Source organism: Acidovorax sp. Root219, assembly GCF_001428665.1.
Classification (GTDB): domain Bacteria; phylum Pseudomonadota; class Gammaproteobacteria; order Burkholderiales; family Burkholderiaceae_C; genus Acidovorax.
In genome coordinates this window covers 112,243-162,620 of sequence record NZ_LMIJ01000030.1, presented here as the reverse complement: position 1 = coordinate 162,620, position 50,378 = coordinate 112,243, and the positions used below count along the sequence as shown (strand labels likewise).

The 50,378-nt window shown below is 68.2% G+C and carries 44 protein-coding genes and 1 pseudogene; 24 read left to right on the top strand and 21 right to left on the bottom strand.

What is annotated here, in order from left to right; all coding sequences use genetic code 11:
• Positions 1 to 62 precede the first annotated feature (62 nt).
• Together ASE28_RS25990 and ASE28_RS25985 are read right to left on the bottom strand one after the other, a co-directional pair.
• Positions 63 to 1,502, bottom strand: a complete 1,440-nt coding sequence (locus ASE28_RS25990; RefSeq protein WP_057269193.1) for an SPOR domain-containing protein — start codon at positions 1,500 to 1,502, stop codon at positions 63 to 65.
• A 73-nt stretch (positions 1,503 to 1,575) separates the two neighbouring features.
• Positions 1,576 to 2,574 (bottom strand): YcjF family protein, encoded by a 999-nt coding sequence (locus ASE28_RS25985; RefSeq protein WP_057269192.1) that lies wholly within the window; start codon positions 2,572 to 2,574, stop codon positions 1,576 to 1,578.
• Between the two features lie 175 nt (positions 2,575 to 2,749).
• Here ASE28_RS25985 and ASE28_RS25980 point away from each other — a divergent pair, with 175 nt between their 5' ends.
• The gene (locus ASE28_RS25980; RefSeq protein WP_057269056.1) at positions 2,750 to 3,403 is read left to right on the top strand and encodes a DsbA family oxidoreductase; all 654 of its coding nucleotides are present in this window, start codon (positions 2,750 to 2,752) and stop codon (positions 3,401 to 3,403) included.
• Positions 3,404 to 3,432: 29 nt separating this feature from the next.
• Here the strand turns inward: ASE28_RS25980 and ASE28_RS25975 are convergent, their stop codons facing one another.
• The 3 genes from ASE28_RS25975 to cphA (ASE28_RS25965) all read right to left on the bottom strand — a co-directional run bounded on the left by ASE28_RS25975 (position 3,433) and on the right by cphA (ASE28_RS25965) (position 8,772).
• Positions 3,433 to 3,915, bottom strand: a complete 483-nt coding sequence (locus ASE28_RS25975) for a CreA family protein (RefSeq protein ID WP_057269191.1) — start codon at positions 3,913 to 3,915, stop codon at positions 3,433 to 3,435.
• Positions 3,915 to 6,494, bottom strand: a complete 2,580-nt coding sequence (cphA, locus tag ASE28_RS25970) for a cyanophycin synthetase (RefSeq protein WP_057269055.1) — start codon at positions 6,492 to 6,494, stop codon at positions 3,915 to 3,917. The genes ASE28_RS25975 and cphA (ASE28_RS25970) overlap by 1 nt, the downstream gene beginning before the upstream one ends.
• 70 nt (positions 6,495 to 6,564) lie before the next feature.
• Complete coding sequence (cphA, locus tag ASE28_RS25965) at positions 6,565 to 8,772, bottom strand: cyanophycin synthetase (protein ID WP_057269054.1); 2,208 nt, start codon at positions 8,770 to 8,772, stop codon at positions 6,565 to 6,567.
• A 232-nt stretch (positions 8,773 to 9,004) separates the two neighbouring features.
• Between cphA (ASE28_RS25965) and ASE28_RS25960 the strand changes: the two genes are divergently transcribed.
• The 3 genes from ASE28_RS25960 (at position 9,005) to ASE28_RS25950 (ending at position 12,461) form a co-directional block, all read left to right on the top strand.
• Entirely contained in the window at positions 9,005 to 11,293 is a 2,289-nt protein-coding gene (locus tag ASE28_RS25960) for an ABC transporter ATP-binding protein (RefSeq protein ID WP_057269190.1), read from the top strand.
• A 36-nt stretch (positions 11,294 to 11,329) separates the two neighbouring features.
• The gene (locus ASE28_RS25955) at positions 11,330 to 11,824 is read left to right on the top strand and encodes a DUF1854 domain-containing protein (protein ID WP_057202464.1); all 495 of its coding nucleotides are present in this window, start codon (positions 11,330 to 11,332) and stop codon (positions 11,822 to 11,824) included.
• A 205-nt stretch (positions 11,825 to 12,029) separates the two neighbouring features.
• Entirely contained in the window at positions 12,030 to 12,461 is a 432-nt protein-coding gene (locus tag ASE28_RS25950) for a hypothetical protein (RefSeq protein ID WP_057269053.1), read from the top strand.
• Between the two features lie 78 nt (positions 12,462 to 12,539).
• Here the strand turns inward: ASE28_RS25950 and ASE28_RS25945 are convergent, their stop codons facing one another.
• The 4 genes from ASE28_RS25945 to ASE28_RS25930 form a co-directional block, all read right to left on the bottom strand.
• Positions 12,540 to 12,893, bottom strand: a complete 354-nt coding sequence (locus tag ASE28_RS25945) for an EF-hand domain-containing protein (protein ID WP_057269052.1) — start codon at positions 12,891 to 12,893, stop codon at positions 12,540 to 12,542.
• A 142-nt stretch (positions 12,894 to 13,035) separates the two neighbouring features.
• Positions 13,036 to 13,953 (bottom strand): 5'-nucleotidase, encoded by a 918-nt coding sequence (locus tag ASE28_RS25940; RefSeq protein WP_057201685.1) that lies wholly within the window; start codon positions 13,951 to 13,953, stop codon positions 13,036 to 13,038.
• A 106-nt stretch (positions 13,954 to 14,059) separates the two neighbouring features.
• On the bottom strand, positions 14,060 to 15,292 hold the full coding sequence (gene gspF, locus ASE28_RS25935) for a type II secretion system inner membrane protein GspF (RefSeq protein WP_057269189.1): 1,233 nt from the start codon (positions 15,290 to 15,292) through the stop codon (positions 14,060 to 14,062).
• A 117-nt stretch (positions 15,293 to 15,409) separates the two neighbouring features.
• Positions 15,410 to 16,438, bottom strand: a complete 1,029-nt coding sequence (locus ASE28_RS25930; protein WP_057269051.1) for an LLM class flavin-dependent oxidoreductase — start codon at positions 16,436 to 16,438, stop codon at positions 15,410 to 15,412.
• 202 nt (positions 16,439 to 16,640) lie between these two features.
• On the opposite strand from ASE28_RS25930, the gene ASE28_RS25925 reads away from it, so the two are divergent.
• Complete coding sequence (locus tag ASE28_RS25925) at positions 16,641 to 17,126, top strand: CZB domain-containing protein (protein WP_057201687.1); 486 nt, start codon at positions 16,641 to 16,643, stop codon at positions 17,124 to 17,126.
• A gap of 164 nt (positions 17,127 to 17,290) precedes the next feature.
• On the opposite strand, the gene ruvC is transcribed toward ASE28_RS25925, so the two are convergent.
• The 3 genes from ruvC to ASE28_RS25910 are packed head-to-tail and all read right to left on the bottom strand — an operon-like array spanning position 17,291 to position 19,582.
• Positions 17,291 to 17,839: a crossover junction endodeoxyribonuclease RuvC gene (ruvC, locus tag ASE28_RS25920; RefSeq protein ID WP_057201688.1), complete on the bottom strand. Its 549-nt coding sequence runs from the start codon at positions 17,837 to 17,839 to the stop codon at positions 17,291 to 17,293.
• Complete coding sequence (locus ASE28_RS25915) at positions 17,836 to 18,828, bottom strand: phosphatidate cytidylyltransferase (protein WP_057269050.1); 993 nt, start codon at positions 18,826 to 18,828, stop codon at positions 17,836 to 17,838. Before ASE28_RS25915 ends, ruvC begins: the two co-directional genes overlap by 4 nt.
• Position 18,829: 1 nt before the next feature.
• Positions 18,830 to 19,582 carry a 1-acyl-sn-glycerol-3-phosphate acyltransferase gene (locus ASE28_RS25910; RefSeq protein WP_057269049.1) on the bottom strand — a complete coding sequence of 251 codons (753 nt, stop codon included), beginning with the start codon at positions 19,580 to 19,582 and terminating at the stop codon, positions 18,830 to 18,832.
• A gap of 137 nt (positions 19,583 to 19,719) precedes the next feature.
• On the opposite strand from ASE28_RS25910, the gene ASE28_RS25905 reads away from it, so the two are divergent.
• The 3 genes from ASE28_RS25905 (at position 19,720) to ASE28_RS25895 (ending at position 23,205) form a co-directional block, all read left to right on the top strand.
• The gene (locus ASE28_RS25905; RefSeq protein WP_057201691.1) at positions 19,720 to 20,721 is read left to right on the top strand and encodes a LacI family DNA-binding transcriptional regulator; all 1,002 of its coding nucleotides are present in this window, start codon (positions 19,720 to 19,722) and stop codon (positions 20,719 to 20,721) included.
• 427 nt (positions 20,722 to 21,148) lie between these two features.
• On the top strand, positions 21,149 to 22,009 hold the full coding sequence (locus tag ASE28_RS25900; protein WP_057269048.1) for an RNA ligase family protein: 861 nt from the start codon (positions 21,149 to 21,151) through the stop codon (positions 22,007 to 22,009).
• Positions 22,010 to 22,053: 44 nt separating this feature from the next.
• Positions 22,054 to 23,205 carry an AAA family ATPase gene (locus ASE28_RS25895; protein WP_057269047.1) on the top strand — a complete coding sequence of 384 codons (1,152 nt, stop codon included), beginning with the start codon at positions 22,054 to 22,056 and terminating at the stop codon, positions 23,203 to 23,205.
• On the opposite strand, the gene ASE28_RS25890 is transcribed toward ASE28_RS25895, so the two are convergent.
• A complete protein-coding gene (locus tag ASE28_RS25890) occupies positions 23,187 to 24,098 on the bottom strand; it encodes a helix-turn-helix domain-containing protein (RefSeq protein WP_235516219.1) in 912 nt (303 codons plus the stop codon). The two genes, ASE28_RS25895 and ASE28_RS25890, sit on opposite strands and share 19 nt — an antisense overlap.
• A gap of 75 nt (positions 24,099 to 24,173) precedes the next feature.
• Here ASE28_RS25890 and ASE28_RS25885 point away from each other — a divergent pair, with 75 nt between their 5' ends.
• A complete protein-coding gene (locus tag ASE28_RS25885) occupies positions 24,174 to 25,589 on the top strand; it encodes a cytochrome P450 (protein ID WP_082608261.1) in 1,416 nt (471 codons plus the stop codon).
• Positions 25,590 to 25,604: 15 nt separating this feature from the next.
• Here the strand turns inward: ASE28_RS25885 and mtgA are convergent, their stop codons facing one another.
• From mtgA to ASE28_RS25860, 5 genes are read right to left on the bottom strand one after another with little or no spacing between them, the layout of a single operon-like run.
• Positions 25,605 to 26,339, bottom strand: coding sequence for a monofunctional biosynthetic peptidoglycan transglycosylase (mtgA, locus tag ASE28_RS25880; protein ID WP_057269045.1), 735 nt, complete (start codon positions 26,337 to 26,339; stop codon positions 25,605 to 25,607).
• Between the two features lie 25 nt (positions 26,340 to 26,364).
• Positions 26,365 to 27,225 (bottom strand): shikimate dehydrogenase, encoded by an 861-nt coding sequence (gene aroE / locus ASE28_RS25875; protein ID WP_057269044.1) that lies wholly within the window; start codon positions 27,223 to 27,225, stop codon positions 26,365 to 26,367.
• A 13-nt stretch (positions 27,226 to 27,238) separates the two neighbouring features.
• A complete protein-coding gene (locus ASE28_RS25870; protein WP_057269043.1) occupies positions 27,239 to 28,099 on the bottom strand; it encodes a TonB family protein in 861 nt (286 codons plus the stop codon).
• On the bottom strand, positions 28,096 to 30,168 hold the full coding sequence (locus tag ASE28_RS25865; protein ID WP_057269187.1) for a ribonuclease catalytic domain-containing protein: 2,073 nt from the start codon (positions 30,166 to 30,168) through the stop codon (positions 28,096 to 28,098). Before ASE28_RS25865 ends, ASE28_RS25870 begins: the two co-directional genes overlap by 4 nt.
• A 46-nt stretch (positions 30,169 to 30,214) precedes the next feature.
• The gene (locus ASE28_RS25860; protein ID WP_304439368.1) at positions 30,215 to 30,733 is read right to left on the bottom strand and encodes a pilin; all 519 of its coding nucleotides are present in this window, start codon (positions 30,731 to 30,733) and stop codon (positions 30,215 to 30,217) included.
• Positions 30,734 to 30,929: 196 nt separating this feature from the next.
• Here ASE28_RS25860 and ASE28_RS25855 point away from each other — a divergent pair, with 196 nt between their 5' ends.
• Entirely contained in the window at positions 30,930 to 32,507 is a 1,578-nt protein-coding gene (locus ASE28_RS25855; RefSeq protein WP_057269185.1) for a Wzy polymerase domain-containing protein, read from the top strand.
• Here the strand turns inward: ASE28_RS25855 and ASE28_RS25850 are convergent.
• Positions 32,490 to 33,074: a YqiA/YcfP family alpha/beta fold hydrolase gene (locus ASE28_RS25850; RefSeq protein ID WP_057269042.1), complete on the bottom strand. Its 585-nt coding sequence runs from the start codon at positions 33,072 to 33,074 to the stop codon at positions 32,490 to 32,492. The genes ASE28_RS25855 and ASE28_RS25850 overlap by 18 nt on opposite strands.
• A 140-nt stretch (positions 33,075 to 33,214) precedes the next feature.
• Here ASE28_RS25850 and ASE28_RS25845 point away from each other — a divergent pair, with 140 nt between their 5' ends.
• The 7 genes from ASE28_RS25845 (at position 33,215) to ASE28_RS25815 (ending at position 41,307) form a co-directional block, all read left to right on the top strand.
• The gene (locus ASE28_RS25845) at positions 33,215 to 35,572 is read left to right on the top strand and encodes an HDOD domain-containing protein (protein ID WP_057269184.1); all 2,358 of its coding nucleotides are present in this window, start codon (positions 33,215 to 33,217) and stop codon (positions 35,570 to 35,572) included.
• Positions 35,573 to 35,619: 47 nt separating this feature from the next.
• Positions 35,620 to 36,798 (top strand): rod shape-determining protein RodA, encoded by a 1,179-nt coding sequence (gene rodA, locus ASE28_RS25840; RefSeq protein WP_057201701.1) that lies wholly within the window; start codon positions 35,620 to 35,622, stop codon positions 36,796 to 36,798.
• Positions 36,799 to 36,894: 96 nt separating this feature from the next.
• On the top strand, positions 36,895 to 37,230 hold the full coding sequence (locus ASE28_RS25835) for a YegP family protein (RefSeq protein ID WP_007854175.1): 336 nt from the start codon (positions 36,895 to 36,897) through the stop codon (positions 37,228 to 37,230).
• Positions 37,231 to 37,306: 76 nt separating this feature from the next.
• Positions 37,307 to 38,791, top strand: coding sequence for a metalloprotease TldD (gene tldD / locus ASE28_RS25830; protein WP_057201702.1), 1,485 nt, complete (start codon positions 37,307 to 37,309; stop codon positions 38,789 to 38,791).
• Positions 38,792 to 38,937: 146 nt separating this feature from the next.
• Entirely contained in the window at positions 38,938 to 39,474 is a 537-nt protein-coding gene (locus tag ASE28_RS25825) for a hypothetical protein (RefSeq protein WP_057201703.1), read from the top strand.
• A gap of 300 nt (positions 39,475 to 39,774) precedes the next feature.
• Positions 39,775 to 40,896 (top strand): 3-deoxy-7-phosphoheptulonate synthase, encoded by a 1,122-nt coding sequence (locus tag ASE28_RS25820; protein ID WP_057201704.1) that lies wholly within the window; start codon positions 39,775 to 39,777, stop codon positions 40,894 to 40,896.
• 99 nt (positions 40,897 to 40,995) lie between these two features.
• On the top strand, positions 40,996 to 41,307 hold the full coding sequence (locus tag ASE28_RS25815; RefSeq protein ID WP_057201705.1) for a hypothetical protein: 312 nt from the start codon (positions 40,996 to 40,998) through the stop codon (positions 41,305 to 41,307).
• 170 nt (positions 41,308 to 41,477) lie between these two features.
• On the opposite strand, the gene mpl is transcribed toward ASE28_RS25815, so the two are convergent.
• A complete protein-coding gene (mpl, locus tag ASE28_RS25810) occupies positions 41,478 to 42,899 on the bottom strand; it encodes a UDP-N-acetylmuramate:L-alanyl-gamma-D-glutamyl-meso-diaminopimelate ligase (RefSeq protein WP_057269041.1) in 1,422 nt (473 codons plus the stop codon).
• A 183-nt stretch (positions 42,900 to 43,082) separates the two neighbouring features.
• On the opposite strand from mpl, the gene ASE28_RS25805 reads away from it, so the two are divergent.
• The 7 genes from ASE28_RS25805 to ASE28_RS25775 all read left to right on the top strand — a co-directional run bounded on the left by ASE28_RS25805 (position 43,083) and on the right by ASE28_RS25775 (position 49,981).
• Entirely contained in the window at positions 43,083 to 43,688 is a 606-nt protein-coding gene (locus ASE28_RS25805) for a hypothetical protein (protein ID WP_057269040.1), read from the top strand.
• Complete coding sequence (locus ASE28_RS25800) at positions 43,685 to 44,263, top strand: TlpA disulfide reductase family protein (RefSeq protein ID WP_057201708.1); 579 nt, start codon at positions 43,685 to 43,687, stop codon at positions 44,261 to 44,263. Before ASE28_RS25805 ends, ASE28_RS25800 begins: the two co-directional genes overlap by 4 nt.
• 147 nt (positions 44,264 to 44,410) lie before the next feature.
• On the top strand, positions 44,411 to 44,863 hold the full coding sequence (gene accB / locus ASE28_RS25795; protein WP_057201709.1) for an acetyl-CoA carboxylase biotin carboxyl carrier protein: 453 nt from the start codon (positions 44,411 to 44,413) through the stop codon (positions 44,861 to 44,863).
• 116 nt (positions 44,864 to 44,979) lie between these two features.
• The gene (accC, locus tag ASE28_RS25790) at positions 44,980 to 46,329 is read left to right on the top strand and encodes an acetyl-CoA carboxylase biotin carboxylase subunit (protein ID WP_057201710.1); all 1,350 of its coding nucleotides are present in this window, start codon (positions 44,980 to 44,982) and stop codon (positions 46,327 to 46,329) included.
• An 80-nt stretch (positions 46,330 to 46,409) separates the two neighbouring features.
• Positions 46,410 to 47,309: a 50S ribosomal protein L11 methyltransferase gene (gene prmA / locus ASE28_RS25785; RefSeq protein ID WP_057202474.1), complete on the top strand. Its 900-nt coding sequence runs from the start codon at positions 46,410 to 46,412 to the stop codon at positions 47,307 to 47,309.
• A 46-nt stretch (positions 47,310 to 47,355) separates the two neighbouring features.
• Positions 47,356 to 49,032, top strand: coding sequence for a zinc-ribbon and DUF3426 domain-containing protein (locus ASE28_RS31645; RefSeq protein ID WP_082608260.1), 1,677 nt, complete (start codon positions 47,356 to 47,358; stop codon positions 49,030 to 49,032).
• Between the two features lie 52 nt (positions 49,033 to 49,084).
• Positions 49,085 to 49,981: a carbohydrate kinase family protein gene (locus ASE28_RS25775; RefSeq protein WP_057201711.1), complete on the top strand. Its 897-nt coding sequence runs from the start codon at positions 49,085 to 49,087 to the stop codon at positions 49,979 to 49,981.
• A 135-nt stretch (positions 49,982 to 50,116) separates the two neighbouring features.
• Here ASE28_RS25775 and ASE28_RS33250 read toward each other — a convergent pair.
• Positions 50,117 to 50,378, bottom strand: a pseudogene (locus ASE28_RS33250) (histone); the annotation flags it as partial.

Below are 50,378 nucleotides of genomic sequence, written 5' to 3'. Positions count from 1 at the left end.
AGACAGTGCTGTAGCACGGCAAGGCGAACCAACGACGTTATACGGTTGAAGGCAAATCCGTATTACTTCTTGAACACCACGGCGTCCAGGCCCATGCCCCGGATGTTCTGCGCCGCTGCGTCGGCCTCGGCCTTGGTGTCGAAGGGGCCCACGCGCACGCGGATGCGAGAGCCTTTGGCGCTTTCCAGCGGCTGGCGAAAGGCCGGCAGGCCTTCGTTGAGCAGGCGGGACTGCGTCTTGCGCGCATTGGCCTCTTCGGCGAACAGGCCCACGTTGATGTAAAAGCCCGGCGCACTGCCCACCAGGGGCGGCTCTGCGCCACTGGCGGCCGAGGCTGGCTCCGATGCTGCTGCTGCTGCCGGCCTGGCCTTCGCTGCCGGTACCGGTCTGGAGGCCTTGCTGGCAGCCGTTGCTGCCACGGGAGCAGCCTGCGGAGCGGGTGCCACCGGGGCACTGGCGCGGGCCTTGGCGGCCGAAGCGGCCACTGCCGGCGCGGGCTTGCTGGCCGTGGCCGCAGGGGCTATGGCCTTGGGGGGCAAAGGCGCCGCAGCAGGTGTGGCCGCCTTCGAAGCCGCCGGTGCTGGCGCTGCGGACGCCGTCGGAGCCTTGGCAGTGCTGCTGGCCGGGCTGGCTGCCGACACCGGTGCCGGTGTCTTCGTCGGGGCCGGCGTGGGAGGGGCAGCCGCAACGCGCGGGGCGGAAGGGGGCGTTGCTGCGGCGGGGGCCGTCACCACGGCCACTGGGGCGGTGGCTTCTTCTGCCGGGGTGGGCGCTGCAGCGCGGGGGGGCGATACCGTATCCGATGCCACCGCCGAGGCTGGGGTGGATGCCGCACGCGCTACCGAAACGGCTGCCAGCCCGGACGTTGGGTTGGATGCCGGGGCTGCAGGGGGCGAGGTATTCGCGGCCGCGGTGCTGCCCTGTTCCGGCGCTGTACCGGGAGGGAAAAGCATGTAGGCCAGCACGGCCGTGGCCACCAGGACCACGTGCGCAATGATCACCCCGCTCAGCCGCTGGCGCGAGCTGGCCTGCCGCTCCAGCAAGGCGGCGGCCTCCGGCACCGTGCGCGAGACCGAAAGGGCACGGGCGATGCGCTTGCGGATCTCGGTGTGCAGCACGGCGTTGGCGAACAGGCCTGGCAGCGCGCAGCTGAACAGCGCGATGGCGGCCAGGATGCCCCACTCGACCGGCTGGGGCCAGTTGAGGAACTGCCGGCCCAGTCCGAACACCAGCAGCGCCAGGCCCTCGGCCGCGGCCACGTAAACCAGGGCCGCGCCCCAGAGCTGGCGAAACACCAGCCAGCTCAGCGTGAACAGCGCCGCTGGCCAGTTCCAGGTGGTGGTGGTGCGCCCCGCGTCGTCGAAGCGCGCAAAGACCGGCAGGTAGTGCTCGGCATTCACCGGGCCCAGGGCCACCCGGTACAGCGCGGTCATGGCGTTGTCCGAAGGGGAGTCCAGCGACATGGGTGCGATGGCGTTGGCAGGGTCCAGTGTCAGGGGCATGCCCGATTCTGGCACGGGCTGCAGGCTGCGCAAAAGGGGGAAGTGGCTACCGGAATCACCTCACGGGTGCCGATCAGGCGCCTCCGCGCACCATGGACATGACCTTGGCGGCGTCCAGGGTCGCTGCCTTTTCGCGGATCTGCGGCAGGTACTGGGTCTGCAGGTCCTTGGCCGGGCCCAGCATGCTCTGGAAGCTCTCGCGCAGCACGGCCGTGCTCATCACCCGGCCGCCCGCATAGTAGCGTTTGGCCACCTGGCCCAGGGCGTAGGTGGTGGCGAACGAAAAGGCCATGCCCGTGGCCGCTTGGCCGATGCCGCCAATGGTGCGGCCCGCCACCTTGCCCAGCAGGCCGCCGAGCAGCTTGCGGCCGAACTGCTCGATGTATTGCGAGGCCATGCCCACGCCGGCCGCGGCGATGAAGTCCTTGATGTGGCCTTGGTCCAGCTCCACGCCATGGGCCTTGCCGACGGCGTAGACCATCTTCACCTGCATGGGGATGATGGCCATCGACGCCCAGGACTGCGGCAGCAGCTCCAGCGCGCCGCACACCAACGCGTAGTTCAGGATGCTCTTGTCCAGTTCGGCGCCAGAGACTTCCGCCACGTTGCGCACCGGCAGGGCCGCAGCCGCTGCGGCCGCCGCGCCTGCAGCCATCGGTGCCATGCCGCGCGCGATGGGTGCTGCGCGCTCGGCCACTTCCACCAGGGCATCGGCCTGCTGCTCGAAGGCGGCGGTGTCGCCCTCGCCCAGCTGCAACCAGCCCTTGAGCTGCGCCAGGAAGGCGCGCTCGGTCTCGGTCTGGCGCCCGTCCACGTCGCAGACGCAGACCGCCATCTCGTAGGCCAGCTGGCGCAGGCCCGGCTCGGTCAGCGCAGTGGCGGCAACCTCGGCGCTGGTGCGCTGCAGCAGCACGTCCTGGTAGAGGCGCGGCAGGTCGATGGCCGGTGCGTCCTGCGCCAGCGATTGGGCGATGCGCCGGATCTCCTCGCGCTCGCTGTCGCCCTTGTGGCCATCGGCGAAGGCGGCGAACAGGGCGATGGTGAGAATGGCTTGTTGCTGGTCGAGTTGCATGGTGGCGTGGCGCCCGAGGGCGCCATAGGTGGCGGGACAGGTGTGCAGTGTGGCAAACAAGGGCTTTTCCATCGCGCCGGTGGGGGCTTGCGGGGTGGCCAATGGCCGTACCGCTGCAAGGGCGCGCCAATCGTCCTAGGATGTCGGCCATCCCATTTGACGTTCCGGTGACCGCATGACCACAGCCCTCAAGATCGATTTCGTCTCCGACGTTTCCTGCCCCTGGTGCATCATCGGCCTCAAGTCGCTGGAGCAGGCGGCCGAGCGCCTGAAAGGCGAAGTCGCGCTCGACCTGCACTTTCAGCCCTTCGAGCTCAACCCCCAGATGGCGCCCGAGGGCCAGGATATCGCCGAGCACCTGCACGAGAAGTACGGCGCCACGCCCGAACAGAGCCAGAAGAACCGCGACGCCATCGCCGCGCGCGGTGCAGCGCTGGGCTTCACCTTCAACATGGCGCAGCGCAGCCGCATCTACAACACCTTCGACGCCCACCGCCTGCTGCACTGGGCCGAGGAAGAGGGCGACAAGCAGCCCGCCCTGAAAAAGGCTTTGTTCAAGGCCTACTTCACCGATGGCCAGAGCCCGGGCGACCATGAAGTGCTGGCCCGCGTGGCCGCCGGGGTGGGCCTGGACGAAGCCGAGGCCCGTGCCATCCTGGCGTCGGACCGGTTTGCCGACGAGGTGCGCGAGCGCGAGCAGTTCTACCTGCAGCAGGGCATCCACTCGGTGCCGGCCATCATCATCAACGACCGCCACCTGATCTCGGGCGGCCAGCCGCCCGAGGTGTTCGAGCAGGCCCTGCGGCAAATAGCTTCTGGCAAGGCATAACAAAGGGCGCCGCGGCGCCCTTTGTTTATTTACTTCAATGGAATGGGCGTCGCCCGGTCCACCGGCACGGCCGTCACGCTGTTCTGCGGCGAGCCGTCGACCAGCTTTTCTGAGTAGGTCAGGTAGACCAGCGTGTTGCGCGCCGGGTCCACCATGCGCACCACGCGCAGGCGCTTGAACAGGATGGACAGGCGCTCGCTGAACACCTCTTCCTGCTTGCGCAACGGCGCGGGGAAGCTCACCGGCCCTGTCTGGCGGCAGGCGATCGAGGCTTCCGAGCGGTCCTCGGCCAGGCCCAGCGATCCCTTGATGCCGCCCGTGCGGGCGCGCGAAACGTAGCAGGTCACGCCCGCCACGGCCGGGTCGTCGTAGGCCTCGACGATGATGTCGTGGTCGCGGCCCAGCAGCTTGAAGGCCGTGTCCACTGTGCCGATCTTGTCGGGCGCCGCCATGGCGGCGCCTGCCAGCAGCGTGAGGGTGGCCAGGGCCGCCATGCGCAGGGTCGCGCGCATCATGCCGCGGCCCCTGCGTCGGCGCAGCGCTTGGCCAGGTGGGCCAGGGCTTCTTCGACCTGGTCGACCAGCACCAGGCACAGATCGCCGGGCTGCAGGCGCGAAAGGGCCGTGTCGATGGCGATGAACTCGCCGCGGATCTCTTCCACATGCGTGGTGCGTGCCGCGCCGGCCAGGCCCTCGCGCAGCAGGGCCATCACTTCGCCATCGCCCCGGCCGCGCTGGGCCGCGTCCTGGTACAGGATCACGTCATCGAAGGCGGCGCCGAGGATCACGGTCTGCTCGCGGATGTCCTCGTCGCGCCGGTCGCCGGCACCGCTGATGACCACGCTGCGGCGCTTGCCGGGCAGGGCGTCCACGGCGGCCACCAGGGCGCGCATGGCGTCGGGGTTGTGGCCGTAGTCGGCGATCACCGTGGCGCCGTTGTGGTCCATGATGTTGAAGCGGCCGGGCGCGTTGTCGCTGTCGTTCACGAAGCCCGACAGGCCTCGGCGGATGGTCTGCCACGGCAGGCCCGCGCCCCAGGCGGCGGCCACCGAAGCCATGACGTTCTCCACCTGGAAGCCGATGCGGCCGTTGCGCGTGATGGGCACGTCGCGCAGGTGGATGGTCTCGCGCCACGAGCCTTCGGAGGCGACGATGGAGTCGCCGTCCACGTACACGGTGCGGTTGCCCTGGGCGCGGTGCGTGGCCATCACGGGGTGGTGGCGGTCGGCCGCGAAGAAGATGATCTTGCCCGGGCAGGCCGGTGCCATGGCCGCCACGATGGGGTCGGCGGCGTTGAGCACGCCATAGCCGTCGGTGGCCACGTTCTGCACGATCACGCGCTTGAGCACGGCCAGGTCTTCCACCGTGGTGATGTAGTTCAGCCCCAGGTGGTCGCCCGCGCCGATGTTGGTAACCACGGCCACCTGGCAGCGGTCGAAGCCCAGGCCCTCGCGCAGGATGCCGCCGCGCGCGGTCTCGAACACCGCCGCATCCACCTCGGGGTGCAGCAGCACATTGCGCGCGCTTTTGGGGCCGCTGCAGTCGCCGCTGTCGATCTGGCGGCCGTTGACGTACACGCCATCGGTGTTGGTCATGCCCACGCGCAGGCCCTGGGCCGTGAACAGGTGGGAGATCAGGCGCGCCGTGGTGGTCTTGCCGTTGGTGCCCGTGACGGCCACTGTCGGGATGCGGCCATCGTCGCCATGGGCGTACAGGCGGTCCACCATGGCCTGGCCGACGTTGCGCGGTTTGCCGTACGAGGGCGCCAGGTGCATGCGCAGGCCGGGCGCGGCGTTCACCTCCACGAAGCCGCCGCCTTGCTCTTCCAGCGGGCGCAGCACGGTCTCGGCGACCATGTCCACGCCGCAGATGTGCAGGCCGACCATCTGGGCGGCGGCAATCGCGCGCGCCGCCACCTCGGGGTGCACGTCGTCTGTCACGTCGGTGGCGGTGCCGCCGGTGGACAGGTTGGCGTTGTTGCGCAGGATCACGCGCTGGCCCTTGGGCGGCACGGAATCGGGCGTCAGGTCCTGGGCCGCCAGGCGCGCCACGGCGATCTCGTCCAGGCGGATCTTGGTCAGCGAGGTGGCATGGCCTTCGCCGCGGCGCGGGTCGAGGTTGACCTGCTCGACCAGCTCACGCACGGTGTGCTGGCCATCGCCCAGTACCTGGGGCGGCTCGCGGCGCGCGGCAGCGACGAGCTGGTCGCCCACCACCAGCAGGCGAAAGTCGTGGCCCGGCAGAAAGCGCTCAACCATCACCGTGCCGTACTCGGCCGCGTTGCGGTAGGCCGCATCGAGCTGGGCACGGTCGGTGATGTTCACCGTCACACCCTTGCCCTGGTTGCCGTCCTGCGGCTTGACCACCACGGGCAGGCCCACCTTCTGGGCCACTTCCCAGGCCTCGTCCAGGCTTTCGACGGGCTTGCCCAGGGGCACGGGCACGCCGGCAGCATGCAGCAGGCGCTTGGTCAGGTCCTTGTCCTGGCCGATGGATTCGGCCACGGCGCTGGTGGAGTCGATCTCGGCGGCCTGGATGCGGCGCTGCTTGGAACCCCAGCCGAATTGCACCAGGCTGCCGCGTGTGAGGCGCCGGTAGGGAATGCCGCGTGCGACGGCTGCGTCCACGATGGATCCCGTGCTCGGGCCCAGGCGCTCGTCCTCGTCGAGCTCGCGCAGGGCGGCCACGGTCTTGTCGGCATCGAACGTGCCCTGGCCCAGCGCGGCCTGGATCAGTTGCTGCGCGTCCTCGAAGGCCTGGCGGCCCACGGCCTCCTCGCTGTACTCCACCACTACCTGGTAGACACCGGCATCGGTGGTGGCCGTGGTGCGCGCAAAGGTCACGGGGCAGCCAGCCTGGGCCTGCAGGGCCAGCGCCGCGATCTGCAGCACGTGGGCCAACGAGATGTCGCCATCGCCGCCCTCGGGGTGCAATGCACCGATGGCGGGGAAGAGGGCGCGCAGTCGCGCTTCGAACCCGTCCATCCGGCGGATGGCGCGCTCGCTCTCGTCGCAGGCCACCACGGCCTCGATGGCCATATGGCGGCTCCAGAGGTTGGGGCCACGCAGGGCCCGGGTGCGGGATACATCCATGGAAATTCTCTTTCTCAGTGTCCGTCGGGGCGGGCGGGCCCCGGTGTCATCGCGGTGTTCGGTGGTGAAGTCAGCTGCGCAGACCGGGTGGCGGCGGCAGGTCTGGCTCGAAGGTCTTGATGCCGGCGCCGATCAGGTCGGGGGCGATGTCCAGGGCCCAGGCGGCGCCCACGGCAGCCAGCAGGGCTTCGGTATCGGGCACTACGCCGTTGCGGCCGAAGGTCAGCTCGGCCAGGGTGCCCAGCACATGCTCGGCGCTGCCGGTGGCCAGCACCACGCGGCCGTTCTTCACCACTACGGCGCGGCCGTTGTCCTTGGCGCGGTGCTCGGTGATCGCGGGCAGCGCGTGGTCCTGCGCATACAGCACTACGTCGCCGTCGCACAGACGGGCCATGTCCACCACCTGGGCCTCGGCGGCGTTGAGCACGGCGGCACCGTCGGCGAGCACCACGTCCACCTGGGTGCGCAGCACCTTGGTCATCTGGTCCTGCTCGTGCACGTCGAACTCGGCCAGGGTGGCCACGCCGTCCATGTCGGTGACCACGCCCACCTTGCAGCGGTCGTAGGCCAGGCCGTCGCGCAGGATGGTGCGCGCGTCGTTCTCGATCACGGCAGCCTGCACCATCTGGTTCATCAGCAGGCGGTGGGCGGCCTCCCAGTGGGCGCTGTCGGTGGTGTCCACGTGGCGGCGGTCCAGGAACAGGCCGTCGCGGCAGGCCACGCCGGTGTGGCGGCCGCCCAGGTGCAGCAGCCAGGCCACGAGGCGGGCGATGGTGGCGGTGTTGCGCGTACCGGCCACGCCCACCACGGGGATGCGGCCGGCCGTTCCTTCGGCATGGTCCTCGGCCGGGAACAGGTGCTCCACGATGGCCTGGCCCACGGGGCGGGGGGCGCCCACGGCGGGTTTGAGGTGCATCAGCAGGCCGGGGCCGGCGTTCACTTCGACGATGGCGCCACCCTGCGCGTGCAGCGGCTTGGAGATGTCGAGCGCCACCATGTCGATGCCCGCGATATCCAGGCCCACCACCTTGGCGGCGAGCTGGGCGATGTAGGCGACCTCGGGGTGTACGTCGTCGGTGCAGTCCACGGCCACGTTGCCATTGCGTTGCACCACGATGGTCCGGCCCGCAGCAGGCACGGAGCCCGCGTCCAGGTCCTGGCGCTTGAGTTCCAGCTGCACCTTGGTGTCGGTGGCCAGGTCGATGATCTCGAGCGGGTACTCCTCCTCGTAGCCGCGGCGCGGGTCGGAGTTGAGCTGGGTGTCGATCAGCTCCTTGACCGTGGAGCGGCCGTTGCCGGTGATGCTGACCACCTCGCCGCGCGCGGCGGCCACCACCTTGCCACCCACCACCAGCAGGCGGTGCTCGTCGCCGGGGATGAAGCTTTCGACCATCACGTCGCTGCCCTCGGGGTAGGCCACGTGGTAGGCCGCCTCGATGTCTGCCTGCTTGCTCAGGTCCAGCGTCACGCCGCGGCCATGGTTGCCGTCCGAGGGCTTGACCACGACGGGCAGGCCGATGTCCTGCGCCGCTTCCCAGGCTTCTGCGGGGCTGTTGACCACCTGGCCATCGGGGATGGGCACGCCGCAGGCCTTGAGCAGGCCCTTGGTCAGGTCCTTGTCGCTGGCGATGCCTTCGGCGATGGCGCTGGTGAATTCGGTCTCCGCCGTCCAGATGCGGCGCTGGCTGGCGCCGTAGCCCAGCTGCACCAGGTTGCCGTCGTTCAGGCGGATGTGAGGGATGCTGCGGTCGGTGGCGGCCGTGACGATGCAGGCCGTGCTGGGGCCCAGGTACTGGTCGTCCACCTCGGTGCGCACGCGCGCCACGGCGGCAGCCACGTCGAAGGGCTCGTCGTTGATGGCCGACATCAGCAGCCGGTGGCCCTGGGCCAGTGCGATGCGCGCCACCTGCTCGTCACGCGCCCGGAACACCATGCGGTACACGCCGCGCTGCGAGGTGCTGCGCGTCTGGCCAAAGCCCGTGGGCATGCCGGCCAGGTTGAGCAGCTCGATCACGATGTGTTCCAGCACGTGGCCGCACCAGGTGCCTTCCTGCAGGCGCTGCAGGAAGCCGCCGCGCTCGCCCACGCCGCAGTGGTGCTCGATGAGGGCCGGCAGCCAGGCCGTCAGGCGGTCGTTCAGGCCGGGCAGGGTGTGGGAGGGGTGGTCTTCCAGCACGTCCAGGTCCAGCCAGACCTCCAGCACGGGCCGGTAGGTCCAGATATTGGGTCCACGCAGGTAGTTGATGCGAAGCAGTTGGATGTCGTTGAATTTCGCCATGGATTGCAGCGGGTAGGGGGTTCCGGCCTTTCGGGGCTGTGCGGGGGAGGACAACGAGAATATGGGGGAACATTGTGCTCCACTCGGATGGCAGCAGCGGCTGTCAGCCAAGGGGCAGTCGCAGACGTTACAGGTGGATGCCTTGGCGTCCTTGCGTGCAGTATCGGGGAGAATTCGCGCTGTGGCGCAATCGGTGACCGCTGGCTGCCAGGGGCGCAAATACCAATCCAACATGCAACATCAACATTCTGTGGACGCCTCCGGTGTCTTTTCCGGCCCCCAGGGGGCCGATCTGCGGGCCATGCTCGCTTCCCAAGAGAACGTGCTGGCCACGTTACAGGTTGACCTGAGTGCCGAATTGCGCTTCGCCACGGGCTGGGTGGTGGTGACTTCCGAGCGCCTGCTGGCCTGCGATCCCGGGACCAGCGCCTGGCGGGCCTGGACGCGCGCCCCGGGCCTGGCGCTGCGCATGCACGACCACGGGGGCATCGGCGCCCTGGAATTGCACGATGCCGATGCGCGCCTGGCGCTGTGGCGCTTCACGCTGGGCCAGCATGCCCAGGCGCTGCGCCTGGTGCAGCGCTTCGAGCAGGCCGCAGGCTCCGGCGAAGCGGACGAGGCCAGTTGTCCCCAGTGCCACGCGCCACTGCCCCCGGATACCGAAGAGTGCCCCGCCTGCGCACGCGCCCAGCCGCCGCAGACCTCCACCTGGGTGCTGCTGCGCCTGTGGCGTTTTGCCCGGCCCTACCGCAAGCAACTGGCAGCGGGCTTTTGCCTGACACTGGCCTCCACGGCGGCCACACTGGTGCCGCCCTACCTCACCATTCCGCTGATGGACGACATCCTGATCCCGTTCCAGAACGGGCAGAAGATCGAGCCCAGCCTGGTGCTGCTGTACCTGAGCGGGCTTCTGGCGTCGGCCCTGGCCGCCTGGGGCCTCTCTTGGGCGCGCACCTACATCCTGGCGCTGGTGTCCGAGCGCATCGGCGCCGACTTGCGCACCACCACCTATGAGCACCTGCTGCGCCTGTCGCTCGACTATTTCGGCGGCAAGCGCACCGGCGACCTGATGGCGCGCATCGGCTCGGAGACGGACCGCATCAACGTGTTCCTTTCGTTGCACGCCCTGGATTTCGTGACCGACGTGCTCATGATCATGATGACGGCGGCCATCCTGTTCTCCATCAACCCCTGGCTGGCGCTGGTCACCCTGGTGCCGCTGCCCTTCATCGCCTGGATGATCCACACCGTGCGCGACCGCCTGCGCACCGGTTTCGAGAAGATCGACCGCGTCTGGTCCGAGGTGACCAACGTGCTGGCCGACACCATCCCCGGCATCCGCGTGGTCAAGGCCTTCGCCCAGGAAAAGCGCGAGGCCCAGCGCTTTCGCGATGCCAACCAGCACAACCTGGAGGTCAACGACAAGCTCAACAAGACCTGGTCGCTGTTCACTCCCACGGTGTCGCTGCTCACCGAGATCGGCCTGCTTGTGGTCTGGGGCTTCGGCATCTGGCTGGTCTCGCGCAACCAGATCACGGTGGGGGTGCTCACCGCCTTCATCGCCTACATCGGGCGCTTCTACAGCCGGCTCGACTCCATGAGTCGCATCGTCTCGGTCACGCAGAAGGCGGCAGCCGGTGCCAAGCGCATTTTCGACATCCTGGACCACGTGAGCAACGTGCCCGACCCGGCCCAGCCGGTCAAGGTGGACAAGGTGCAGGGCGCCATCGCCATGCGCAACGTGGGTTTCCGCTACGGCAGCCGCTCGGTCATCAAGGGGTTGGAGTTGGACATCCGCCCCGGCGAGATGATCGGCCTGGTGGGCCACAGCGGCTCGGGCAAGAGCACCCTGGTGAACCTGATCAGCCGCTTCTACGACGTGAGCGACGGCTCCATCCAGGTCGATGGCGTGGACATCCGCCGCTTTGCCGTGGCCGACTACCGTCGCCACATCGGCCTGGTGCTGCAGGAGCCCTTCCTGTTCTTCGGCACCATTGCCGAGAACATCGCCTACGGCAAGCCCGAGGCCACGCGCGAGGAGATCGTGGCGGCCGCCCGCGCAGCCCACGCGCACGAATTCATCCTGCGGCTGCCCCATGGCTACGACTCGCTGGTGGGCGAGCGCGGCCAGGGCCTGTCGGGCGGCGAGCGCCAGCGCATCAGCATTGCGCGCGCGCTGCTGATCGATCCGCGCATCCTGATCCTGGACGAAGCCACCTCGGCCGTGGACACCGAGACCGAGAAGGAAATCCAGAAAGCCCTGGACAACCTGGTGCAGGGCCGTACCACCATCGCCATCGCCCACCGCCTGTCCACCCTGCGCAAGGCCGACCGCCTGGTGGTGATGGACCGCGGCGAGGTGGTGGAAGTGGGGCCGCACGACGAACTCATGGAAAAACAGGGCGCCTACTGGCGGCTGTACGAGGCCCAGGCCCGCCGCGCCGAGGAGGACGCCCAGGCTGCCGGCGTGATCATCGACAGCAGCCTGCTGCACCCGGCCCACCCGGCGGGCAGTGCCTGAGCACGCCGCTCGGCCCCACCGATGGATGACATTGCCATGAACGACCTGATGACTACATTCCCGCCCGCCTCGCTGCAACTGCACCGCAACGCCCACGGGCGCCTGGTGCTCACCCTGCCCGACGGCACGCTGCACGAAGGCGTGGTGCCGGTGCGGGCCTTTCCCATCGCGGCCCCTGCCGAAGGCCTGTCGCTGGTGGGCAGCGATGGCCATGAACTGGTGTGGCTGGACCGCTTCGACCAGTTGCCTGCGGCAGTACGCACCCTGGTGGAGGAGGAGCTCGCGGTGCGTGAGTTTGTGCCCACTATCGAAAAAATAGTCGCCGTATCGAGTTTTTCGACCCCAAGCACCTGGGATGTGGAGACCGACCGGGGTTCTGCGCGCCTGGTGCTCAAGGCCGAGGAAGATATCCGCCGGCTCGGCGGGCGCACCCGCCTGCTCATCGCTGCAGGCGAGGGTGTGCAATTCAAGGTGCCCGACACTGCGCTGCTCGACCGCCAGTCTCGCCGCTTCCTCGAACGTTTCCTCTGAGCCCGCGCCGCACCAGCCCGCCGCCTGCGCCCTGCAGGCGGCGGGCTTTCTTTTGCCTTCAATCGACTTAAAATGTAGGGGTAAACCCTTGTTTTTGGGCTTAAAGGCAAAAAAGACCTCAATTTCCCCTTTTGTTTGCCGTTATGAATGTACGAAGAGCCCGGAAGTGCCTCTGTTCGTTCCTTTCACAACCTGGGGCCATGCCATGCAAATGCCACCTGTCGATCGATCGCCGACCTGGCGTCCTGCGGGCGCCGATTTGTATTCCACCGGCGCCTCGGGGGCGCCGCCGATACGTCCTGTCAATGCGCCGCTGCCCGTCGAGTCCATGGACCGGCTCGGGGAAGGGGCCATCGTGCGCGAGCCCGATAAGCCGTCGGCGCCCGAGGCGCCGAACCGCGACTGGACCGAAGTGAAGAAGAAGGACACGGTGGAAGAGCCGCCCGAACCGCCGCCGGAGCCCATCTACAAGCAACTGCTGGAATTCATCCAGTCCATGTGGCGTGCCAGCGGCAGCGCCGTGGAAATGGCGCAGGACATCAACAAGGTGACCCTGCAGGAGCGCCTGGCCCAGCAGGTCAAGAACGAACCGCTGACCTACTCGGACCCCAAGGTCAAGCGCACGGCAGGGCTGTGAACCGGGTGGCAGGCTGAGGCGTAGCGACTGCGCCAGGGGTCATTGGGTATTTTTGCTACCGAAACGGTAGCGGTTGGGTCAGGGAGCGCTGGCTGCAGGAGCGGGAGCAGCGGGTGCCTGTTGTTTGGCGCGGTCCCGTTCGGCGCGGTACTTGGCCGCAAAAGCGCGCACTTCCTCGTACGAAACAAAACCATCGCGGTCGGTATCGGCCTCATCGAAGGCATTGGACAGGCGCGGGAACAGTTTCACTTCGGTCCGGCTGAGCTTGCCGTCGCCGTTGAAATCCAGCATCTTGAACTCGCGGATGGCCTTGGCTTCGCCCTTGGACAGTCCTTCGGTGTCGGCAGGTGGCGGCGCCACCGGTGCCTGGGCCAGGGCCATACTGCTGCCCAGCAAGGCGGCTGCGCCCCATGCCAATAGGTTCATCTTCATGCGTTCTATTCTCTGTTCCTGTTGCGGGACCATGGTCGCACAGATGCGGGCGCACGGTGTTCATTGCAACCGGTCAGAGGCCTTCTTTCCCGGCAAGTTGCACACCATTGCACAACTTTGCATGCCGCTGGGGGCAGGCCCTTCAGTCCGCCAGCAGCGTGACGGGGTTGGACACCCCGCTGTTCACATGCCCCGCCGGCACATGCAGCGAGGCCGAGGTGACGTGACCGGTCTGGTCGTCGAAGAAGAAGTCCGGCTCGAACTCGCGCAAAAACTCCCCCTTGGGCAGGCCACCGAGGAACATGGCCTCGTCCACCGCGATGTCCCAGTCCATCAGCGTGCGGATGGCGCGCTCGTGCGCAGGGGCGCTGCGCGCCGTGACCAGCGCGGTGCGGATGCGCATGCCCGTGCCACCCGCATGCTGCAGCCGGTGCAGGGCGGCCAGCAGAGGCTTGAAGGGGCCGTCGGGCAGGGGCTGCGCCGCCTTGTCGCTCTCGTGCCGCTGGAAGGCGGCCAGCCCTTCGGCCTGGTAGACGCGCTCGGCTTCGTCCGAGAACAGCACGGCATCGCCGTCGAAGGCGATGCGCACCTCGTTCGGGTTGGAGTCGCCGGCCCGCACGGATTCGGTCAGTACCCGCGCTGCCGGGTAGCCCAGGTGCAGCGCCTGGCGCACGTCCGCCTCGTTGGCCGAAAGGAACAGGTGCGCGCCCAGCGGGCGCAGGTAGCGAAACGGGTCGCGCCCCTGGGTGAACACCCCACGCTGCACCATGGGCAGCCCGTGGGCCAGGCAGGAGCGGAACACGCGCATGCCGCTCACCGGGTCATTGCGCGAGAGCAGCACGACTTCCACCCGCTGGTGCTCGGTGGTGTTGAAGGCCAGCAGCTTGCGCACCAGCGAAAAAGCCACCCCGGGCGCCGCCGGAATGTCGATGCGCTGGCGCTGCATCTCCACGTAGGCGTGGTCGTCCGTGTCGTCGAAGAGGCGGTTCTCTTCCTCGAAATTGAACAGCGCCCGCGAGGAGATCGCGACCACCAGCTTGTCGTCCAGGGTTACAGCCATCGCGTCTATCTCGGGTTCAGGTTTTGCCGCCGGGCCGCCCCAAGGCAAAACGCGGCACCCTCGGGGGGCTGGGAGCGACACGCAGTGCGCGACCGTGGGGGCCACATCATTTGACGAACTGGTTGAGCTGGATGATGGGCAGCATGACCGCCAGCACGATGGCCATCACCACCAGGCCCATGGCCACGATCAGCAGGGGTTCGAGGATGGTCGCCAGTTGCATGGCGCGGCGCTGCACCTCCACCGACAGCTGGGTGGCGGCGCGCTGCAGCATCAGCGGCAGCTGGCCCGTCTGTTCGCCCAGGCGCGCAAACATCGAAAGCAGGCCCGGAAAGCGCTTCTTCTGCGCCAGGGCCGATGCCAGCGGCGCACCCTCGCGCACCAGCACCAGGGCGTCGAGCGCGTCGGCGCGCAGGGCGCGGTTGTTGAGGGTTTCGGCTGCGGCCTGCAGGGCGCGCAGGATGGGCACGCCGGCACTGGCCAGCATGGCCAGCGTGCTGGCAAAGCGTGCCGCGTTGTAGCCGCGTGCCAGCTTGCCCACCAGGGGCAGGTTGAGCCAGGCGGCGTCGAAGCGCTCGCGCACGCTCTCCGATTTCAGCGACCAGCGCAGGCCCAGCGCGCCAACGACCAGCACGCCGAACAGGGCCAGCCCATAGTTGCGCACCAGGGCGCTGATGCCCAGCATGAGGGTGGTGATGAAGGGCAGGGCCCGCTTGGAGCCCGCGAACACGCTGGCCACCTGGGGCACCACATAGCCCAGCAGGAACATCACGATGGCGATCGCCACCAGGGTCACGATGGCCGGGTAGAGCGCGGCGCCTATCAGCTTGGCCTTGAGCGCCTGGCGGTCTTCGAGGTCGTCGGCCAGGCGTTCGAGCACCAGGCCCAGGTTGCCGCTGTGCTCGCCGGCACCGATCACGGCGCAGTAGATGTCGGAGAACTCGCGCCGGTGCTGGCCCAGCGCACGGGCAAAGGTGGAGCCGGCGTTCACTTCGGCGCGCAGGGCCGCCACCAGGTGGCGCTGCCGTTCGTCGTCGGCTTCGTCCGAGAGGGCGCTCAGGGCGCGTTCCAACGGCAGGCCCGAGCTCACCAGCCCGGCAATCTGGCGTGTCCAGATGGCCAGTCCGGTGGCGTTGAACACCGGGCGCGTGAACAGGCTGCGGTTCCAGCCGGCGGCGGAGCCATCGAGCCGCTGCCCGGTCTGCACCAGTTCCACCGCGATCGGCACCAGGGCCTGGGCGCGCAGCTGCCCGCGGGCAGCCTTGGCGGTGTCGGCCTCCATCAGGCCTTTGCGGGTCTGGCCCTGGGCGTCCAGGGCTTCAAAGGAAAAAGCGGGCATGCAGGTGGGGGTGGGCGGTAGCGACGTGCACAAATGCACCGTCATCAGCCCACGATGGTAGCGGCAACGGACCGTCTTGGCCGTGACGCTACGCTCTCACCGGTTACAAGTCGGGTCTCAGGCGGGCACCGCCGTACCCAGGGACGCATGGGCTTGCGCCGCAATCTCCAGCGAACGCAGCCGCAGGGCCGGGTCGTACACGTCGCTCACCAGCATCAGCTCATTGGCACCGGTCTCGCGCACCAGGTCGGCCAGGCCGGCCTGCACCGTCTCGGGCCCGCCGATCACCGCCGCCGCCAGGAAGTCGCCGATGGCGGCGCGCTCCTGGGGCTGCAGGCGTGCCGCGAAGTGCTCCACGGGCGGCAGCAGCAGGCGCCGGTCGCCGGTGAGGATGCCCAGCACGCGCTGGTAGGTGCTGCTGGCCAGGAACTCAGCTTCTTCGTCGGTCGGCGCGGCGATCAGCGGCACGCCGATGGCCAGGTAGGGCTTGGGCCAAGCGGCCGAGGGGCGGTACAGATTGCGGTACAGGTCAATGGCCTGGTGCAGCAGGCGCGGCGCGAAGTGCGAGGCAAAGGCATAGGGCAGGCCGCGCTCGGCAGCCAGCTGCGCCGAGAACAGGCTCGATCCCAGCAGCCAGATGGGCACATTCGTGCCGGCCCCGGGCGTCGCCACCAGGCGCTGGCCGGGTTCGGCCGGGCCGAGCAGGCGCTGCAGCTCGGCCACGTCCTGCGGAAAGTCGTCGGCCGTTTCCACGCGGCTGCGGCGCAGGGCGCGCATGGTCGCCGGGTCGGTGCCGGGCGCGCGGCCCAGGCCCAGGTCGATGCGACCGGGGTAGAGCTCGGCCAGGGTGCCGAAGGCCTCGGCCACCACCAGTGGCGCATGGTTGGGCAGCATCACGCCGCCCGAACCCACGCGGATGCGCGAGGTGCCACCCGCGATATGCCCCACCAGCACGGCCGTGGCCGAGCTGGCGATACCGGCCATGTTGTGGTGCTCGGCCAGCCAGTAGCGGGCGAAACCGAGCTTTTCAGCATGCTGCGCGGTGCGCAGGGCGATCTGCAGGGCCTCGGCCACGGTGCCGCCGTCGCGAACGGCCACCAGGTCCAGCATGGACAGGGCGGTGCGGGGAAAAACAGGTTCAGTCATGCGCGCATTGTGGTCCGGTCCGGCCGGGGGCGCTTGTGCCCGGGCCAAGAGCCGAGGCTGGCAGCAGGGCCGCAGTGCACACGCCGGCAGGGATATGCCATTTTTTGGTAGCCAAAACACAAAACGCTACACAAAATGTTTCAAATGGGTGTGGCAGCTCTGGTACCAGAGGCCCCGCCTGCATACCAACACGGGGTTGCACATGGGTTTTTTCAGCCGACTGTTCAAGATGCGGGAGCAAGACCCGACCAGTCCCGACACGACCTGGGCCATGGAAGACAACGGCAGCGAACTCGTGCTGGATGCCGAGTACGCCACCATGCTCATGACCGAGATCGATATCGACGCGGCCATCGCCAGCCATGAAGGCTGGCGCCTGCAGCTGCAGGACATGGTCAATGGCCGCTCCAACGAGGTCATGCGCCCCGAGCGCATCTGCCAGGACGACCGCTGCGACCTGGGCCGCTGGCTCAACGGCACCGGCCGGGTGCGGCTGGGCCACTACCCCGCATTCAGCATGCTGGTGGCGCGGCACAAGTATTTTCACCAGCAGGCGGCTGCCGTGGTCATGCTGTTCCAGGCGGGCGAGCAGCAGCAGTCGGTCCAATTGCTCAACAGCAGCTGCCGCCATGCGTCCAACCAGGTGCTGCTATTGCTCAAGGAGCTCAAGCGGGGTGTGGGGAGGTAAATGCCTCAGGCAGGTTGTTGCACAACGGGCTTTCACTCCGTCGATTGCTGGTGGCAGCTTCCGAAATGGACGCACACGTAGACCAGCGCCACCGTGGAACTGGCTTTGCCAGGCCACTGGTGGCGTCCCCCTCAGGGTGAAGGCGCGAAGCGACTCAGGGGGGGTCAGTAACTCCTGCCGCCCTTGTACATGGCGTGCTGGCGCCGCTGCAGCGTGCCTGCTTCGCCCAGGCGGGCCATGGCGGCGCCTGCGTGGGCGTGGGTGATGGCCATGCCCAGGCCGTCGGCGGCGTCGGTGCCGGGCAGGCCGGGCAGGCTCAGCAGGCGGCGCACCATCTCCTGCACCTGGCTCTTGGCGGCGCGGCCATGGCCGACCACGGCCTTCTTCATCTGCAGCGCTGTGTACTCGGCCACGGGCAGGTTGCTGGCCACCAGGGCGGTGATGCAGGCACCCCGGGCCTGGCCCAGCAGCAGGGTGGACTGGGGGTTCACGTTCACGAAGACGATCTCGACCGATGAGGTGTCGGGCTGGTAGCGCGCCACCACCTCGGTGATGCCGTCGAACAGGATCTTCAGGCGCCCTGGCAGGTCGCCCAGGGCCAGCGTGGTGGTGCGGATGGTGCCGCTGGCCACGTAGCTCAGCTGGTGGCCATCCATGTCCACCACGCCGAAGCCGGTGGTCTGCAGGCCGGGGTCGATGCCCAGGATCCTCATAGCCCGAAGTACCAGCGCACCGAGTGGAAGAATACCGGGGCCGCAAAGCACAGCGCATCCACCCGGTCGAGCAGCCCGCCCGCGCCAGTGACCGACATGCCCTGCATGCCCCAACTGGTGATGCCGCGGTCGCGCTTGAGCGCCTTCATCACCAGGTGCCCCAGGCTGCCGGCCACGCAGGCCAGCAGGGCCATGCCCAGCGCCTGGCCGGGCTTGAAGGGGGTGATGAAGGTGAGCAGGCCGCCCACCAGGCCACCCACGGCCACGCCGGCCAGCCAGCTCACCCACTGGAAGCTCTGGCTCACCTGCGGTGCCACGGGCTTGTGTGGAAAGCGCCGGCCCAGCAGGTGCTGTACCACCATGCAGGTCTGCACCACGAACACCAGGAAGAACACCAGGAAGGCACCTTTTTCCTTGTAGCCCGGAAAGTCGAGCAGCAGCAACGCCGGCACGTGGCTCATACCGTACACACATACCATGATGCCCCACTGCAGCTTGGCATTGCGCTCCAGGAAGCGCTGCGGGTCGTTGGCCAGTGCGCTCACCACGGGCAGCGCCAGGAACACGTAGACCGGGATGAACACCGTGAACAGGTCGAAGTGCCGGCTGCCCACGATCCAGAACTGCAGCGGCAGCACCACGAAGAAGGCCAGCACCAGGCTGCGGTGGTCGCCCCGGCGCGTGGGCGAGAGCGTAATGAACTCGCGCAGCGCAAAAAAGCCGACGATGGCGAACAGCACGGTGGCCACGGCATCGCCCAGCGCCCAGCCGATCCAGAACACGGTAGCCATGGCCCAGGACGTCTTGAGCAGGCCCCAGAAGCGCTTGGCTTCGAGCGCATCGGCTTCGGCCTGGGGGTCGTCGCTGGACTGCTCGCGCAGCATGCGCACATAGGCCCAGATGGTGACGATGGACAGCAGGCCGAACACCACGAGGAACAAGGCACCGATCTGCTGGGTGGCCGTCAGGTTGCGAAGGAAGGCGTTCATCTCACACTTCCCTCAATGCGATGACCGCACGGCGTGCACGGTCGAGAAAGGGGCGGCGTTCCTCGTCGGGATCCAACTGGATCGGGGCCCCGAAGGTCACCGAGCACAGGATGGGCACGGGCACCACTTCGCCCTTGGGCATGACGCGCTGCACGTTGTTGATCCAGGCCGGCACCAGCACCACCTGCGGGAACATCTGGGCCAGCTTGAACAGGCCCGACTTGAAGGGCTGGGGCTCTTCGCCATGGCCCCTCGTGCCCTCGGGAAAGATCACGATGGAGTCACCGCTCTCCAGCGCCTTCACCAGGGGCGCAAGCGGGTCGCCCTCGGGCAGAGCGGCGCGCAAGGCCTCAGGCGTGGGAGGCTTGGGTGGCGCCTCGGGCGCCGGGTCGGGCCCGCCGGCAGAGGCCGTTTCCGAATCGGGCAGTGCCACACCGGCAGCCACGGGCTCCACAGGTGCTGGGCGTGCCGGTGTGGCCTGCCGGTCCACGTACACCGCATTGAACACGGCGGTGGTGATCCACTGGCGAAACGGTGTCTTGGTCCAGTAGTCCTTGGCGGCGATCGGGCGGGTGATGCTGCGCAGCTCCTCGGGCAGGGCCGCCCAGATCAGCACCATGTCGGCATGGCTCTGGTGGTTGGCGAAGTAGATGCGCTGCTCCGCCTTCGGGGGGCAACCATACCAGCGGGCCTGGGAGCCGGTCAGGAACCGCACTATTCCCAGAAGAAGGAGACTCATCAACTTGGCAAGCATGGCGCGGATGATACGGGCGAACCCGCGTGACCTTGCCGAGCAGCGCAGGAGGCACCTGCCCTGGGGTGCGGGAGGCTGCCGGCGGGCGCATGGGGGCGCGCGTTCCCGCGCATACTGTCTGGCATTTGCGCCGCCCCATGAAAAAGCCCCAAGTCTTCACCGTTCACGACATCGCCCGCATGGCCGGTGTGTCCGCCATGACGGTGTCGCGTGCGCTGAACACCCCGGAGCGGGTGGCGCCCGCCACCTTGCTCAAGGTGCGCGAAGTGGTCAGCCAGACAGGCTTCGTCCCCAACGGCATGGCCGGTGGCCTGCGCTCCTCGCGCGCCCGGCTGGTGGCCGCGGTGCTGCCCACGCTGACGGGGCCGGTGTTCCAGGAAACCGTGCGCTCGCTGAACCAGGCGCTGGACGAACGCGGCTACCAATTGATGATCGGCCAGAGTGGCTACGACGCCTCGCGCGAGGACGCGCTGCTCGACGCCATCATCCGGCGCCGGCCCGATGGCATCGTGCTGACCGGCATCATGCATTCGGTGGAAGGCCGTCGCCAGTTGCTGGCCGCCGGCATCCCGGTGGTCGAGACCTGGGACCTGACGCCCACCCCCATCGACATGCTGGTGGGTTTCTCCCACGAAGGCATCGGCGAGGCGGTCTGCCAATTCCTGTACCAGCGCGGCTACCGGCAGCCCTTGCTGCTCGGCGCCAACGATGACCGGGCGCGCCTGCGCATGGGCGGGTTTCGGCGCGCGGCCCGGGCACTGGGCCTGGCGGCCGAGGTGCCTGCGGTGCTGGTGCCAGCACCCACCACCCTGGGGTCGGGGCGCAGCGGGCTGGTGACAGCGCTGGCCGACCACCCCGACACCGATGCGGTGTTCTGCAGCTCGGACATGCTGGCCCTGGGAGTGCTGATCGAAGCCCAGGCGCGCGGCCTGTCGGTACCGGGGCAACTGGCCGTCGTGGGCCTGGGCGACCTGGAGTTCGCCGCCAGCCTGCAGCCGGCCCTGACCACGGTGCGCATCGACGGCACGCGCATCGGCCGCACCGCCGCCCAGTTCATCGATGACCGCGCGGAAGGCCGCCCGGTCGATCAGCCCATCGTCGACATCGGCTTCGAGATCGTCTCGCGCGCCAGCGCATGATGCCCTGGCGCATCCCTGCGCCACCCTGTGTGCACACGGCCAGAAGCGGTGCGGGAGGCGCACAGACAGCGCCTGGCTGTGGCAATAAAACACCAGAGTTGCGCGCTGTTCTTGAAAACACCGGCGCTCGCCCGTAGCATTCGCCCTCTTTCAAAAATCCTCACCTTCGAGACCGACATGCCCCGCATCCCCCGTTCCTGCTGAACGACACGCCACACGAAGCCCGCGGCCTCAAGCCCCGGGTCATGCCATTCGTGTGGGCATGCGGGCAAGCCAGCCAGTTCCCTGGTCGCACACCGTGCGCCCGGCCCCTGAACTGCCTGCCTTGAGCCAGCCACCCATGGTCACCTGCTGACCTTCTGCGTCGTCTTTGGCCCCTGTCCCAGGCCTTGCTTGTTGCCTGGTTCCCTGCCTGCCGGAGACTTCCATGACGCACACCTTTCTGCACAACCGCGAACTCGCGAAATACCCCCGTACGCCCCATCTGCAGGGCTCCCGCTACCAGCCCGGCGACAAGGGCGACCCCGTTCCCTATGCCGAGCTGCTGGGCAAGACCATCGTGGTGGAGGAAAAGCTCGACGCCGCCAACGCTGGCTTGAGCTTCGACGCCGCGGGCCAGTTGCTGCTGCAGTCGCGCGGCCACTACCTCGACGTGGACCGCCTGGGCGGCCGCGAGCGCCAATTCAACCTGTTCAAGCAATGGGCCCGGGCGCACGAGGGCCGGCTGCTCGACGTGCTGGAAGACCGTTACGTGCTGTACGGCGAGTTCATGCACGCCAAGCACTCGGTCTACTACGACGCGCTGCCGCACCTGTTCTGCGAGTTCGACATCCGGGACCGCCGCACCGGTGACTTTCTCGACACACCCGCCCGGCATGCCCTGCTGGCCGGCGTGCCCGTGGTCTCGGTGCCGGTGCTCTACGCCGGCCTTGCGCCGCCTCGCATGCAGGCGCTGCAGGCACTGCTGGCGCCGTCGCTGGCGCGCACGGGGCAGTGGCGTGCCGCGTTCGAGGACGAGGTGGCGCGACAGGGGCTCGACCTGGCACTGTGCTGGCAGCAGACGGATCGGTCCGAGCTGGCCGAGGGCCTGTACATCAAGGTGGAGGAGGGCGGCCGGACCGTGGGGCGCTTCAAGCTCGTGCGGCCGGACTTCATCCAGACCATCCTGGATTCGCAGTCGCACCACAGCGAGCGCCCGGTCATCCCCAACCGCCTGCGTGCGGGCGTGGACCTGTTCGGTCCCGAGGTCGACAAGCGCTGGCCCTTGGCTGGCGGCGGCCGCCTCTGAGCGCAACAACCCCCACGGCGGGCCCATCCGCCCAGGAGAATGCAATGACGATATTTCAATGGAAAGACGTGCAGGGCCTGGTCCCTGCCGCGGGCGGCGCGCCTGATCTGGGCGCCTGCCTGGAGGCCTTCCCGCAACTGCGGCTGGCCGCCACGACGCCGCAGGACCCCGTGTTCCACGCAGAAGGCGATGTATGGACCCACACCGCCATGGTGCTGCGCGCGCTGCTGGACAGTGCCGATTACGCCGCGCTGGAGCGTGCCGACCAGGAGGTCGTGTTCCTCGCCGCGCTGCTGCACGACGTGGCCAAGTGCAGCACCACGGTGGTGGACGAGGCCACGGGCCGCATATCGCAGCCCGGCCACTCGCGCAAAGGTGCCATCGACGCGCGCATCGCGCTGTGGCACGCCGGTGCGCCGCTGGCCGTGCGCGAGGCCATCTGCCGGCTGATCGCCGTGCACCAGGTGCCGTTCTTCGCGCTGGAGACCTCGCGCAAGGGCACATCGCCAGAGTTCACCGTGCGCCAGCTGTCCTGGCAGGTGGACCTGCACCTGCTGGCCCTGCTGGCCGAGGCGGACATGCGCGGCCGCGTCTGCCCCGACCCGCAGCGCACGCTCGATGCCATTGAGCTGTTCCGCGAACTCGCGCGCGAGGAAAACTGCTATGGCCAGCCGCGTGCCTTTGCCGATGCGCACACCGCGCTCAGCTACTTTCGCGGGGCGAACGTGCACCCGGACTATGCGCTGCACCAGGAGCCCGGCTCACGGGTGGTGGTGATGTCGGGCTTGCCCGCCTCGGGCAAGGACACCTGGGTTGCCACCCACCACCCCCGGCTGCCGGTGGTTTCGTTCGACGATGCGCGTGCTCAGCTGGGCCTGCGCCATGGCAGGAACGAGGGCATGGTGGCCCACCACGCGGTGGAACAGGCCAAGGCCCTGCTGCGGGCGCACGAACCCTTCGTTTGGAACGCCACCCACCTGTCGGACCAGATGCGCGCCAAGACCCTGGACCTGTGCCTGGCCTACCACGCCGAGGTGGAGATCATGTATCTGGAGCAGCCGCGTGCAGAGCTGCTGGCCCGCAACCAGCGGCGCGACACCTCGCTGTCCGACAAGCGGCTGCTGGAGATGCTGCTGCGCTGGGAGGTGCCGCTGCCTACCGAGGCGCACCGGGTGAGCTACGTCCAGAGGCGATAGACCCAGAAGGCCTCGTCGCGGCGGATGCCGTCGTACAGCGCCTGCGGCGCATAGCCGGTGATGCGCCGCGTGACGCGGCACAGGTGCGACTGGTCCGAAAAGCCGGCGCCCGCAGCCACCTCGGCCCAGCGCACCGGGGATTCGGCCGTGTCTGCGGCAATGGTGTCGAAGAATGCCTGCTCGGCCTTGCCGAAGCCGCGCAGCTCGCGCAGCGGCAGCCCGGCCCAGCGCTTGATGCGCCGCTCCAGCTGGCGCAGGCTGCGGCCGGGCGCCGAATGCGCCGCGCGCTGCGCCAGGTGCGTGGCCCAGTCGCCATAGCGCTGCGTGGCTGTGGCGGGGCCGGGCCTGCAGGCCTGCCAGCGCGGCAGCAGAAACTGCTCCAGGCATTCCATGCGGGCCGCGTCGTCGGGCTGGTGCTGCACCGCCTCGCACATGGCCAGCCAGTCGCGCGGCAGCAGCTTGGCGGCATCCACCGTGCGGTCGGTCAGGTGCTCGGGCGCCAGGCCGGTGAGCAGGTGCAGCGCATCGGGCATGAACATCACCATCATGGCGTGCGTGGGTTCGGCGCACCAGCTGGTCGAGGGCCGGGTCTGCGGGCCTGCCAGCACCCAGCGCCCTGCGAAGGGCTCGCGCGTGCTGTCCAGGCCCGGCATGCAGCTGTGCCGCTCGGGGATCAGGCATTCGCTGCGGCCCGTGAACCACCAGCTCAGGCTGCACAGCGGCGTCGCGGGAAAGCGGTTGATGCGTTCTTCATCGCTGAGCGCATGGCCCAGCGTGCTGCGCACGATGGTGCCGCGCACGCAGGCCGACAGGCCGGCATGCGGTAGCCACAGCTGGCCCGAGGGAATGAGCCCATCGGGGTGCCGGGCAGAAAGGGGTGCCTGAATGGCCATGGAGCCCGAGTGTAGGGGAGAGACGATGTCGCAATCGTTCAATACGCCGGTGGCGGGGCGCACCACCATGCCGGCATGAACACAACCCTTTCCGACGACCTTGCGCATGCCGCAGCCCCACCCGCCCTGCAGGCATCAGGCCCATCGCCGCGTTGGTGGGGCTTGCCACTGCTGCGTGCCATGCGTGCCGACTACCTGGGCTTCGTCACGCGGCTGCAGCGCGAGCATGGCGATCTCACGCGCATGCGGCTGGTCAACGAGGATGCCTGGGATCTCATGTCCCCCGAACTCGTGCGCGAGGCCCTGGTCACCCATGCCGAGCACCTGGTGCGCTGGGAGCGCGGCATCGAGGTGTTCGAGCAGGTGTTTGGCCAGAGCGTGCTGGTGACCGAGCACGCCACCTGGCAGCGCCAGCGGCGCATGCTGGTGCCTGCCTTCGCGCCCAAGCGGGTGGCAGGCTATGCGCAGTTGATGACCGGTGCCGCGCAGGCCGCACTGGACGCGGCCGTGCCGGCAGGCCAGGCCGAGGCCCTGGTCGGCATGGAAGGGCTGTGGACCGGTGTGGCCATGGACGTGATCCTGCGCACCCTGTTCGGCGAGTCGGCCAAGGAAGACGCGCGCGATGCTGCCTGGGCCACCCAGACGCTGTCGGCCGCTGCGTTCTCGGAGATGTTCATGCCCTTCACCCTGCCCGACTGGCTGCCCCTGCCCGGCAAGGCGGCCAAGCGCCGGGCGCTGCGCCTGCTGCGCGCTCTGGTGCAGCGCCACATCGACCAGCGGCACGCCCAGCAAGGGCTGGCGCCCACGGCGAACCGCAGCGACCTGCTGCAGATGCTGCTGACCCTGCGCGACGAGGCCACGGGCGAGGCCCTTTCGCCTCAGGAGGTGTTCGACCAGTGCATGGTCAGCTTCCAGGCAGGGCACGAGACCAGCGCCACCGCCCTTTTGTGGTGGAGCCGGCTGATGGCCGAACATCCCGAGGCGGCACAACGCGCCCAGGCCGAAGTGGACGCGGTGCTGCAGGGCCATGTGCCAGGCCCGGAGCACATCACGCAGTTGCCCTGGCTGGCGGCCACCCTGAAGGAGGCCATGCGCCTGTACCCGCCCGTCGCTGCGGTGATGAGCCGGCGCACCACGGCCCCCCTCACGCTGGGCGGTGTAGCCGTGCCCCAGGGGTCGATCCTGCGCATCACGCCCTGGGTGCTGCACCGGGACGGGCGTTGGTTTGCGCAGCCCGAGCGCTTCCTGCCCGAGCGCTTTCTGGAGGGCGCGCCCGAGATACCCCGGGGGGCGTGGATTCCCTTCGGCCTGGGGCCGCGCGTGTGCATCGGCCAGCACTTCGCGATGCTGGAGATGGTGCTGCTGGCGGCGATGCTGCTGCAGCGCTATACCCTGCGGGTGCCGGACGCGGCGCCGCCCCTGCAGCCCCGGCTGCATGTGACCCTGCGGCCGCAGCACCCGGTGCAGCTGCTTCTCAGCCGGCGCGCCTGAGGTTTCGTTGGGTTCTCAGGGCAATTCAGCGCTGTTCATCCGCGCCAGGATGGTGCGCGTGCGCCCTGCCAGATAGGCCGATCCCGGCGTCTTCTCAAAGCGTTTGGGGGCCGGCAGCATCACAGCCAGGCGGGCCGCTTCGCTCGGGGCGAGGCGGTTGGCGCTCTTGCGAAAGTAGTGCTGGGCGGCGGCTTCGGCGCCGAACACACCCTCGCCCCATTCCACGCTGTTGAGGTAGATCTCCAGGATGCGCTCCTTGCTCAGCAGTTGCTCCAGCAGCAGCGTGAGCACGAACTCCTGCCCCTTGCGCAGCAGGGTGCGCTCGCCCGAGAGCAGCAGGTTCTTGGCCAGTTGCTGGGTGATGGTGGAGCCGCCCCGAATCTTGGGCGCGCGCTGGGGTTTTTCCGGGGCTCGGTTCTGGGCCTTGGCGGCCTGGGCTTCGGCCTTGGCGTTGCGCTCCCAGGCCTTCTCGATGGCAGCCCAGTCCACGCCGTCGTGGTTGGCGAAGCCGTCGTCCTCCGAGGCGATCACTGCGCGCTTCAAGTGGTCCGATATCTCGCCGTAGGGCATCCATTGCTGGCGCCAGCGCACCTGGCCGCTGCTGGCCAGTTGCACCCAGGCCTCGGAGCGCTGGAAGCTGGTGGATTCGGGGTTGACGACCACCATGGCTGCGATGCGCAGCACGAAGAACAGCTGCAGCGCCAGCGCGGCGAACACCACCAGGCCCAGCCAGCGCAGCACGGCTTTCATATGCGGGTTCTTTTTCTTGCCAGGTTCAGTGCTGGGGCTGCAGCGCCAGTTGCGCCTGCAACTCGGCCAGCACCTGGGATGACGGGGGACGCACGCCGCGCCAGAAGGCGAAGGCCTCGGCCGCTTGTTCCACCAGCATGCCCAGGCCATCGCGCGGCACCGCCCCATGCGCGGCAGCCCAGTCCAGAAAACCCTGGGCCGCAGGGCCGTACATCATGTCGTAGGCCAGGCCGCCGGGGCGCAGCACGCTGGCCGACACGGGCACGGCATCACCCGCCAGGCTGCTGGCCGTGGCGTTGATGACCACGTCGAAGTCGCCGGCCACGGCATCCAGCGTGCTGGCCGCGAGCTGCGCGCCGAGCTCTGTGGCCAGGGCATGGTGTGAATGCACCAGCGCCTGGGCCTTGGCCAGGGTGCGGTTGGCAATGGCGATGCGGCGCGCACCGGCCTGCAGCAGCGGGCCGAGCACGCCGGCCGCCGCGCCGCCGGCACCCACCAGCAGCACATCGCGGCCCTGCAGGGCCACGCCGGCATTGCGCGTGATGTCGGCCACCAGGCCCAGGCCATCGGTGTTGTCGGCGTGGATGCTGCCATCCGGGCGGAAGGCCAGGGTGTTGGCCGCGCCGGCCAGTTGCACGCGCTCGCTGCACTGCGTGGCCAGCCGCGGTGCTTCGATCTTGAACGGCACGGTGACGTTGCAGCCGCGCCCGCCCTGGGCTGCGAACGCGCGCACACCCTCGGCAAAGCCGTCCAGCGCCACCAGGCGCCGCTCATAGGCCAGGCGCTCGCCGGTCAATTCGGCAAAACGGGCGTGGATGGCGGGCGAGCGGCTGTGCGCCACCGGGTTGCCCATCACGCAATACAGGTCGACGGTGGCTTGGCTCATCTCGAAGGGGGGTTCAACGGACGGTGGTTTCCAGCGTCTGGTCGCGGGTGAAGCGAAAGCGCGCCACCATGGCGATCTGATCGGCCTTGGCGCGCATTTCCTGGTTGAAGGCGCCGAACGGGCCGGCGGCGCGGGCAATGGCCTCGGCCCGGCGGTCCAGCGTGGCATTGCCCGAACCCTGCACGATCTCGGTCTCCAGCACGCGGCCGTCGTGGTTCACGGTGACGATCATCGTCAGCTCGCCATAGAGCTTCTTGCCGCCCTGCTCGGGGAAGTTCTCGGTGCCCTTGTCCTCGACCTTGCGGCGCAGCGCGTCGTAGTAGATCGCATAGGCCTCTTCGCGCGTGGCGGGGCTGATATAGCGCTTCTTGGGGCGCGAGTTCTCTTCGTTGATGCGCTTTTCGATCTCGGCCAGCAACTTGACCAACTGGCGGCGCTTTTCGTCCTGCGACGACTGCTCGGCGCTCTGGCTGGGCTTGCGCGGATCGGGGGGCGGCATGCTGGCCAGCTGCTTGCGCAGTTGCGTGAGCAACTGGGTCTGCTGCTCCTGCATCGCGTCCATCTTGCGCTGGGCTTCTTCGAAATCGTCGCCCATGGCCGTCAGGGCCGAGTACGGCAGGGGGCTGGTGGCCCGGCCTTTTTCCGCATCGCCGCCGCCCGCCAGGTTGGACTGGGCGATGGCCTGGGCCTTCTCCGGGCGTTCGTTGGACTTGGCATTGACCAGGATGACTTCGAGCGGCGTGTCCTGGAACACGCGGTTGAAGCCCTCCGGGTCGATGAAGCGCACGGTGATGAGCGCCGCATGCACGGCGATCGATACGCCGAGCGCAAGCTGCAGCGTGCTGAAGGTGCGGAAGAAGGCAGGCAATTTCACGGCGTCAGATTATCAGCGCTGGCGGGCGCTTCGGCTTCGTTCATGTCCACGGCAATGGCAATCGGGCCGGCCACGGTCTCGTCGTCCTCCTCCGCCGCCTCGTCGGCACCGGCTTCGGGCTCGTCGCTGTCCAGGCGCTCCAGCACCGTGCCGTGGATGTCCAGCGTGATCTCGTCGATCTCGCCGAGCTTCACCAAGAGGCGCGCGCCGCGCGGCAGGTTCTGGGCACCCAGCACCGGGAACACCAGCGGGATATCGTCGGCCCGCACCAGGAAGCTGCCGCCCGGGCCTTCCTTGAAGACGGTGGCGGTCAGCTCCGTCAGCCCGTTCTGCTGCACGTACTTGAGCGTCCAGAAGCGCTCCATGCCGGCCTGGTAGCCGTTGTAGGCGCTGTAGGCGCCGTCGAAGCTGCTGATGATGGAGAACAGGTCGGCGTCCTTGGGCTTGAACGGTGCGGCCAGCGCCGCCGTCTTGCCGTGGCGCGCGCAGGCAATGATCTGCCACTGGTTCACGAGGTCGGTGTAGCGGCGCAGCGGCGAGGTGGCCCAGGAATAGCTTTTCACCCCGATGCCCGCATGCGGCAAGGCCTTGGTGCCCATGCGCACCTTCACGCCCGGCGCCATGCTGGCTTGGCTGCGGTAGATGCCGGGCACACCCAGCTCGGCCATCCAGCTGCCCCAGGTGCTGTTGGCCACGATGGCGGCCTCGGCCACGATCAGGTCCAGCGGCGCCCCGCGCTGGCGCGTGGTGATCTGCACCGTCTCCGAGCCGTTGGGCTCGCCGCGGTCGTTGCCCACCAGGCGGAAGTTGTAGTCCGGCCGGTTGAAGTTCTCGGGTTTGCCGCGCACCACCTCGCGCTGCGCTTTGAGGCTCTTGGCCAGGCGGAACAGGAAGGACAGTTGCTCGCGCAGCTCCGATACGCGCGCTGGCGTGCCCTCGACCTGCACGGCGGGGTCGGTCAGCCAGGCCTCGGTCACAATGTGGTCGAGCTGGTCGTGGCGCAGGTTGGCCAGCACCGGCACCCGCTCCAGGCGGGTTTCGGTGGAGAGGATCTCCAGCGTGGTCTCGTTGACGGTGACGTACAGCGACACGGCGGGGTTGGCCCGGCCTTCGTCCAGCGTGTAGATCTGCACCACCTCGTCGGGCAGCATGGTGATCTTGTAGCCCGGCATGTACACGGTGGACAGGCGCGCGCGCCCCAATTGGTCGATGGCACTGCCCGGCTGCACGGCCAGGCCGGGCGCGGCGATGTGGATGCCCAGCACCACGGTGCCCGTGCCCAGGCCTTGTACTGACAGCGCATCGTCGATTTCCGTGGTCTGCGAATCGTCGATGGAATAGGCCTGCACGCTGGCCAGCGGCAGGTCGTCCGGCGGCTGGGGGGCGGTCAGTGCCGGGAAGCCCGTGCCCTTGGGGAAGTTCTCGAACAAAAAGCGCTTCCAGTGGAACTGGTAGGCCGAGTCGATGGCGCCGGCCTTTTGCAGCAGGTCCAGGGGCGCGGTGTGCGTGGCGCGGCTGGCGTCGACCACGGCCTTGTACTCAGGCGCGTTCTTGTCCGGCTTGAACAAGATCTTGTAGAGCTGGTCGCGGATGGGCTGCGGGCATTCGCCCCGGCCCAGGGCTGCGGCCCATTCGTCGATCTGCGCCAGCACGGCCTTTTTCTTCTCGATGGCGGCCAGCGCCTGCTGCAGGATCTCGGCCGGTGCCTTCTTGAAACGGCCCTTGCCCGCGCGGCGAAAGTAATGCGGTGCCTCGTACAGGCGGAACAGCGCGCCGGCCTGCTGGACCAGGGTGGCGTTCTCGGAGAAATAGTCGCGCGCCAGGTCGGCAAAGCCGAAATCGTCCTCGGGCGCGAACTCCCAGGCCAGGTCCAGCTCGATGGTCTCGGCCACGGCCTGCGCCTGGGCCACCAGCTCGGATGGGGCGGGTTTTTCGAACTTCAACAGAACGTTGGCGGCCTTGACCTTGACCCGCTTGCCCGAATCGAGCTCGACTTGGGCCGAGCTCTCGGCTTCGGACAGGATACGGCCGGCCATGAACTTGCCGGCTTCTTCAAACAATGCATGCATGGGCGGCATTCTCCCATGGGGCGCTCCCCGTCTCTGGCGAGACGGGTCAGGATCCTGCCGGGCCCATGCAATCCAGGGGGGTGGCAATGGCCGGGATGTTCGTGGCGTTCGTCCCCTGCGCGGTCATCTTGTCCGGCACCTTGGCCTTGCCGCAGACCCAGGCAATGGGCACCTGCGGGAAATCCGGCACGATGGCCGGCCGCAGGGTCAGGATCTTGCCTGCGATGGCCTTGTTGGCCTTGTTGCCGTAGACGATGTTCACCGCCCCGCCGGCCACGGTGACCTTGGCCACGTTGGTGCTGACGATGCGGTCCTCGGGCGGCAGGCCGGCGGCGGCATTGTCGGTCGGCATGGTTTTCTTGAGCGCGTAGTGCACGGCCACCGCCTGCTTGACGAACTCGACCATGGCCTGGCCCTCCTTCACCTGGGTGCGCAGCATCCGGTCCTGGTACGAGGGCAGGGCCATCAAGGCCAGTACGGCCACGACAGCGACGACCATCATCATCTCGATCATCGTGAAGCCCTGCGGGCGATACAGGGAACAGGAGTGCTGCGGGTGGTTCATGGCGGTGGTGCAAGACCCGGTCAGGGGACGATGGGCGGGATGGGTGCAAATATAAGGGCTTGTGGGCGCTGCCGGGGTGGGGAGGGCCGGTGCCGCCGGGAACGGCCTGGCCTGCATGGCCGGATCGCCGCAGCGCGGGGGCTCTATGATTCGCGGCTTCCCTTTCCCTGCGCAACCCGCTTCCCCCGTCTTCCTGATGCTGATCGATGCCATTGCCGCACCGCTGACTTTGCTGGCAGTGGCCCTGCCCTTCCTGTTTTCCGTCACCACCCCGCCGTCCACCAATGTCTGGCCGCTGCTGGCCTCGTGGTCCTGCGCCACGCTGCTGGCGGCGCTGGCATGGCAGCGGGCGCTGCGCTCGCGCCGCCATCCGGGCCTGTGCGACGGCGGCGCCACGGCGGCGAACCAACTGGCGCTGGGGCTGCTGCTGGCTGCGGTCGTGGGGGGCATGATCTGCCTGGTGCAGTATTTCGGGGGCGATGTGGGCATGGCGCCCTGGATCAACGCCTCCACCCCGGGCCAGGCGGTGGGCAACCTGCGCCAGCGCAACCAGCAGGCCTCTCTGGTGGCACTGGGCGTGTGGGCGCTGGTGTGGCTGGTGGCGCAGTGGCATGCGCGCAGCCAGGAAGGACGGGTGCGGGCCGCGCCAGACTGGCTGATGGGGGTGGGCATCGGCTGGGCCCTGCCCATCTTGGCACTGGCCAGCGCCGCCACGGTCTCGCGTACCGGGGCCGTGCAGTGGCTGATCATCGTGGCCCTGCTCCTGTGGTGGCGTCGCTCGACCGGCCGGCTGGCACTGGGGGTGGCACTGGGCGGGATGGCGCTGTATATCGCGGGGGCATGGCTGCTGCCCGTGCTGCTGCACGCCTGGAGCGGGGTGCAGGCCGAGGACCTGTTCAACCGCTTCTCGGGCAATAGCCACCAATGCACCAGCCGGCGTGTGCTCTGGTCCAACGTGCTCACCCTGATCGCGCAGAAGCCCTGGACAGGCTGGGGCTGGAACGAACTCGACTACGCGCACTACATCACCCTGTTCCCAGGCGAGCGCTTCTGTGTGCTGCTGGACAATGCCCACAACCTGCCCCTGCACCTGGCCGTTGAGCTGGGGCTGCCGGCCGCCGTGCTGCTGTGCGGCGCTGCGCTGGCCTTCATCGTGAAGGCACGGCCCTGGAGCGAGACGGATCCGCTGCGCCAACTGGCCTGGGGCATCCTGGCCATCATCGGCGCGCACAGCATGCTGGAGTTTCCGCTGTGGTACGGGCCCTTCCAGCTGGCGGCCTTGCTGGCGCTGGTGCTGCTGTGGCCGCGCCGCCGCCCGGCCGAGCCCCCTTCGCCGGCAGTGCTGGGCGCCACGGCCATGGTTCTGGTGGCGGGTGCCCTGCTGATCGCCTGGGTGGCGCACGACTACCATCGCATCAGCCAGCTCTACAAGGTGCCTGAGCGGCGCGACCCGGCCTACCGTGACATGACCCCGGCGACCACGGCCCCCACGCTGCTGTTCTCGGACCAGGTGGATTTCGCCCGGCTGCCGGCCATGGCCCTCACCCCGGCCACGGCCCAGGAGGTGTACGCGCTCTCGGGCGAACTGCTGCACTACTCGCCCGAGCCCCGCGTCATCGAGAAGCGCATCGAAAGCGCGCTCATGCTCGGCCGGGACGACGAGGCGGCCTACCACCTGCGCCGCTACCGCATCGCCTACCCCAAGGACCATGCGCGCTGGCTGAACAAGGGGACGCCGGCCTCGCGCGCGTCGAATTCAAAGCCGCAGGAATGAGTCCACCAGAGGCAGGTGCACCTCGAAACCGCTGAGTGCATGGTCGCCGCCGTCGAGCAGTTGCAATTGCGCCGCCGGGTAGCGTGCCACCATTTCGCGCCAGTCCAGCACCTCATCGCCCTTGGCGATGATGGCCAGTTCGGGGCCTGCGGGTGGTTTGCCGCGCACATCCAGGGCCTGCAGCTCGCCGATGTACCCGGGCAAAAAGAAGAAGCGCTCGGCCGGGTCGTGCCAACTGGTCTGCTCGCCGATGTAGCGTGCCAGGTCGCGCGCCGGGTCCACCGCAGGGTTGAGCACCACGCTCGGACAGGAGAGGTGCTGCGCCACCCAACTGGCATAAAAACCGCCCAGCGAGGAGCCGACCACCGCACTGGAGGCTTTGGGCCAGTGGGCCACGGTCTGCTCCACCAGGTCCATGGCCTGGCGGGGCGAGGGCGGCAGTTGCGGGCACCAGAAATGCACGCCAGGGTGCCGGCTTGCCACATGGGCGGCCATCTGCCGCGCCTTGGCCGATTGCGGGGAGGAACGGAAACCGTGCAGATAGAGAAGGTGGGTGGTGCGGTTCATGGATGGAGGCGGCCGAAAAGCGTGTAACAAGCGCTCAGGGCAGGGGAATCACTGCGTTGGGACCCCTTGCACGGGCATAAGATGTTGCAAAGTGTATGCCGCAGCCTGCGATACCGCGCCCCGCCCTGATTCTCCCGACCATGACCGATTTTGCGCCGCTTTCCCCCGCCCGCCGTTCCGCCTGGGTGGTCGGTGACCGGGTGCCGCCGCCCCAGGGGCGGTTCGAGCTGCAGCAGGTGCTGGTGGCCAACGGGCAATTCACCCAGTGGCGGGCGCTGGACCGGCGCGGGCAGCGCCCGGTCACCATCCGGCAGTGGGCGGTGGCGCCGCCACCAGCGGCGGCCGCACTCGAGCGCTGGCTTGAGGCCGCCGAACGGGCCACCCACCTGAACCATGCCTTCATCGTGCCCGTGCTGGAGGCCGACGTCCTCGCGCGCCAGCCCTACATCGTGCACGAGCAGATGCTGGGCCCTACGCTGGCCGAGCACCTGGCGCGCCAGGGCCGCTGCACGCCGCACGATGCCGTCGCGCTGGTGGTGGACCTGCTCGATGCGCTGGAGGCCGCACATGGGGCGGGTGTGGTGCACGGCCGGGTGGACCTGGACCATGTCGCCATGGACCCACAGCGCCACGCGCGGCTGCTGGGCCTTGGCTGGCATGCCCCGGCGTTGGCTGCCGGGGAGGCATCGGCCAGCGCGGCAGACGACGTGCGCTCGGCCGCCCGGGTGCTGGTGCACCTGCTCACCGGCAGCCCCTGGGTGGGCGCCGCCGAGGCGGGGCGCGCCCTGCCCGCCGTGCTGATCGACGCCCTGGACGAGGGCTTGCGCACCCTGCTGCAGCGCGCCCTGGGCCTGGATGGCGCCGCGCCATTCGCGGGTGCCACCGAATTGCGCGATGCTCTGCGTGCCTGGGCGGCGCCCGCCAGCGCGCCCACGGCGGCCAGCAATGCCACGCTCGATTTCCTGCTGCGGCGCATGCGCCACAAAAGCGATTTTCCGGCCCTGTCCGACTCGGTGACGCGCATCCAGCGCGTGGCGCATTCCGAGGACGACAGCATCAGCGACCTCACGCACGAGATCCTCAAGGACGTGGCGCTGACCCACAAGCTGCTGCGCCTGGTCAACAGCGTGCACTACGCCCATGCGGGGCGGGGCACCATCAGCACGGTATCGCGCGCGGTCAGCCTGGTGGGTTTCAATGCCGTGCGCAACATGGCCATGAGCCTGGTGCTGCTCGACCACATGCAGGACAAGGCCCATGCCGACCAGATGCGCGAGGAGTTCCTGCGCTCCATGATGGCCGGCTCGGTGGCGGCCGAGCTGTGCGGCCCGGGGCAGGGCGCCGAGGAGGCCTTCATCGGCGCCATGTTCCAGAACCTGGGGCGCATGCTGTGCAGCTTCTACTTCCCGGAGGAGGCGCAGGAGGTGCGCCGCATCCTGGCCGGCGGCCGGCTCGACGGCGGGGAGGAAGCCGCCGCCGTGCAGGTGCTGGGCCTGGGTTTCGAGGACCTGGGCACCGGGGTGGCGCGTGTCTGGGGCCTGCCCGAGAGCCTGCAGCGCTGCATGCGCAAGCCCCTGGGGTCGCCCGCCCAGCGCCCGCCCGAGCAGGGCGTGGAGCGCCTGCGCTGGGTGGCGCTGGCGGCCAACGAGGTGGCCGACATCCTGCTGCACAGCGACCCCGCGCGGCTCGAAGAGCGCATGCAGGGCGTGGGCACGCGCTACAGCCGCACCCTGGCCCTGTCTCCCGCCGCCATTGCCGAGGCCGCCTTGCGCGCGCGCCACAAGCTGGTGTCGCTGGCCGAAACCCTGGAGCTGCGGGTGCCGCCGGGCACGCCCGCCGCCCGCCTGCTCCAACTGCCACCCCCGGCGGATGGCGACGCGGCCGTGCCGGAGGATGCCCTGGCGCCCCATGAACTCGGGATCGGCGAGGTGCAGCCCCTGCCCGCCGTGCTGGCCTCGCAGGCCGGCGGGGCGGTGTCGGTGGCCCAGGTCAACGAACTGCTGTCCGCCGGCGTGCAGGACGTGACCAATGCCATGGTGGACACCTTTGCGCTCAACGACGTGCTGCGCATGATCCTGGAGACCATGTTCCGTGCGCTGGGTTTTCGGCGCATGGTGTTCTGCCTGCGCGACGCCCGTACCGAGGTGCTGGTGGGTCGATTTGGCCTGGGCGAGGGCAGCGATGCCGCAGTGCGCGCGATGCGAGTGCCGCTCAAGGTGCCGGGCGACCTGTTCGCTGCCGTCTGCCTGCGCGCTGCGGACACGCTGATCAACGATGCCACCGACCCGCGCATCCACGCGCGCCTGCCCGAGTGGTACCGCACGGGGCTCAATGCGCCGTCCTTCCTGCTGCTGCCCCTGCAGTTGAAGGGCCAGACCTTCGCACTGATCTATGCGGACCAGTCGGTGGCCGGCGGCATCGTGGTGGACGACAAGGCCCTGGGGCTGCTGCGCACCCTGCGCAACCAGGCGGTGATGGCCTTTCGGCAGGCGGGTTGAGGCGGGGTTGCCCGCCCGGCGGCTGGCCTGCACCCGATAATCGGGGGATGGCCGCCGTTTTTGAAAAGCCCTCCCTTGCCCAGCGCTTCACGCCCCTGTTCCGCGGGTTCGATCTGCCGTTGGTGCTGATCATCATGCTGCTCGCGGGTGCGGGCCTGCTGGCCATGTATTCCTCGGGCTACGACCATGGAACCCGGTTCATGGACCATGGGCGCAACATGCTCATCGCCAGCGCCATCCTGTTCATGGTGGCCCAGGTGCCGCCCCAGAAGATCATGGTGTTTGCCGTTCCGCTCTATGCGGCGGGGGTGGCGCTGCTGATCGCGGTGGCGCTGTTCGGTATCACCAAGAAGGGCGCGCAGCGCTGGGTGAACCTGGGCATCGTCATCCAGCCCAGCGAAATCCTCAAGATCGCCATGCCGCTGATGCTGGCCTGGTGGTTCCAGAAACGCGAAGGCACCTTGCGGCCACTGGACTTCGCGGCAGCGGGGCTGCTGCTGGCCATTCCCGTGGGGCTGATCATGAAGCAGCCCGACCTGGGCACCTCGCTGCTGGTGCTGGCGGCGGGGCTGTCGGTGATCTTCTTTGCCGGCCTGCCCTGGAAGCTGGTGCTGCCGCCGGTGCTGATCGGCGGTGCCGGCATCGCCGTCCTGGTGCTGCTGGGCGACCAGCTGTGTGCCGACGGGGTGCGCTGGGTGGTGCTGCACGACTACCAGCAGCAGCGCATCTGCACCCTGCTGGACCCCACGCGCGACCCGCTGGGCAAGGGCTTTCACATCATCCAGGGCATGATCGCCATCGGCTCGGGCGGCGTATTCGGCAAGGGCTTCATGGCCGGCACGCAGACCCACCTGGAGTTCATTCCCGAGCGCACCACCGACTTCATCTTTGCCGCCTTCTCCGAGGAATTCGGCCTGGCGGGCAACCTCTTCATCATCACCTGCTTCCTGCTGCTGGTCTGGCGCGGGCTGGCCATTGCCATGGGCGCCACCAGCCTGTTCGGGCGCCTGATGGCGGGGGCCGTGTCCATGATCTTCTTCACCTACGCCTTCGTGAACATGGGCATGGTCAGCGGCATCCTGCCGGTGGTGGGCGTGCCGCTGCCCTTCATCAGCTATGGCGGCACGGCCATGGTCACGCTGGGGCTGGCACTGGGCATTCTGATGTCGGTGGCGCGCTCGCAGCGCGCGGACCCCAAGGACGCACCGCCCGCCATGCAGGCATAGCGCGGGGACGGGAGCGGGGGCTTGCGCCATTGCCACGGCGGGCGCTTGGGGTTACAAGGGGCTCTACTGTTTCGACAACCCCACGGAGGTGCTCCCATGGCGTCCAAGTTCGAGCTCAAGAAGTCCAGGAACGACAAGTTCGTCTTCAACCTGCTGGCTTCCAATGGCCAAGTCATCCTCACGAGCGAGTTGTACGAATCCCGGGCCAGCGCTCTGAACGGCATCGAATCGGTGCGCAAGAATGCGGCCGACGATGGCCGCTACGGCCGCCTGTGCGCCAAGGACGGCTCGCCCTACTTCACCCTCAAGGCCGGCAACGGCCAGGTCATCGGCCAGAGCCAGCGCTACTCGGGCGAAAAAGCGCGCGAAGCGGGGATCGAATCGGTGAAGGCCCATGCCCCCGATGCCGTGGCCGACGACCAGAGCGCCTGACCCCACCCGCTGCCTTGCAGGGATGGTCGGTGCCCCTGCGCCGCACGGGGCCTGCCCACGCGCCTAAAATGGCTGCATGACCTTCAGCTCCTCTACTGCCGCGCCCCAGCGTGCGTCCACCACCCAGCGCATCGACGTTGCCCGGCAACTGCTTCTGGCACCCTTTGGCCTGGATGAAAGCCATCTGGCGCGCGCGCTGGCCGAGATCCGCACGCACCAGGTGGACGATGCGGACCTGTACTTCCAGTACACGCGCAGCGAAGGCTGGAGCCTGGAGGAAGGCATCGTCAAGACCGGTTCCTTCAGCATCGACCAGGGCGTGGGCGTGCGTGCCGTGAGCGGCGAGAAGACGGCGTTTGCCTATTCCGACGATATTTCCGAGGCCTCGCTGCTCGACGCCGCGCGCACCGTGCGCACCATCGGTGCGGCATCGCAGGCCGGCCGGGTGAAGGTGGCGTCGCAGAAGATCGCCACCAGCCGCAGCCTTTACCCTGGCGTGGACCCGATCGCCACGCTTGACAGCACGGCCAAGGTGGCCCTGCTTGAGCGCCTGGAAAAGCGCGCCCGAGCCAAGGACCCGCGCGTGGCCCAGGTCATGGCCGGCCTGGCCAGCGAATACGACGTGGTGCTGGTGGCGCGTGCCGACGGCACCCTGGCCGCCGACGTGCGCCCGCTGGTGCGCCTGTCGGTCACGGTGATCGCCGAGCAGAATGGCCGCCGCGAAATGGGCTCGGCCGGCGGCGGTGGCCGCTTCGGCCTGGCCTATTTCGACGACGAGCAGATGGGCCAGTATGTGGACGAGGCCGTGAACGCGGCCCTGGTCAACCTCGAATCGCGCCCGGCCCCGGCGGGTGAGATGACCGTGGTGCTGGGCTCGGGCTGGCCCGGCATCCTGCTGCACGAGGCCATCGGCCACGGGCTGGAGGGTGACTTCAACCGCAAGGGCTCTTCCGCGTTCAGCGGCCGGATCGGCCAGCGCGTGGCGGCCAAGGGCGTCACGGTGCTGGACGACGGCACCATTGCCGACCGCCGCGGTTCGCTCAACGTGGACGACGAGGGCAATGCCAGCCAGCGCAACGTGCTGATCGAGGACGGCATCCTTAAGGGCTACATCCAGGACTCGCTCAACGCGCGCTTGATGGGCGTTGCGCCAACCGGCAACGGCCGGCGCGAGAGCTATGCCCATATCCCCATGCCGCGCATGACCAACACCTACATGCTGGGCGGCGACAAGGAGCCGGCCGAGGTCATCGCCAGCATCAAGAAGGGGCTGTATGCCTCCAACTTCGGCGGCGGCCAGGTGGACATCACCTCGGGCAAGTTCGTGTTCTCGGCCAGCGAAGCCTACTGGGTCGAGAACGGCAAGATCCAGTACCCCGTCAAGGGCGCGACCATCATCGGCAGCGGCCCAGAATCGCTCAAGAAGGTGACCATGATCGGCAACGACATGCGCCTCGATAGCGGCGTGGGCACCTGCGGCAAGGAGGGCCAGAGCGTGCCCGTGGGCGTGGGCCAGCCCACGCTGCGCATCGAAGGCCTGACGGTCGGCGGCACGGCTTGATTGCGGCGCGGGAGCGTGGGCCGCTGTTGCGCGGCTACACCATCCGCGCCCTCCATGGCCCGCAATTGGCCGGTCTTCACCCGCCAAATCGCATGCCTGGGGCTTGCACTTAGCCGCGCAGGGCCTGCGCGGCGCACAATCTCTCCATGCCTGCCACGCGCCCCAGTCTGCAGCACACACTCCAGTCGTTTGGCGACATCAGCCGGTTTCTGCGCGAGAGCGTGGCCGACGAGGATTCGCGCCAGTTGCGCGACAGCCTGAGTGGCCTGTCCAACCACATCGACGAGGCGGTGCGCACGCGCCGCACCAGCACCGATACGGCGGCCATCACGCGCCGGGTGGTGAGCCTGTCGCACTGTGCGCGCGAGCACCAGCTGTTCCTCACGGGCCTGGGCTCGGCCTGGCATGCGCTCTACGAGTTCGGCGCCTACCAGCGCGCCCTGCGCGAGCTGCGCAATGCCGTCACCGCATGGCAGCAGGCGCTGGAGCAGCGCAATACCCGCGAAAGTGCCTGCTTCGACCAATTCGAGCTGCTCGCCTGGCGCACGCTGGGCGAGGCCTTGCTGCTGGTGGACATGTATGAGCACCAGAGCGAGCCGGTGAGCGAGCTGCCCGGCGACGAGCCGCCACCGCGCTCGGCATTGCAGCGTGCGGCCGCCTGGCTGCGGCGCTGGAGAAGTTGATCTCCGGCTGGATATTTCAGCCCCTCGCGTCGTCCCGCATCGCCCTGCAGGCCGCCGTGGCGTTGCAGCTTCGCAACGCACAGGGGTTGCTGCAATGCGGCAAGACTGTGCTACATTGAATCCCATGCAAGTTCGCAGCGCGTTTTATTTTTGGTTTTTTATCTCAGTCCCCGGCGGATGAGAGGCGAACGCGCAAGCACACACAACCTCCCCATACCAACCGCCGACGCTGCAAAGCCCGGCGGTTTTTGTTTTTCTGCCCTCCCCATTTCCATCCATCCAGCCCACGAGGAAGACAACATGACGGCCCACACCAACCCCACCAGCGATTCCTGGTACCGCAGCGTCGAGAAAACCAGCCAGACCGACGACGAACGTATCAAGGACATCACCGTGTTGCCTCCTCCAGAGCATCTGATCCGCTTTTTCCCCATCAGCGGTACGCCGGTGGAAACGCTGATCACCCAGACCCGCAAGAACATCCAGAACATCATGGCCGGCGAGGACGACCGCCTGCTGGTGATCATCGGCCCCTGCTCCATCCACGACCCGGCCGCCGCGATCGAATACGCGCGCCGCCTCAAGGCGGTCCGCGAGCAGTACAAGGACACGCTGGAGATCGTGATGCGCGTGTACTTCGAAAAGCCCCGCACCACGGTGGGCTGGAAGGGGCTGATCAACGACCCCTACCTCGATGAGACCTACCGCATCGACGAAGGCCTGCGCATCGCACGCCAGTTGCTGATCGACATCAACCGCCTGGGCGTGCCCGCAGGCAGCGAGTTCCTGGACGTGATCTCGCCCCAGTACATCGGCGACCTGATCTCCTGGGGCGCCATTGGCGCACGCACCACCGAAAGCCAGGTGCACCGCGAGCTGGCCTCGGGCCTGTCGGCGCCCATCGGCTTCAAGAACGGCACGGACGGCAACATCCGCATCGCCACCGATGCCATCCAGTCCGCCAGCCGCGGCCACCACTTCCTGTCGGTGCACAAGAATGGCCAGGTCGCCATCGTCAACACCAACGGCAACAAGGACTGCCACGTCATCCTGCGCGGCGGCAAGGCCCCCAACTACGACGCCGAGAGCGTGGCCGCCGCCTGCAAGGACCTGGAAGCCGCCAAGCTGCCCGCCACCCTGATGGTGGACTGCAGCCATGCCAACAGCAGCAAGCAGCACCAAAAGCAGATGGACGTGGCACGCGACGTGGCCGGCCAGATCGCCGGCGGCTCGCGCAGCGTCTTCGGTCTGATGATCGAAAGCCATCTCACGGCCGGCGCCCAGAAGTTCACGCCCGGCAAGGACGACGCTGCTGCGCTGACCTACGGCCTGAGCATCACCGACGCCTGCCTGGGCTGGGACGATTCGCTGCAGTCTTTGGCCGACCTTTCGGCCGCAGTGCAAGCCCGCCGCGCTGCCTGAGCAACTACCTGCGTGTAAGCTTCTGGCCATTGAGGGCCCTGTCCGCTGACCAAGTGCAGCGGCGGGGCCTCCCACCCCTGCTTACAGAAAGACATCCCCATGCACAGCGAAGTCTCCGTCCGCCTGGCGGGCAACCAGGAATTCCGCTTCGACCTCGCCAACGCGGAACCCATGACCCATGAGGAAGGGCGTCGCTGGCTGGACGATCAGTTCACCAGCCTCGATTGCGAACCCCTGCGCGCCAGCGGCAAGGTGCTGCTGGCCGACAAGGTGCTCACCGTGGCGCAGGCGGCCGGCAGCCCGCTGATGGGCGATGTGCAGTGGTCGCGCGACTTCGCGCGTGCCGCCAGTGCGGCCCTCGCCAGGCCCGTGGTGCGGGTGGACGTGCCCGCCATGGCCGTGACGTTCTAAGCACCCCCTGAGTCGCTTCGCGCCTTCACCCCTCTCTCATATTGCTTCGCAATCTGGGAGGGGGACGCCCCCAGCGCGGCGGGGCGGCCCTTGCGCGGGGGCACTGGCTTGGGCTGTGCCAGTATTTCAGGCTGACAGCACTTCAGAGAACTGAGATCAAGGCGGTGGAACTACCGCGCTAGCGCCTGCAGCAGGCGCGCATGCACGCCGCCAAAACCGCCATTGCTCATGCACACGATGTGGTCCCCGGGCCGCGCTGCGGCGCTGACCTGGGCCATCAGCGTGTCGATGTCGGGCGCGGTCTGCGCGCGCTGACCGGGGCCCACGCCCAGGGGGGATAGCGCGTCGGCGGCGTCCCAGTCCAGCCCCGCCGTGTGGCAGAAGGCCAGGTCGGCGGACTCCAGCGCCCAGGGCAGCTGGCTCTTCATGGCGCCGAGCTTCATGGTGTTGCTGCGCGGCTCGAACACCGCCAGGATGCGTGCCGTGGGGCCCAGGCTGCGGCGCAGGCCATCGAGCGTGGTGCGCAGCGCGGTCGGGTGGTGGGCGAAATCGTCGTACACCGCGATGCCGTTCACCGTGCCGCGCAATTCCATGCGGCGCTTGACGTTCTGGAACTGGCCCAGTGCGCGCGCCGCCTGTTCGGGCGCCACGCCCACATGGTGGGCTGCGGCGATGGCGGCCAGGGCATTGAGCTGGTTGTGCACGCCGGTCAGCGCCCACTCCACCCGTGCCACGGTACGGCCTTGCTGCACCACGTCGAACGCCTGGGGCTCGCCCATGGCGGCAAAGTCGCCCACTGCCGTGCCGAAGCTGCTCACGCTGCTCCAGCAGCCGGCGTGCAACACGCGCGCTAAGCTTTCTTCCAGCCCGTTGACCACCACACGGCCCGAGGGCGGCACGGTGCGCACCAGGTGGTGGAACTGGCGCTCGATGGCGGCCAGGTCGTCGAAGATGTCGGCGTGGTCGAACTCCAGGTTGTTCAGCACGGCCGTGCGTGGGCGGTAGTGCACGAACTTGCTGCGCTTGTCGAAGAAGGCGGTGTCGTATTCGTCGGCCTCGATCACGAACAGCGGGCTGACACCCAGCGGGCCATCGCCGGCATGGGGCCGCGCGGCCGCGCCCAGGCGCGCGGACACGCCGAAGTTCAGCGGCACGCCGCCGATCAGGAAGCCGGGCTGCTGGCCCGCGCTTTCCAGGATCCAGGCCAGCATCGAGGTGGTGGTGGTCTTGCCGTGCGTGCCGGCCACGGCCAGCACATGGCGGCCCTGCAGCACATGCTCGGCCAGCCACTGGGGGCCGCTGGTGTAGGAAAGGCCGGCGTCCAGGATGGCTTCCATCAACGGGAACTTGGGGCTCCCATCGGCCAGCCGGACCCGGCTGACCACGTTGCCGACCACGAACATGTCGGGCTTCAGGGCCAGTTGCTCAGGTCCGAAGCCTTCGATCAGCTCGATCCCCAGGGCGCGCAACTGGTCGCTCATGGGCGGGTAGACACCCGCGTCGCAGCCTGTGACCCGGTGCCCCGCCTCGCGGGCCAGGGCCGCAAGGCCGCCCATGAAGGTGCCGCAGATGCCCAGTATGTGTATATGCATGGGCGACGATTCTACTTTTCAAACGCAAGGTCCCACGCCGCAGGGTTGGCCTGCCTGGGGAGCTATGAAATTGATAGTCTTTTGCCCGCCATGGCCCTGTGGGCGGCTGTGCCGTGGGGGCATGCGGGCCACCCCGACGGCGCGTTCGCGCCACAATGGAGCCTCCACTGCCTGGTTTGCGCCATGAACACACCTCTGAGTGCCGAAATCGCCAACACCACCGCCCGCATCGTCGTCGAGGAAGGGATGGAGTGGGGCCCCGCCAAGCGCCGCGCGCTGCGCGAAATGGGCCTGCCTGCCCGAACCCCGCTGCCCGGCAACGACCAGGTGGAGGAGGCCGTGCGCGAGTACATCGCCCTCTTTTGCGCCGACACCCAGCCGCGCGAACTGCGCGCGCTGCGCCAACTGGCCCTGGTCTGGATGGAGCGCATGGCGGCGTTTCGCCCGCATCTAGGCGGTGCCGTTTGGCACGGCACGGCCACCCGCCTGTCCGACATTTACCTGCAGTTGTTCTGCGATGATTCCAAATCTGCCGAAATTGCGCTCATAGATCACCATGTGGACTACGAGCCGCGCACGGTGTCCGGTTTCCATGGCGAGTCGGTCGAGGCCTTGAGCCTGGGCAGCAAATCGCCTGAACTGGGCGAGATGATCGGAGTCCATCTGCTGATCTATGACCTTGATGACCTGCGTGGAGCGCTGCGGCCCGATGCCAAGGGGCGCTCGCCCCGCGGTGACATCACGGCCGTGCGCCGCCTGCTCCAAGATACGGAAACCCCTGCTCCATGACGACCCCCGCTCCCGAGATTTCGCCCGCCACGTCCCCTGGCACCCCCTCCGATCCCGCCCGCCGCCGCTGGCTGTATGCGGGTGTCGCCGGCGCAGCCGCCGTGGGGGGCGCAGGGGTCGCGTGGTGGAAATTCCAGCCCCATGCCATGGAAAGTGGGGCGGAAAAGGCCTTGTGGGCCCTGGAGTTCGAAACGCCGGACGGCGCCACCCTGCCGCTGCAGCGCTTTTTGGGCAAACCGCTGCTCATCAACTTCTGGGCGACCTGGTGCGCCCCTTGTGTCGAAGAGCTGCCCATGCTCAATGCCTTTTACCGCGAACATGCGCCCAAAGGCTGGCAGGTGGTGGCCCTGGCCATCGATCAGCCGTCTTCTGTGCGCAAATTTCTCACCAAGCTGCCTCTGGAATTCCCGGTCGGGCTGGCCGGCATGCAGGGCACGGATCTGGGGCGCTCGCTCGGAAACCTCACCGGAGGCCTGCCTTTCACGGTGGTCTTGGGTGGAGAGGGCCGGGTGCTGCACCGTAAAATGGGCCAGGTCACGGCGCAGGATCTGCAGCAGTGGGCGGCCCTGCGCTAGGCAGGACGGGCCATTGGCGCCCTTTATTCCGGGCCTGAATGGCCTTTTGACGCTCTGGCGTTCATCAAAATTGTGGCCCAAAGACGGGTATAGGCCGAATTTGGAGTAAATTCGCGCCCTGTTCAGTTTTTAGCCGTTGGAGCTTTCATGGATCTGCGAAAACTCAAAACCCTCATCGATCTCGTGTCCGAGTCGAATGTGTCCGAACTCGAAATCACGGAGGCCGAGGGCAAGGTCCGTATCGTCAAGAGCGGCGGTGCCGTGGTGCAGCAGTATGTACCAGCGCCCATGCAGCAGCAGGCGCCTGCCCAGGCCGCTGCCGCCCCAGTGGCCGAACTGCCCGCACCCACCCCTGCCGCGCCCGCAGGCCATGTGGTCAAGTCGCCCATGGTCGGCACCTTCTACCGCTCATCCAGCCCCGGCGCCAAGGCCTTTGTCGAAGTCGGCAGCCAGGTCAAGGAAGGCGAGACCATCTGCATCATCGAGGCCATGAAGATCCTCAATGAGATCGAGGCCGACAAATCGGGCACGGTCACCCGCATCCTGGGCGAAAACGGCCAGGCCGTGGAATACGGGCAACCGCTGTTCGTGATCGAATAAGGCGCGCATGTTCAAGACGATTCTTGTTGCCAATCGGGGCGTTCTTGCCAAAGGCAAGGCGAAGCAAATTGCACTGGCACGCGCCAGCGTGCGGGCGATGAGCCGCGAGACAGCCTATGTTTAAAAAGATCCTGGTCGCCAATCGCGGCGAAATCGCCCTGCGGATCCAGCGCGCCTGCCATGAGCTGGGTGTGAAGGCCGTGATGGTCTACTCCGAGGCCGACCGCGACGCCAAGTACGTCAAGCTGGCCGAAGAGGCGGTGTGCATCGGCCCCGCGCCCTCGTCGCTGTCCTACCTCAACATGCCGGCCATCATCTCGGCCGCCGAAGTGACCGACGCCGAGGCCATCCACCCCGGCTACGGCTTCCTGTCCGAGAACGCCGATTTTGCCGAGCGCGTGGAAAAGAGCGGCTTCCAGTTCATCGGTCCCACGCCCGAGTCGATCCGCATCATGGGCGACAAGGTGTCGGCCAAGCAGACCATGATCCGTGCCGGCGTGCCCTGCGTGCCCGGCTCCGAAGGCGAGCTGCCCGATGACCCGGTGCAGATCCGCCGCATTGCCAAGGCCGTGGGCTACCCGGTGATCATCAAGGCCGCAGGCGGCGGCGGTGGCCGCGGCATGCGCGTGGTGCACACCGAGGCTGCCCTGGTCAATGCCGTGCAGATGACCAAGGCCGAGGCCGGCGCTGCGTTCGGCAATCCTGCGGTGTACATGGAGAAGTTCCTCCAGAACCCGCGCCACATCGAGATCCAGATCCTGGCGGACAAGCACCGCAATGCGGTCTACCTGGGCGAGCGCGACTGCTCCATGCAGCGGCGCCACCAGAAGGTGATCGAAGAGGCGCCGGCCCCCGGCATCCCGCGCAAGCTGATCGAGAAGATCGGCGAGCGCTGTGTGGCCGCCTGCAAGAAGATCGGCTACCGCGGTGCGGGCACCTTCGAGTTCCTCTACGAAAACGGCGAGTTCTACTTCATCGAGATGAACACCCGCGTGCAGGTCGAGCATCCGGTGACCGAGTGGATCACCGGCGTGGACATCGTGCGCACGCAGATCATGGTGGCGGCGGGCGAGAAGCTGCCCTTCACCCAGCGCCAGATCGAGATCCGGGGCCATGCCATCGAATGCCGCATCAACGCGGAAGACGCCTACAAGTTCACCCCCTCGCCAGGGCGCATCACCACCTGGCACCCACCGGGCGGGCCGGGCGTGCGTGTGGACTCGCATGCCTACACCAACTACTTCGTGCCGCCGAACTACGACTCGATGATCGGCAAGATCATCGTGCACGGCGATACGCGCGAACAAGCGCTGGCGCGCATGCGCACCGCGCTGTCGGAGACGGTGATCGAAGGCATCAACACCAACGTGCCCCTGCACCGCGAGCTGATGGTGGACGCCAAGTTCATGGCTGGCGGCACCAACATCCATTACCTGGAAGAGTGGCTGTCCCAGCACAAGCGCTGAGCCAGCACCGGTGGTTGTTCAATATGCTGGCCCCTGGCAACGGGGGCCGGCATTTCATTTTTTCTGAGAGGCCTGCGCCCATGTTCGAGCTGATGCTGATGTGCCCCGAAGACCGGATCGAGCCGGTCAGTGACGCGCTAGACGCGCTGGATGCGCTGAGCGTCTCGGTGGAAGACGCCGATGCGCAGACCGATGCCGAGCAGGCCCTGTTCGGTGAGCCCGGCATGCCGCCACCCAAGGACGGCTGGCAGCGCAGCCGCGTCGTGGCCCTGTTCCCGACCCGCGAGGCCGCCAGCGAGGCGCAGCAGCTGCTGTCGGTGCAGGACTTCTTCGAGGGCTGCCAGGTGCTGGGTATGGCCGAGTTGGCCGACCAGGACTGGGTGCGGCTCACGCAATCGCAGTTCACCCCCGTGGACATCACGCCCGATTTCTGGATCGTGCCCACCTGGCACGAGTTGCCCGCCGAGGCTGTGCGCAGCATTCGGCTGGACCCGGGCCTGGCCTTTGGCACCGGCACCCACCCCACCACGCGCATGTGCCTGCGCTGGATCGCCCGCAAGGGCGCCACCGGCGAAGGCGCGGCTGCCTTCGGCCGCGTGCTCGACTACGGCTGCGGCTCGGGCATCCTGGCCATTGGCACGGCCAAGTTCGGTGCCACCGACATCGATGCCGTGGACATCGACACGGCGGCCGTCGAATCGACGGTACTGAACGCCGAGGCCAACGGTGTGCAACTGCGTGCCGGCCTGCCCGACAAGGCCAGCGGCCAGTACCAGACCGTGCTGGCCAACATCCTGGCCACGCCACTGCGCGTGCTCGCGCCCCTGCTGTGCAACCATGTGGCGCCCGGCGGCCACCTGGTGCTGGCGGGCATCCTGGCGCGCCAGGCCGAGGAGCTCAAGGAGGCCTACGCACCCTGGGTGAAGCTGGAAGTGGCGGACACTGAGGACGGTTGGATCCTGATGACCGCATCGCGTTGAAGCATGGCGCGGTGCGGCTTGCGCCGCACCCTACAATCGACCGCAGATGAGCCAGATCACACGCTGCCCGGCCTGCGCGACCCAATTCAAGGTGGTCGCCGACCAGCTGCGCATTTCCGAGGGCTGGGTGCGCTGCGGGCAGTGCAAGGAGGTGTTCGACGCGGCCGCGCACCTGGTGGCCGCACCGCCCCCGCCGATGCTGCCCGACGTCTCGCTGACCGACACCCGCCCACCACCGGTGGTGGTTGCACGGCAGCCCGAAGCGCGCGGTGCCTGGGGGGTGTTCGACCCGCCGGCGAGCCAGGCGGCGGGCCGCGTGTCCCAGCCTGCGGCGCCCGCTGCGGCGGCGGGTCCCGGCGGCACGGCTGGCCAGGTGTTCGATATTCCCGCACCCACTGTTCCAGCGTTCCTCTCGGCTGCGCGCGCGCCTTCCACTGCGCTCAGTGCCGATGATCTGAGCCTGGAGCCCTTGCAGACCTTTGGCTGGCGGGCGCCGTCCGTACCGCCATTGCTGCCACCCCGGTCGGCACCCGCTGTGCCCCCTGCTGCGGCCATACCACCGCCAGCGGCATTCGTGCCTCCGCCGCCACGCGAGGAGAGCCGTGTGATGCCCGGGCTGGCCGCGTCGCTGCTGGCCGACCTGGCCCCTGTGGCCAGTCCGGCCTTGCCCAGGGGGATGGATCCGGCTGCCGAGGGCATGGCCGTGCCTGCCGGCTACGAGCTGCCGGTGGCGGAATTTTCCGACTCCCTGCCCGATGGCGAAGATGACGACAATGGGCCCGACACGGAGATCATGTCCTTGCCGGAAGAGGGGACGGGTGATGACGCCGCCTACCCCGCCCTGGATCTGCCCACCCCGGCGGCCAGGCGCGCAGCGCTGCCAGCGCACGATGAGGACGACGACCACGATGATGGCGTGCCGCTGTTCGGCCCCGCTGCGGCAGCGCCTCAGCCCATGCTGCCGGTGGCCGCGCCCGAATCTGCGCCCCGGCGCACGCCCGTGGCGTCGCAGCCACCCTCCAGCGGGTTTTCCGAATCCATCACGCCTTTTCCCGATCCGGATTTCGAGCTGATGCCCGATCCGGTCTTTCCGGCATCGGCACCAGCGCTCCCCCGATCCGAGCCCGCCGGTGCTGCGCGTGGGCGCTCGGCGGCGACCGCCCTGGATGCCGATGAGGACGATCTGCCCGCCGGCCACCCCGATGCCGAGGAGGTGAGTTTCGTGCGGGCTGCGCGGCGCAAGGCCTTCTGGCGCCGGCCACTCGTGCGCTCGCTGCTGGCGCTGGTGCTCTTGCTGCTGCTCGGGGTGCTGGCCGTGCAGGTTGCCGTGCAGGAGCGCAACCGCATCGCCGCGATGGACAGCAGGGCGCGCCCCTGGCTGCAGCAGCTGTGCACGCACCTGGGCTGTACGCTGGCCCCCCAGCGCCAGATTGCCGATGTGGTGATCGACAGCTCGTCCTTCAACAAGGCGCGTGGCGATGGCTACCTGCTGTCGCTTACCGTCAAGAGCCGCGCCACGATACCGCTGGAAATGCCGGCGGTGGAGCTGACCCTCACTGATGCCCAGGACCAGCCCGTCTTGCGGCGCGTGCTGCTGCCGGCCGATCTCGCGGCGCCCGTCGAACTGCCTGCGCGCGGAGAGTGGAGCACCTCGGTCTCGGTGGTGGTGACCACGGGCGCCTCGCGGGTGTCGGGCTACCGGCTGCTGACTTTCTACCCCTGATCCCACCGGGATCGCGGGCCTCTCTTTCCAACCCTTCACTCTCTTCCCACCTATGGCTGCCCTTATCTGTGGTTCCCTGGCATTCGACACCATCATGACCTTCGAGGGACGCTTTGCCGAGCAGATCCTGCCCGAGCAACTGCACATCCTCAACGTGTCGTTCCTCGTGCCCTCGCTGCGCCGCGACTTTGGTGGCTGCGCCGGCAACATCGCCTACAGCCTGAAGCTGCTGGGTGGCGAGCCCCTGCCCATGGCCATGCTGGGCAGTGATGCTGCGGACTACCTGCAGCGCCTGGATACCCTGGGCATCAGCCGCCGCTTCGTGGGCCAGGTGGAGGATGTGCACACCGCGCAGGCCATGATCATGACCGACCGCGACAACAACCAGATCACGGCCTTCCACCCGGGCGCCATGATGCAGGCGCATGCGAATCGCATCGAATCCGGCGACGGCATCCGCCTGGCCATCATCGCGCCCGATGGCCGCGACGCCATGATCGAGCATGCTGCGCAACTGGTGGCGGCCGGTGTTCCCTTTGTCTTCGATCCGGGCCAGGGCCTGCCCATGTTCAATGGTGCCGAGCTGTCGCGCTTCATTGAGCAGGCGACCTGGGTCACGGTCAACGACTACGAGGGCAAGATGCTCAGCGAACGCACGGGCTGGAGTCTGGCCGAGATCTCGCAGCGTGTGGACGGCCTGGTGGTGACGCTGGGTGGCGAGGGCTGCGAAGTCTGGATCAAGGGCGAGAAGACGCTGGTGCCTGCCGTGGTGCCTGCCGCCATCGTGGACCCCACGGGCTGCGGCGATGCCTGGCGTGGTGCGCTGCTCTTCGGTCTGGAGCGTGGCTGGCCGCTGGTGCAATGCGCCGAGCTGGGCAACCGAGTCGGGGCGCTGAAGATCGCACAGCGCGGCCCGCAAAGCTACACGCTGGACTTTCAGCCTGCGTGAGCTTAGCTTGGTGCCGTGCGTGCGTCGCCTGGGGTGGCGCACGGCGCCAAAGCGCCGACCAGCGCTTTGCGTCCGGGCATAAAAAAACCCGGTGCCGAAGCACCGGGTTGAGCGCAAAGCGCGTAAGGCAAAGACTTACGGCTTGGTGCCCGTGGGGAAGGGCCATGCTGCCTGAGGGTTCAGCGTGGTCTGCGCTGCGGGAGCGGCTGCGGCTGCAGCTGGCGCAGGGGCTGGGGCCTTGGCCGCTTTCTTGGCAGGAGCTGCCTTCTTCGCGGGCGCAGGGGCGGCGGCCTTCTTCGCTGCTACGGCCTTCTTGGCAGGAGCGGCAGCCTTCTTGCTGGGCGCAGCTGCCTTCTTGGCAGGAGCGGCAGCCTTCTTGGCGGGTGCAGCTGCCTTT

Excerpts from the sequence above, each read along its gene's own strand:
- ASE28_RS25990 (WP_057269193.1), bottom strand. The coding sequence starts at position 1,502 with ATGCCCCTGACACTGGACCCTGCCAACGCCATCGCACCCATGTCGCTG.
- ASE28_RS25985 (WP_057269192.1), bottom strand. The coding sequence starts at position 2,574 with ATGCAACTCGACCAGCAACAAGCCATTCTCACCATCGCCCTGTTCGCC.
- ASE28_RS25980 (WP_057269056.1), top strand. The coding sequence starts at position 2,750 with ATGACCACAGCCCTCAAGATCGATTTCGTCTCCGACGTTTCCTGCCCC.
- ASE28_RS25975 (WP_057269191.1), bottom strand. The coding sequence starts at position 3,915 with ATGCGCGCGACCCTGCGCATGGCGGCCCTGGCCACCCTCACGCTGCTG.
- cphA (WP_057269055.1), bottom strand. The coding sequence starts at position 6,494 with ATGGATGTATCCCGCACCCGGGCCCTGCGTGGCCCCAACCTCTGGAGC.
- cphA (WP_057269054.1), bottom strand. The coding sequence starts at position 8,772 with ATGGCGAAATTCAACGACATCCAACTGCTTCGCATCAACTACCTGCGT.
- ASE28_RS25960 (WP_057269190.1), top strand. The coding sequence starts at position 9,005 with ATGCAACATCAACATTCTGTGGACGCCTCCGGTGTCTTTTCCGGCCCC.
- ASE28_RS25955 (WP_057202464.1), top strand. The coding sequence starts at position 11,330 with ATGAACGACCTGATGACTACATTCCCGCCCGCCTCGCTGCAACTGCAC.
- ASE28_RS25950 (WP_057269053.1), top strand. The coding sequence starts at position 12,030 with ATGCAAATGCCACCTGTCGATCGATCGCCGACCTGGCGTCCTGCGGGC.
- ASE28_RS25945 (WP_057269052.1), bottom strand. The coding sequence starts at position 12,893 with ATGAAGATGAACCTATTGGCATGGGGCGCAGCCGCCTTGCTGGGCAGC.
- ASE28_RS25940 (WP_057201685.1), bottom strand. The coding sequence starts at position 13,953 with ATGGCTGTAACCCTGGACGACAAGCTGGTGGTCGCGATCTCCTCGCGG.
- gspF (WP_057269189.1), bottom strand. The coding sequence starts at position 15,292 with ATGCCCGCTTTTTCCTTTGAAGCCCTGGACGCCCAGGGCCAGACCCGC.
- ASE28_RS25930 (WP_057269051.1), bottom strand. The coding sequence starts at position 16,438 with ATGACTGAACCTGTTTTTCCCCGCACCGCCCTGTCCATGCTGGACCTG.
- ASE28_RS25925 (WP_057201687.1), top strand. The coding sequence starts at position 16,641 with ATGGGTTTTTTCAGCCGACTGTTCAAGATGCGGGAGCAAGACCCGACC.
- ruvC (WP_057201688.1), bottom strand. The coding sequence starts at position 17,839 with ATGAGGATCCTGGGCATCGACCCCGGCCTGCAGACCACCGGCTTCGGC.
- ASE28_RS25915 (WP_057269050.1), bottom strand. The coding sequence starts at position 18,828 with ATGAACGCCTTCCTTCGCAACCTGACGGCCACCCAGCAGATCGGTGCC.
- ASE28_RS25910 (WP_057269049.1), bottom strand. The coding sequence starts at position 19,582 with ATGCTTGCCAAGTTGATGAGTCTCCTTCTTCTGGGAATAGTGCGGTTC.
- ASE28_RS25905 (WP_057201691.1), top strand. The coding sequence starts at position 19,720 with ATGAAAAAGCCCCAAGTCTTCACCGTTCACGACATCGCCCGCATGGCC.
- ASE28_RS25900 (WP_057269048.1), top strand. The coding sequence starts at position 21,149 with ATGACGCACACCTTTCTGCACAACCGCGAACTCGCGAAATACCCCCGT.
- ASE28_RS25895 (WP_057269047.1), top strand. The coding sequence starts at position 22,054 with ATGACGATATTTCAATGGAAAGACGTGCAGGGCCTGGTCCCTGCCGCG.
- ASE28_RS25890 (WP_235516219.1), bottom strand. The coding sequence starts at position 24,098 with ATGGCCATTCAGGCACCCCTTTCTGCCCGGCACCCCGATGGGCTCATT.
- ASE28_RS25885 (WP_082608261.1), top strand. The coding sequence starts at position 24,174 with ATGAACACAACCCTTTCCGACGACCTTGCGCATGCCGCAGCCCCACCC.
- mtgA (WP_057269045.1), bottom strand. The coding sequence starts at position 26,339 with ATGAAAGCCGTGCTGCGCTGGCTGGGCCTGGTGGTGTTCGCCGCGCTG.
- aroE (WP_057269044.1), bottom strand. The coding sequence starts at position 27,225 with ATGAGCCAAGCCACCGTCGACCTGTATTGCGTGATGGGCAACCCGGTG.
- ASE28_RS25865 (WP_057269187.1), bottom strand. The coding sequence starts at position 30,168 with ATGCATGCATTGTTTGAAGAAGCCGGCAAGTTCATGGCCGGCCGTATC.
- ASE28_RS25860 (WP_304439368.1), bottom strand. The coding sequence starts at position 30,733 with ATGAACCACCCGCAGCACTCCTGTTCCCTGTATCGCCCGCAGGGCTTC.
- ASE28_RS25855 (WP_057269185.1), top strand. The coding sequence starts at position 30,930 with ATGCTGATCGATGCCATTGCCGCACCGCTGACTTTGCTGGCAGTGGCC.
- ASE28_RS25850 (WP_057269042.1), bottom strand. The coding sequence starts at position 33,074 with ATGAACCGCACCACCCACCTTCTCTATCTGCACGGTTTCCGTTCCTCC.
- ASE28_RS25845 (WP_057269184.1), top strand. The coding sequence starts at position 33,215 with ATGACCGATTTTGCGCCGCTTTCCCCCGCCCGCCGTTCCGCCTGGGTG.
- rodA (WP_057201701.1), top strand. The coding sequence starts at position 35,620 with ATGGCCGCCGTTTTTGAAAAGCCCTCCCTTGCCCAGCGCTTCACGCCC.
- ASE28_RS25835 (WP_007854175.1), top strand. The coding sequence starts at position 36,895 with ATGGCGTCCAAGTTCGAGCTCAAGAAGTCCAGGAACGACAAGTTCGTC.
- tldD (WP_057201702.1), top strand. The coding sequence starts at position 37,307 with ATGACCTTCAGCTCCTCTACTGCCGCGCCCCAGCGTGCGTCCACCACC.
- ASE28_RS25825 (WP_057201703.1), top strand. The coding sequence starts at position 38,938 with ATGCCTGCCACGCGCCCCAGTCTGCAGCACACACTCCAGTCGTTTGGC.
- ASE28_RS25820 (WP_057201704.1), top strand. The coding sequence starts at position 39,775 with ATGACGGCCCACACCAACCCCACCAGCGATTCCTGGTACCGCAGCGTC.
- ASE28_RS25815 (WP_057201705.1), top strand. The coding sequence starts at position 40,996 with ATGCACAGCGAAGTCTCCGTCCGCCTGGCGGGCAACCAGGAATTCCGC.
- mpl (WP_057269041.1), bottom strand. The coding sequence starts at position 42,899 with ATGCATATACACATACTGGGCATCTGCGGCACCTTCATGGGCGGCCTT.
- ASE28_RS25805 (WP_057269040.1), top strand. The coding sequence starts at position 43,083 with ATGAACACACCTCTGAGTGCCGAAATCGCCAACACCACCGCCCGCATC.
- ASE28_RS25800 (WP_057201708.1), top strand. The coding sequence starts at position 43,685 with ATGACGACCCCCGCTCCCGAGATTTCGCCCGCCACGTCCCCTGGCACC.
- accB (WP_057201709.1), top strand. The coding sequence starts at position 44,411 with ATGGATCTGCGAAAACTCAAAACCCTCATCGATCTCGTGTCCGAGTCG.
- accC (WP_057201710.1), top strand. The coding sequence starts at position 44,980 with ATGTTTAAAAAGATCCTGGTCGCCAATCGCGGCGAAATCGCCCTGCGG.
- prmA (WP_057202474.1), top strand. The coding sequence starts at position 46,410 with ATGTTCGAGCTGATGCTGATGTGCCCCGAAGACCGGATCGAGCCGGTC.
- ASE28_RS31645 (WP_082608260.1), top strand. The coding sequence starts at position 47,356 with ATGAGCCAGATCACACGCTGCCCGGCCTGCGCGACCCAATTCAAGGTG.
- ASE28_RS25775 (WP_057201711.1), top strand. The coding sequence starts at position 49,085 with ATGGCTGCCCTTATCTGTGGTTCCCTGGCATTCGACACCATCATGACC.